Source organism: Pseudomonas sp. PDM03 (assembly GCF_014852385.1).
Classification (GTDB): domain Bacteria; phylum Pseudomonadota; class Gammaproteobacteria; order Pseudomonadales; family Pseudomonadaceae; genus Aquipseudomonas; species Aquipseudomonas migulae.
In genome coordinates this window covers 1-56823 of sequence record NZ_JACVBM010000021.1, presented here as the reverse complement: position 1 = coordinate 56823, position 56823 = coordinate 1, and the positions used below count along the sequence as shown (strand labels likewise).

At 61.0% G+C, this 56823-nt stretch carries 50 protein-coding genes and 1 pseudogene; 24 read left to right on the top strand and 27 right to left on the bottom strand.

Annotation, left to right across the window (positions count from 1 at the left end; translation table 11 throughout):
• Window positions 1-143 precede the first annotated feature (143 nt).
• Window positions 144-893, bottom strand: coding sequence for a hypothetical protein (locus IB254_RS24225; RefSeq protein ID WP_008044104.1), 750 nt, complete (start codon window positions 891-893; stop codon window positions 144-146).
• 247 nt (window positions 894-1140) lie between these two features.
• Here IB254_RS24225 and IB254_RS24220 point away from each other — a divergent pair, with 247 nt between their 5' ends.
• From IB254_RS24220 to IB254_RS24210, 3 genes are all read left to right on the top strand, one after another.
• Complete coding sequence (locus IB254_RS24220) at window positions 1141-2289, top strand: aldose epimerase family protein (RefSeq protein WP_192419848.1); 1149 nt, start codon at window positions 1141-1143, stop codon at window positions 2287-2289.
• Between the two features lie 499 nt (window positions 2290-2788).
• Window positions 2789-3610: an aldo/keto reductase gene (locus IB254_RS24215; RefSeq protein ID WP_192419846.1), complete on the top strand. Its 822-nt coding sequence runs from the start codon at window positions 2789-2791 to the stop codon at window positions 3608-3610.
• Between the two features lie 29 nt (window positions 3611-3639).
• Window positions 3640-4110: a DUF1810 domain-containing protein gene (locus IB254_RS24210; RefSeq protein ID WP_192419844.1), complete on the top strand. Its 471-nt coding sequence runs from the start codon at window positions 3640-3642 to the stop codon at window positions 4108-4110.
• Here IB254_RS24210 and IB254_RS24205 read toward each other — a convergent pair.
• On the bottom strand, window positions 4075-6435 hold the full coding sequence (locus tag IB254_RS24205) for a DNA polymerase II (RefSeq protein WP_192419842.1): 2361 nt from the start codon (window positions 6433-6435) through the stop codon (window positions 4075-4077). The genes IB254_RS24210 and IB254_RS24205 overlap by 36 nt on opposite strands.
• Window positions 6436-6757: 322 nt before the next feature.
• Here IB254_RS24205 and IB254_RS24200 point away from each other — a divergent pair, with 322 nt between their 5' ends.
• Entirely contained in the window at window positions 6758-7198 is a 441-nt protein-coding gene (locus tag IB254_RS24200) for a CBS domain-containing protein (protein ID WP_007944798.1), read from the top strand.
• 113 nt (window positions 7199-7311) lie between these two features.
• Here IB254_RS24200 and IB254_RS24195 read toward each other — a convergent pair whose 3' ends face one another.
• Window positions 7312-7935 carry a glutathione S-transferase gene (locus tag IB254_RS24195; protein WP_192419840.1) on the bottom strand — a complete coding sequence of 208 codons (624 nt, stop codon included), beginning with the start codon at window positions 7933-7935 and terminating at the stop codon, window positions 7312-7314.
• Window positions 7936-8081: 146 nt separating this feature from the next.
• Between IB254_RS24195 and IB254_RS24190 the strand changes: the two genes are divergently transcribed.
• Both IB254_RS24190 and IB254_RS24185 read left to right on the top strand, forming a co-directional pair.
• Entirely contained in the window at window positions 8082-8876 is a 795-nt protein-coding gene (locus tag IB254_RS24190; RefSeq protein ID WP_192419838.1) for a DUF4349 domain-containing protein, read from the top strand.
• A 177-nt stretch (window positions 8877-9053) separates the two neighbouring features.
• The gene (locus IB254_RS24185) at window positions 9054-9416 is read left to right on the top strand and encodes a hypothetical protein (RefSeq protein ID WP_008040440.1); all 363 of its coding nucleotides are present in this window, start codon (window positions 9054-9056) and stop codon (window positions 9414-9416) included.
• Window positions 9417-9494: 78 nt separating this feature from the next.
• Here IB254_RS24185 and IB254_RS24180 read toward each other — a convergent pair whose 3' ends face one another.
• Entirely contained in the window at window positions 9495-10589 is a 1095-nt protein-coding gene (locus IB254_RS24180; RefSeq protein ID WP_192419836.1) for a DUF1615 domain-containing protein, read from the bottom strand.
• A 277-nt stretch (window positions 10590-10866) separates the two neighbouring features.
• On the opposite strand from IB254_RS24180, the gene IB254_RS24175 reads away from it, so the two are divergent.
• Complete coding sequence (locus IB254_RS24175) at window positions 10867-12399, top strand: FAD-dependent oxidoreductase (protein WP_192419834.1); 1533 nt, start codon at window positions 10867-10869, stop codon at window positions 12397-12399.
• 120 nt (window positions 12400-12519) lie between these two features.
• On the opposite strand, the gene hemB is transcribed toward IB254_RS24175, so the two are convergent.
• The 3 genes from hemB to IB254_RS24160 form a co-directional block, all read right to left on the bottom strand.
• Window positions 12520-13494 carry a porphobilinogen synthase gene (gene hemB, locus IB254_RS24170; RefSeq protein ID WP_192419832.1) on the bottom strand — a complete coding sequence of 325 codons (975 nt, stop codon included), beginning with the start codon at window positions 13492-13494 and terminating at the stop codon, window positions 12520-12522.
• Window positions 13495-13723: 229 nt separating this feature from the next.
• The gene (locus IB254_RS24165; protein WP_192419830.1) at window positions 13724-14566 is read right to left on the bottom strand and encodes a PhzF family phenazine biosynthesis protein; all 843 of its coding nucleotides are present in this window, start codon (window positions 14564-14566) and stop codon (window positions 13724-13726) included.
• Window positions 14567-14599: 33 nt separating this feature from the next.
• Complete coding sequence (locus tag IB254_RS24160; RefSeq protein WP_008035182.1) at window positions 14600-15298, bottom strand: glutathione binding-like protein; 699 nt, start codon at window positions 15296-15298, stop codon at window positions 14600-14602.
• A 368-nt stretch (window positions 15299-15666) separates the two neighbouring features.
• Here IB254_RS24160 and IB254_RS24155 point away from each other — a divergent pair, with 368 nt between their 5' ends.
• Complete coding sequence (locus IB254_RS24155) at window positions 15667-16341, top strand: histidine phosphatase family protein (RefSeq protein WP_192419828.1); 675 nt, start codon at window positions 15667-15669, stop codon at window positions 16339-16341.
• A 156-nt stretch (window positions 16342-16497) separates the two neighbouring features.
• On the opposite strand, the gene IB254_RS24150 is transcribed toward IB254_RS24155, so the two are convergent.
• The 3 genes from IB254_RS24150 to IB254_RS24140 all read right to left on the bottom strand — a co-directional run bounded on the left by IB254_RS24150 (window position 16498) and on the right by IB254_RS24140 (window position 18612).
• The gene (locus tag IB254_RS24150; protein ID WP_192419826.1) at window positions 16498-17454 is read right to left on the bottom strand and encodes a quinone oxidoreductase family protein; all 957 of its coding nucleotides are present in this window, start codon (window positions 17452-17454) and stop codon (window positions 16498-16500) included.
• 30 nt (window positions 17455-17484) lie between these two features.
• Complete coding sequence (locus IB254_RS24145; RefSeq protein ID WP_008035179.1) at window positions 17485-17658, bottom strand: DUF1427 family protein; 174 nt, start codon at window positions 17656-17658, stop codon at window positions 17485-17487.
• Between the two features lie 183 nt (window positions 17659-17841).
• A complete protein-coding gene (locus tag IB254_RS24140; protein WP_032832904.1) occupies window positions 17842-18612 on the bottom strand; it encodes an AraC family transcriptional regulator in 771 nt (256 codons plus the stop codon).
• Window positions 18613-18758: 146 nt separating this feature from the next.
• Here IB254_RS24140 and IB254_RS24135 point away from each other — a divergent pair, with 146 nt between their 5' ends.
• Complete coding sequence (locus tag IB254_RS24135; protein WP_008035177.1) at window positions 18759-18986, top strand: DUF6555 family protein; 228 nt, start codon at window positions 18759-18761, stop codon at window positions 18984-18986.
• 103 nt (window positions 18987-19089) lie between these two features.
• Here IB254_RS24135 and IB254_RS24130 read toward each other — a convergent pair whose 3' ends face one another.
• From IB254_RS24130 to IB254_RS24120, 3 genes are all read right to left on the bottom strand, one after another.
• Window positions 19090-19254 (bottom strand): metallothionein, encoded by a 165-nt coding sequence (locus IB254_RS24130; protein WP_192419824.1) that lies wholly within the window; start codon window positions 19252-19254, stop codon window positions 19090-19092.
• A gap of 188 nt (window positions 19255-19442) precedes the next feature.
• Window positions 19443-19895 carry a DMT family transporter gene (locus tag IB254_RS24125; RefSeq protein ID WP_192419822.1) on the bottom strand — a complete coding sequence of 151 codons (453 nt, stop codon included), beginning with the start codon at window positions 19893-19895 and terminating at the stop codon, window positions 19443-19445.
• Window positions 19896-19897: 2 nt separating this feature from the next.
• A complete protein-coding gene (locus IB254_RS24120) occupies window positions 19898-20383 on the bottom strand; it encodes a DMT family transporter (RefSeq protein ID WP_192419820.1) in 486 nt (161 codons plus the stop codon).
• Between the two features lie 213 nt (window positions 20384-20596).
• On the opposite strand from IB254_RS24120, the gene IB254_RS24115 reads away from it, so the two are divergent.
• The gene (locus IB254_RS24115; protein WP_192419818.1) at window positions 20597-21532 is read left to right on the top strand and encodes a LysR family transcriptional regulator; all 936 of its coding nucleotides are present in this window, start codon (window positions 20597-20599) and stop codon (window positions 21530-21532) included.
• A gap of 255 nt (window positions 21533-21787) precedes the next feature.
• On the opposite strand, the gene IB254_RS24110 is transcribed toward IB254_RS24115, so the two are convergent.
• Window positions 21788-23470, bottom strand: a complete 1683-nt coding sequence (locus IB254_RS24110; protein WP_192419816.1) for a methyl-accepting chemotaxis protein — start codon at window positions 23468-23470, stop codon at window positions 21788-21790.
• Window positions 23471-23702: 232 nt separating this feature from the next.
• Window positions 23703-25019: a Na+/H+ antiporter family protein gene (locus IB254_RS24105; RefSeq protein WP_162130708.1), complete on the bottom strand. Its 1317-nt coding sequence runs from the start codon at window positions 25017-25019 to the stop codon at window positions 23703-23705.
• Window positions 25020-25219: 200 nt separating this feature from the next.
• On the opposite strand from IB254_RS24105, the pseudogene IB254_RS30000 reads away from it, so the two are divergent.
• Window positions 25220-26680, top strand: a pseudogene (locus IB254_RS30000) (HAMP domain-containing protein); the annotation flags it as partial.
• A gap of 102 nt (window positions 26681-26782) precedes the next feature.
• The gene (locus IB254_RS29995) at window positions 26783-27538 is read left to right on the top strand and encodes a methyl-accepting chemotaxis protein (protein ID WP_404943259.1); all 756 of its coding nucleotides are present in this window, start codon (window positions 26783-26785) and stop codon (window positions 27536-27538) included.
• Between the two features lie 102 nt (window positions 27539-27640).
• Here IB254_RS29995 and IB254_RS24095 read toward each other — a convergent pair whose 3' ends face one another.
• The 4 genes from IB254_RS24095 to IB254_RS24080 are packed head-to-tail and all read right to left on the bottom strand — an operon-like array spanning window position 27641 to window position 30236.
• Window positions 27641-28954 carry a sensor histidine kinase gene (locus tag IB254_RS24095; RefSeq protein ID WP_192419814.1) on the bottom strand — a complete coding sequence of 438 codons (1314 nt, stop codon included), beginning with the start codon at window positions 28952-28954 and terminating at the stop codon, window positions 27641-27643.
• Window positions 28951-29619, bottom strand: a complete 669-nt coding sequence (locus IB254_RS24090; RefSeq protein ID WP_008025306.1) for a response regulator transcription factor — start codon at window positions 29617-29619, stop codon at window positions 28951-28953. Before IB254_RS24090 ends, IB254_RS24095 begins: the two co-directional genes overlap by 4 nt.
• A 3-nt stretch (window positions 29620-29622) precedes the next feature.
• Window positions 29623-29928: a PepSY domain-containing protein gene (locus IB254_RS24085; RefSeq protein ID WP_192419813.1), complete on the bottom strand. Its 306-nt coding sequence runs from the start codon at window positions 29926-29928 to the stop codon at window positions 29623-29625.
• Complete coding sequence (locus IB254_RS24080) at window positions 29928-30236, bottom strand: PepSY domain-containing protein (protein ID WP_192419811.1); 309 nt, start codon at window positions 30234-30236, stop codon at window positions 29928-29930. Before IB254_RS24080 ends, IB254_RS24085 begins: the two co-directional genes overlap by 1 nt.
• Window positions 30237-30509: 273 nt before the next feature.
• Here IB254_RS24080 and IB254_RS24075 point away from each other — a divergent pair, with 273 nt between their 5' ends.
• Complete coding sequence (locus tag IB254_RS24075) at window positions 30510-31589, top strand: patatin-like phospholipase family protein (RefSeq protein ID WP_192419809.1); 1080 nt, start codon at window positions 30510-30512, stop codon at window positions 31587-31589.
• A gap of 74 nt (window positions 31590-31663) precedes the next feature.
• On the top strand, window positions 31664-32020 hold the full coding sequence (gene queD / locus IB254_RS24070; RefSeq protein WP_008025299.1) for a 6-carboxytetrahydropterin synthase QueD: 357 nt from the start codon (window positions 31664-31666) through the stop codon (window positions 32018-32020).
• A gap of 73 nt (window positions 32021-32093) precedes the next feature.
• Here queD and IB254_RS24065 read toward each other — a convergent pair whose 3' ends face one another.
• On the bottom strand, window positions 32094-34865 hold the full coding sequence (locus IB254_RS24065) for a C2H2-type zinc finger protein (RefSeq protein ID WP_192419807.1): 2772 nt from the start codon (window positions 34863-34865) through the stop codon (window positions 32094-32096).
• Window positions 34866-35017: 152 nt separating this feature from the next.
• On the opposite strand from IB254_RS24065, the gene IB254_RS24060 reads away from it, so the two are divergent.
• Window positions 35018-35848: an alpha/beta fold hydrolase gene (locus IB254_RS24060; RefSeq protein ID WP_192419806.1), complete on the top strand. Its 831-nt coding sequence runs from the start codon at window positions 35018-35020 to the stop codon at window positions 35846-35848.
• 283 nt (window positions 35849-36131) lie between these two features.
• Window positions 36132-37379: a cytosine deaminase gene (gene codA / locus IB254_RS24055; protein WP_192419804.1), complete on the top strand. Its 1248-nt coding sequence runs from the start codon at window positions 36132-36134 to the stop codon at window positions 37377-37379.
• Window positions 37380-37496: 117 nt separating this feature from the next.
• On the opposite strand, the gene IB254_RS24050 is transcribed toward codA, so the two are convergent.
• Window positions 37497-38489: a diaminopimelate epimerase gene (locus IB254_RS24050; RefSeq protein WP_192419800.1), complete on the bottom strand. Its 993-nt coding sequence runs from the start codon at window positions 38487-38489 to the stop codon at window positions 37497-37499.
• Window positions 38490-38654: 165 nt separating this feature from the next.
• Here IB254_RS24050 and IB254_RS24045 point away from each other — a divergent pair, with 165 nt between their 5' ends.
• On the top strand, window positions 38655-39806 hold the full coding sequence (locus IB254_RS24045; protein WP_192419799.1) for an MFS transporter: 1152 nt from the start codon (window positions 38655-38657) through the stop codon (window positions 39804-39806).
• 111 nt (window positions 39807-39917) lie between these two features.
• Here the strand turns inward: IB254_RS24045 and IB254_RS24040 are convergent, their stop codons facing one another.
• From IB254_RS24040 to IB254_RS24030, 3 genes are all read right to left on the bottom strand, one after another.
• Window positions 39918-42350 (bottom strand): TonB-dependent siderophore receptor, encoded by a 2433-nt coding sequence (locus IB254_RS24040; protein WP_192419798.1) that lies wholly within the window; start codon window positions 42348-42350, stop codon window positions 39918-39920.
• Window positions 42351-42447: 97 nt separating this feature from the next.
• Window positions 42448-43431, bottom strand: a complete 984-nt coding sequence (locus tag IB254_RS24035) for a FecR family protein (RefSeq protein WP_192419797.1) — start codon at window positions 43429-43431, stop codon at window positions 42448-42450.
• A 40-nt stretch (window positions 43432-43471) separates the two neighbouring features.
• Window positions 43472-43972, bottom strand: a complete 501-nt coding sequence (locus IB254_RS24030; RefSeq protein WP_008038304.1) for a sigma-70 family RNA polymerase sigma factor — start codon at window positions 43970-43972, stop codon at window positions 43472-43474.
• Between the two features lie 215 nt (window positions 43973-44187).
• Here IB254_RS24030 and tynA point away from each other — a divergent pair, with 215 nt between their 5' ends.
• A complete protein-coding gene (gene tynA, locus IB254_RS24025) occupies window positions 44188-46476 on the top strand; it encodes a primary-amine oxidase (protein ID WP_192419796.1) in 2289 nt (762 codons plus the stop codon).
• A gap of 156 nt (window positions 46477-46632) precedes the next feature.
• On the opposite strand, the gene feaR is transcribed toward tynA, so the two are convergent.
• The 3 genes from feaR to paaY form a co-directional block, all read right to left on the bottom strand.
• Complete coding sequence (gene feaR, locus IB254_RS24020) at window positions 46633-47547, bottom strand: transcriptional regulator FeaR (protein WP_192419794.1); 915 nt, start codon at window positions 47545-47547, stop codon at window positions 46633-46635.
• A gap of 86 nt (window positions 47548-47633) precedes the next feature.
• Window positions 47634-48557: a phenylacetic acid degradation operon negative regulatory protein PaaX gene (paaX, locus tag IB254_RS24015; protein WP_008038300.1), complete on the bottom strand. Its 924-nt coding sequence runs from the start codon at window positions 48555-48557 to the stop codon at window positions 47634-47636.
• Between the two features lie 166 nt (window positions 48558-48723).
• The gene (gene paaY, locus IB254_RS24010) at window positions 48724-49320 is read right to left on the bottom strand and encodes a phenylacetic acid degradation protein PaaY (protein ID WP_008038299.1); all 597 of its coding nucleotides are present in this window, start codon (window positions 49318-49320) and stop codon (window positions 48724-48726) included.
• Window positions 49321-49679: 359 nt separating this feature from the next.
• On the opposite strand from paaY, the gene paaF reads away from it, so the two are divergent.
• The 6 genes from paaF (at window position 49680) to paaK (ending at window position 55887) form a co-directional block, all read left to right on the top strand.
• A complete protein-coding gene (gene paaF, locus IB254_RS24005; protein WP_192419792.1) occupies window positions 49680-50453 on the top strand; it encodes a 2,3-dehydroadipyl-CoA hydratase PaaF in 774 nt (257 codons plus the stop codon).
• Window positions 50454-50503: 50 nt separating this feature from the next.
• Window positions 50504-51295 (top strand): 2-(1,2-epoxy-1,2-dihydrophenyl)acetyl-CoA isomerase PaaG, encoded by a 792-nt coding sequence (paaG, locus tag IB254_RS24000; protein WP_008038297.1) that lies wholly within the window; start codon window positions 50504-50506, stop codon window positions 51293-51295.
• 3 nt (window positions 51296-51298) lie between these two features.
• Window positions 51299-52816: a 3-hydroxyacyl-CoA dehydrogenase PaaH gene (paaH, locus tag IB254_RS23995; protein WP_192419790.1), complete on the top strand. Its 1518-nt coding sequence runs from the start codon at window positions 51299-51301 to the stop codon at window positions 52814-52816.
• Window positions 52809-53258, top strand: coding sequence for a hydroxyphenylacetyl-CoA thioesterase PaaI (gene paaI / locus IB254_RS23990; RefSeq protein ID WP_008025274.1), 450 nt, complete (start codon window positions 52809-52811; stop codon window positions 53256-53258). The genes paaH and paaI overlap by 8 nt, the downstream gene beginning before the upstream one ends.
• Window positions 53251-54462, top strand: a complete 1212-nt coding sequence (gene pcaF, locus IB254_RS23985; protein ID WP_192228902.1) for a 3-oxoadipyl-CoA thiolase — start codon at window positions 53251-53253, stop codon at window positions 54460-54462. Before paaI ends, pcaF begins: the two co-directional genes overlap by 8 nt.
• 99 nt (window positions 54463-54561) lie before the next feature.
• Window positions 54562-55887: a phenylacetate--CoA ligase PaaK gene (paaK, locus tag IB254_RS23980; protein WP_008025272.1), complete on the top strand. Its 1326-nt coding sequence runs from the start codon at window positions 54562-54564 to the stop codon at window positions 55885-55887.
• The last annotated feature ends 936 nt before the right edge of the window (window positions 55888-56823 follow it).

The following is a 56823-nucleotide window of genomic DNA, read 5'->3' as shown; positions in this document are numbered from 1 at the left end:
TACTTATATCGATGCGGTCTATCGTTATTCCTGCACGCGCATTCCTTGTAGGAGCCGGCTTGCTGGCGATTACGGTGTGTCAGTCAAATCAATGTTGCAGATATACCGCTATCGCCAGCAAGCCGGCTCCTACAAGTCGGGGTTTACTGGACGGGGAGGAAATTGAGGAACAACAGGCTCTGTGCGTAGTTCAGGCCGATCCGCCGGTAGCGCTCGTCCAGCATCTGGGTCAGCAGGTCCAGGCGCGCAACGATCTTGCCGAACTCCACGGCAAAACTCAGGTTGCTGCCCTCCTCCGAGATCTCGTTGGAAAACAGCAAGGGCTCGCCGTTTTTGTTTTGCCGCTGGCTGAGGATCCAGGTGGCTTTCTCGATGTTGCGCGCAGCGTTGCTGACGAAGACCGGGTTGATCGCATCGGTCATGTAAAACTCCAGCCGATTGCCGTGAGCGGTGACCAGCATGCTGCCGATGGCGTAGATGAAAGCGCCGACCCGGTCGCCGAGGAACTCCGGACTCATGGCGTAATTCAGCGCCGCCAGATCCTTCTTACCCCCCAGCGTCGGCAGCGGTTGTTGCTGCTCGATGGCCAGGCGCACCTGTTTGCCGGCGGTGCGGGCGTCGAGGAACCCGGACTTCTTCAGCTCCTGCGGGTTGCGCAGGTAGAGTTTGCCCATCAGCAAATAGAGGCTGTCGAGGTTGTCACGCATCGCCAGGGTGGCCATGCGGTCGACGCTGGTCTGGAGAAATTCCTGGGGCCTGCCTTCACGAAACTGGCTGACGATGTCCCGGCCCTGCTGCTGACTGCAACCGGTCGTGAAGAGCATCGACAGCACGGCGAGCAGCAGGCAATGGCGGCGGATGTGCACAGCGGTGAGGGGTAAAACTCGGGCCATGGGTGCTTGAACTTGGGCATGGGCCTGCAGAGGGGATCGCCGCAGGCTGCCAAGGGTAGAGCCGTGGATTGCGAAAAAGTGCAGAACCTGCAGTCCGCCCTTTCCCAACAGAGTGAAGGGGATAACTCATTAGTCATACTTTTTAATTGCAACGCCGCACGATTCAGCTATAAATCCTTCCCTGTCGAATTAATAATCGACATTTAGTATGACTACTTTTAAAAAACAATAAAAAGGAAGGTAACCCATGCTTCACTCCAGATACCCGCACTACGCCCTTGGGCTGTCCCTGATGATCGCCACCCTCACCGCCCAGGCCAATGGTCTGTCCAGCGAACATAAAGCCTTCGGCAAAACCAATGACGGCACAGCCGTCGAACAATACGTGTTGCGTAACAGCCGCGGCATGCAGGCCACCGTGATCACCTACGGAGCGACGCTGCAGTCGCTTGCCGTGCCGGACAAAAACGGCAAGCTCGAAGACGTGGTGCTCGGCTTCGACAACGTACAGGGCTATCAGAGCGGCAAGGCCTACTTCGGCGCGACCATCGGGCGCTTCGGTAATCGCCTGGCCAACGGTGCGTTCGAAATCGATGGCAAGCGCTTTCAGGTGCCGCAAAATGACGGCTCGAATTCACTGCACGGCGGCCCGCAGGGTTTTGACAAACATGTCTGGAAAGCCAAACCGGCGAAGGGCAAGGATTCAGTGGGCGTGACGCTGACATACCTGTCGGCGGACGGCGAAATGGGTTTTCCTGGCAACCTGACAACCGAGGTCACCTACAGCCTCAACGAAAACAACGAGCTGCGCATTGAGTACAAGGCCTCCACCGACAAACCGACGGTGCTGAACCTGACCAATCACAGCTACTTCAACCTGGCCGGCGCGGGTAACGGCGACGTGTTGCAACAGGTCGCAACCTTGCACGCCAGTCACTACACGCCGGTCAACGGTAAGTTGATTCCTACCGGCGAGCTGGCTCCGGTGGCCGGTACGCCGATGGACTTCACCCAACCCACCGCCATTGGCAAACACATCAAGGCGGATCATCCGCAGCTGAAATTCGCTGAGCCGAAACAGGGTGGCTTCGATTTCAACTGGGTGCTGGATGCCAAGGGGGACCTCGGCAAACTGGCTGCCGATGTCAGCGACCCGCAGTCTGGGCGTCGTTTGCAGCTCTATACCACTGAGCCTGGCGTGCAGTTCTATACCAGCAACTTCCTTGATGGCTCGGTCAAGGGTAAGGCTGGCAAGACTTACGCACACTGGAGCGCGTTCACTCTGGAAACCCAGCATTACCCGGACGCGCCCAATCAGCCGAACTTCCCGTCTACGCGACTGGATCCGGGCAAGACGTATACCCAGAATACTGTGTTGAAGTTTTCTGCTCGGTAAGACGTTGGGGGGGCATCGGCGCTTGGGTGAATATCCATTATTTCGGTGATGGCTGATCGTGGTTTCGCCCTTACGGCGAGTCACTTGGAAGAGCCCCAAGTAACCAAGGGCTTTTGCCCCTTTCGTTCGGTGGCTCGCTAAGGCTCGCCATGCCCTCGCTCCGGTCCTGCTCCGTGGGCCCGCCGCCATCGGCCATCCATGGCCGGGGGCGGCTAACCCGGCATCCATGCCGGGTTGCCCACTGCGCAGAACCTGCGCTCGGCCTCTCGAGGGGGCGCTCGGATCAAAAGCGGAAGGCGAGCTAACGCTCGGCCTGATGAGTGGTGAAAATCAAAAGCAAACGCGATTTCCTGTAGGAGCCGGCTTGCCGGCGAAAAACGTCTGGGCAACGCGTTTGTTCAGACAGGCCGCGTTATCGTTGACACCTACAGCCCAGGGAACCCATGGGCTATTCTGCTGCCAACCGAAGTATCGACCGAATGACATCAAGGAGCTTTGCATGCGGACTCTCGAACTGGCCGGCATCAACGTACCGGTTATCGGCCAGGGCACCTGGCGCATGGGTGAAGATCGCGCTCGACACCGCGAGGAAGTCGCCGCGTTGCGCCTGGGCATCGAGTTGGGCATGACCTTGATCGACACCGCAGAAATGTATGGCGAAGGGGGCGCCGAGGAAGTCGTCGGCGAAGCCATTGCCGGCCTGCGCGACAAGGTGTTTCTGGTCAGCAAGGTGTATCCGCACAACGCCAGCCGCAAGGGCATTCCCGAGGCCTGCGAACGCAGCCTGCGGCGGTTGAACACCGATTACATTGATTTGTACCTGCTGCACTGGCGCGGCCGGTATCCCCTTGAAGAAACCGTTGAGGCATTCGAACGCCTGCGCGAGGCCGGCAAGATTGGCCGTTGGGGCGTGTCCAATTTCGACGTGGATGACCTGCAAGAACTGGCCTCCCCGGCCTGCGCCACCAATCAAGTGCTCTACAACCTTGAGGAGCGAGGAATAGAATTTGATTTACTGCCGTGGAGCCAACAGCATCGTCAGCCATTGATGGCGTACTGTCCCATTGGCCAGGGCGGGAGTTTGCTCGCTCACTCGACACTCAAGCAGGTGGCCGCCCGTCACGCGGCGACACCGGCCCAAGTAGCCTTGGCATGGATTCTGCGGCAGGATGGAGTCATTGCCATCCCCAAGGCGGTCCGACCTGAGCATGTGCAACTGAATGCGCATGCCGCGCAATTGAAGCTTGAAGCTGGGGATCTGGAGGCGCTGGACCGAGCGTTTCACGCGCCACAACGCAAACAGCGACTGGCCATGGTCTGAGCCATCGCGGTTCTGTCAGAGGGCTTCTCATGAGAAGCACCGATCAGCTCGACGCCTTTAATCTGCAACGCTTCATCCAGGCGCAGGACCCGGTGTTCGAGCGCGTGCAAAACGAACTCGGCGCAGGCCGCAAGCGCAGTCACTGGATGTGGTTCATCTTTCCGCAACTCATCGGCCTGGGCGGCAGTGAAATGTCGAAACGATATGCCATTCACTCGGGCGAGGAGGCTTCGGCATACCTCAAGCATGCGTTGCTGGGCCCACGGCTGCGCACCTGCACGCAGTTGGTGCTGGATATTCCGGAACGCTCCATCATCGAAATTTTCGGCCATCCGGACAATCTGAAGTTCCGCTCATCGATGACCCTGTTCGCGCAGTTCGCCCCGGATGACAGCCTGTTCCAGCAAGCGCTGATGCGGCACTTCCATGGGATTCCGGATGACTGGACGTTATCGCTGCTGGACTCAAAACAGGCCCAACTGCCCCCCAATCAGGGTTGAGAAATCGTCATCCACGAACGGCAGAATCGCATCCGCCACCGGTTGCAGCTGCCGGGTGACGTAATGGTCGTAATCGATCGGCGCGCTACGGATCTCCAGCGGCTCGGGCCCGGCGACGGTGATCACGTAGCTGATCCAGCCGCCGTTCTGGTATTGCCGCGGACGGCCCTGCTGATCGTTGTAGTCGTCGGCGATCCGCGCCGCGCGGACATGCGGCGGCACGTTGCGCTCATAGTCATCCAGGGTCCGGCGCAAGCGCTTGCGGTAGATCAGGCGATCATCGAACTCGCCCGCCAGGGTCTTGCGCACGTACTCGCGGACATAGTCCTGATAGGGCTGGCGATGGAAGATCCGTGTGTACAGCTCTTGCTGGAATTGCCGGGCCAGCAGCGACCAGTCGGTGCGCACGGTTTCCAGCCCCTTGTAGACCATCTCGTCGCTGCCGTCGTCACGCGTGACCAGCCCGGCATAACGCTTCTTGCTGCCCTCCTCCGCACCGCGAATGGTCGGCATCAGAAAGCGCTTGTAGTGGGTTTCGAACTGTAACTCCAATGCGCTCTGCAGCCCGTACTCCTCTTGCACATGCACGCGCCACCACTGGTTGACGTGATCCACCAGCGCGTGGCCGATCTGCGCCGCTTCCTGCTGACCGTGGGCGCGGCGCAGCCAGACAAACGTCGAGTCGGTATCGCCATAGATCACTGTGTGCCCCTGGGCTTCGATCAACTGGCGGGTACGCAGCATGATTTCGTGCCCGCGCAACGTGATCGACGAGGCCAGACGCGTATCGAAGAAACGGCAACCGCTGGAACCGAGCACGCCGTAGAAGGCGTTCATGATGATCTTCAGCGCCTGGGACAACGGCGCGTTGTGTTCGCGCTTGGCGGTTTCGCGGCCCTCGGCGACCCGGGCGACAATGGCCGGCAGGCAATGCCGGGTTCTGGAAAAACGCGCCCCGCGAAAACCGGGCACGGACTCGCTGTTCTCGGGATGCTTGAGCCCTTCGATCAGGCCCACCGGGTCGATGAGGAAGGTGCGGATGATCGATGGATAGAGGCTTTTGTAGTCGAGCACCAACACCGATTCGTACAGGCCCGGCTGCGAGTCCATGACAAATCCGCCGGGGCTGGCCTGTGCAGGTTTGCTGCCGAGGTTGGGCGCAACGAAACCCTGGCGGTGCATCAGCGGCATGTACAGGTGCGTGAAGGCCGCCACCGAACCACCGCTGCGATCCGCCGGCAAACCGGTCACGCTGGCCCGCTCCAGCAGGAAAGTGAGCAATTGGGTCTTGGCGAAAATCCGCGTGACCAGTTCGCAGTCCTTGAGGTTGTAAGTGGCGAGGGCCGGTTTGTCCTCGGCGAACATGCGGTTGATTTCGTCCATGCGCTGGTACGGCGTGCTGATCGCCTTGCCCTCGCCGAGCAGGGTTTGCGCGACGTTTTCCAGGCTGAACGATGGAAAACTCCAGGTCGCCGAACGCAGGGATTCGATGCCGTCGATGATCAATCGCCCGGCGGCCGAGGCGAAGTAATGGTTGCGGCTGCCGTGCTCGCGCCACTGCATTTCCTCGCCGCCGCGCCCCAGTTTCAGCGGCACCGCCAGGCGTCGGGCGTGCTCGTGAAGCACGCGCAAATCGAACTGCACGACGTTCCAGCCAATGATCGCGTCAGGGTCGTGCCGGGCGAACCATTCGTTGAGCTTTTTCAGCAGCAGGGTGCGCGACTCGCAATACTCGAGCTGGAAGTCGACCTTGCTGTCGTCGCCGTTGGGCGGGCCGAGCATGTACACCTGACGCTCGCCGCAGCCTTCCAGCGCGATGGAATACAGATCGCCCTGAGCGGTGGTTTCGATGTCCAGGGACACCAGCCTGAGCGTCGGTCGATAGTCGGGATCGGGTTTCATCTGCGCGTCGAGCAGCAGGCCTTCGGCAACGGGTGTGCCACCGAAGATCACCGGCGCGGTGATGAAGCGCTCCATCATGTAGCGTTCCGGTGGGCGTACGTCGGCCTCGAACATCTCGACGCCGGCCTTGCGCAGCGCGGTTTCCAGGCGCATCAGTTGACCGTGTTGCTGGCAATACAGGCCGAGCACCGGGCGATGCTCGAAATCCAGCAGGGCCAGGGGTTTGAGCTCGACGTTTTTTTCGCCGCGTAGCACCTGTTCAGCCTGCTCGCGCTGCTCGGCGGGGATGAACGCCACCGACGGTTGATGCGGCAGGCGAATACGCTGGGGACCGGTGTCGGTCGCCAGCCAGAACTCGACTTCCGTACCGGCCGGGGTATCGCGCCAATGCCGGGTCAGGACGAAGCCCCGCTGTAAATCCACCACTGCAACCTCACATCCGATTCAGGTGGTGATACTACGCGGCATTCCCGCCAATAGCAGTGAACGCCTGGATGGATGAGCCCTTGTAGGAGCTGGCTTGCCGGCGATAGCGGTGTGCCAGACGATATATTTATCGTTTGAACAGGCGCCATCGCCAGCAAGCCGGCTCCTACAAGGTCGGTGGTGTGTTCGAAAATGTGAGGTTTATCGAAGAAAAACAGCTGAATGACGTTTTTTGCGCGTTATCTGCCGTTTTCTGCCTTGCCCTTGGCGCTCGGGTCTACGATTCTTCAAGAACAACGACAACACCCGAGAAGCCACCATGAAAACCGTCGCCCAACTGCTCAAGTTGAAAGATCAGAAAAATCAGGAAGTGCACCAGATCAAACCCGATCACATGGTGCTCGAAGCACTGATGAAGATGGCCGAGAAGAACGTCGGTGCCTTGCTGGTGGTAGAAAATGACGAAGTGCTGGGCATCATCAGTGAACGTGATTACGCGCGCAAACTGGTACTGCATGGCCGCTCTTCCGTGGGCACGCCGGTGCGCGACATCATGGTGTCGCCAGTCATCACCGTAGACACCCATCAAACCGTCGATACGTGCCTGGGCATCATGTCTGACAGGCGTCTGCGTCACCTGCCGGTGGTGGAGAACGGCAAGTTGATCGGCTTGCTGTCGATCGGCGACCTGGTCAAGGAAGCGATCGCGGAGCAGGCAGAACTGATCCGCCAGCTGGAGCAGTACATTCGCGGCGAGTAATGCGAGCCCTGTAGGAGCCGGCTTGCTGGCGATAGCGGTGGCTCAGTCGACACATTTATCGTCTGATAGGACGCTATCGCCAGCAAGCCGGCTCCTACAGGGGTCATCGCTGTTCAGGACGGCCAATGCCGTGCAAAGACCGGTGCCAACGTCGGGTGCCGGTCGATTCGCTCAAGCCAGGCGAAAAAACCTGGCCGGGCACTGCGCAAATGCTCCCGGGTGCCCGCCCACCGCGAGATTACCGCCGCCAGTACATTCAGCGCACCGGGCGTCTCATCGCCCAGGTACAACTCGCCCGAGAACTGATCGGCAAACACCTCCCAACTCCAGTGCAACCGTTCGCGAGCGCCAGCCATGAGGTTGTCACGCGAGGGTTTGTCCGCCACGAGCAACCAGCGCTCGGGGTAATCGATGATGCCGATCGCCGCATAGCAATTGGTGACGATGTACACCAGCCCCCGGATCGCCTGATCGCGCTCGGCGGCGTCTTTCGGCAGCAGTTTCGACTTGGGAAACGTCAACCCGAGATGAATCAAAATCGCCGCACTTTCGGTGAGAACGCTGCCGTCAGGCAGTTGCAGGGTCGGAATCTGCTTCAGCGGGTTGATCTTCTCCAACGCGTGGGCCGCTTCGGTGGATAACTCGACGTCGATGAAGCGGTAAGGAATCTCGCACAGCTCCAACGCGGCTTCGATGGCAGCGGCGCCGGAGTTCTGGTGTCCGTATAGCTGATACATATCGCGCTCCTGGCGAGACGAACAGGTAGTCGGTAGACGAGCGGGCAAAGGTCACGTTCCCTGCCATTTGGCGGATCGATGCAGGTAAGATGCGCGATCCCGGGGCACTCTTTTAATACCCCCGCAGCACACTTCAAGGAAAGAACATGCGCCAACAGGATGGCCAACGCGCCGCACTTTTTCGTACCGTCGGTTTCATTCTGACCTGCCTGGCGCTAAGTGCCTGCTCGCCAAGCGACCACTCGTCATCGGCCAGTCTAGCCGGTGAACAAGGGCGTGGCGGGGCCATGCTCGCCTATGAACACGAATTGCAGCTGTTGCTGCCCCAGGCAGAAATCGCCCCGCGTTTGCAAGCCACGCGTGAGGCGTGCGAAACCGCACGCTTCGGCGCCTGCAACGTCTTGCGCATCGAGCAAGGCGCCGGCCGCGCCGACATCACCCTGCGCATTGCCCCTGCCGGCGTCGAGCCGTTGGTGGCGATGGCCGCCGAGGGTGGCGAACTGGGTCAGCGGATCACCAGCGCCGAAGACCTCGCCGATGCCGTGGACGACACCCGCCGACGCCAGGAACGACTCAAGGCTCAGCAGCAACGCCTGGATGAACTGGCGACCCGCAAAGACATCAGCGTCACCGATCTGATCAGCCTGAGCAAAGAGCAGGCCGGGATCGAAAACGATCTGCAAGCCCTGGCGCAGATTGCCGCCGGGCACCAGCGGCGTCTGGACACCAATCGGGTCACGTTGTCGTTCCTGCCGACCGGCGCCAGCAGTCGCTCGTCGCACTTGAGCCAAGCGTTCAGCAACTTGCTCGACAACCTGGCCGACGGCGCCGCCGATGCACTGGAAAAAACCAGTTACGCCCTGCCCTTCCTGATCCTCGCGTTCCCGCTGTTCATGCTGTGGGTCTGGTTGTGGCGCAAGTTTGTTCGGCGTCGGACCTGAGCCGGGCGTCAACCGCCCTCCGCCTGCCGACAACTGATCCATCACACCTACGCACGGGGAGTTACCTGCTCCATCACTGCCGTCGATGTTCACCATCACGTCAATGAAGTTCTCATAAAAATTGTGCGGCGTACCATCAGCTCCATACCAAACAACTACACCCCGGAGCACACCACCATGAAACGCCAACTCTTCCTCAGCATCGCTTTCTCGGTTTTTGCAGTTAACGCTTTTGCCGCTTCGTCCGCTCACCCGGTTGTCGCTGAAGGCGGCTCGGATCGGTTGATTGAAAGCCGTGTGGCTGAGGGTGGTTCGGATCGTTTGATCGAAAATCGTGTGGCCGAAGGTGGTTCCGACCGTCTGATCGAGAACCGCGTCGCCGAAGGTGGTTCCGACCGTCTGATTGAAAACCGCGTTGCCGAAGGTGGTTCCGACCGTCTGATCGAGAATCGTGTGGCCGAAGGTGGTTCCGACCGTCTGATCGAGAACCGCGTCGCCGAAGGTGGTTCCGACCGTTTGATCGAAAGCCGCGCTGTATGAATGAATGGTTTTGCAGCAACACTCGACAAAAAACCCGGCCTCACCCGCCGGGTTTTTTTATGCATTTTTTGAGACCGGTCACTTCCCCGCCAGCGCCATGCAACGCTGATAACGCTCGTCGACCCGCTTGGCAAACCAAGCCGTGGTGAGTTTTCGGGTGATTTTCGGGCTCTGCAACGCAATCCCCGGCAATACCGCTCGCGGCAATGAACGGCCTTCGGCCTCCTCGGCCAATTCGAAAACCCGCTGATACAACGTGCTGTCCTCGAATTCGAGGCTTTTGCCCTTCTCCAGTTGATCCCGAATCGTCGGATTGCGCACGCCCAGTTGCTTGCCGAGGGTGCGCACGGCCAGTTCCGTGGTGCCGGGCATGATCGAGTCGTAGCGCACCAGATCACCGTCCAGCGCCAGAGGAATCCCCGAAGCACGGCTCACCGCGTTCTGAAACGCGGCGTTTCGACTGGCGTACCAACCGGCGTTGAAATCGGCGAAGCGGTACAGCGGCTGCTTGTAGCTCACCGGATAACCGAGCAAGTGAGCGATGCCAAAATACATACCGCCGCGCCGGCTGAACACTTCATGCCGAATTGAGCCGTCCACCGGGTACGGATACCCCCGCGCCTGCTGCTCGGCGAAGTCGATGCTGACCTGCATCGGCCCACCGGTGTGCACCGGATTGAAACCACCGAACAGCGTGCGGCCCATGGGCACCCTGCCGATGAAATCATCGAAGATCGCGCTCAATTCCTTTTCACTGCGCGCAGCATTCAATCGGTCGCTGTAGCTTTTGCCGGTGCTGGAACGTATTTGCAGCGCACCGCTCACCAACAGGCCGGGGATGTGGGCTTTGGCGGCACGGCGGTCGATTTCCTCTCGGGCGATCTTGCCCAGGCCCGGCACCGGCGGGTCCGCCTGAAAGGTCGACTCCTGCTCGGTGACCGCCAGCACGGAACACAGATTTTGCGTAGAGGGATAAATGTTCTGCGCAGCAAACGCCGCATAGATGTCCGTGGCCCAGCCTTGGCGATCAACGGTTTTAGCCGGCAGCAGGCGCACGATCTCGGCCTTGACCTCTTTGGGTGTGCGGGCCGGGGCTTCCTGGGTGCGCTGAGTCCCGCAACCGGCCAGCACCAACAGCGCCGCGACGCTCGTGATCAATCGATTGGCTTGCATGGCGCTCCATCAGATCCGTTGAACCGGGTTAACCATACGATCAATCGCATGGCGCAGGCTATGACTGTGCCAGCGACACACTGTTCCCGGCACAGACACACTGAACTTTGGGAGCCGGTTTACTGGCGATGGGAGTACCGAGGTGCATCAGGATGACCGCGTTATCGTTCATCGCCAGCAAGCCGGCTCCTACAGGGGCTTTCCGTTGGGCGGGGTGTCTGGCGGCCTTCTTCGGCTGGACCATACTTGAGCCAAGACGCCAGGGGAGAACAGGCGCATGAACCGTAGCGACGTATTGATCATCGGCGCCGGCCCCACCGGGCTGGTGCTCGCGCTGTGGCTGAGCAAACTGGGGATCCGCGTGCGGATTATCGACAAGACCTCGGCCCCCGGCACCACTTCACGGGCGTTGGCCGTGCAGGCGCGCACACTGGAACTGTATCGCCAGCTCGACCTCAACGAGGCCGTGATACACAAAGGGCATCGCGTGGCGGCGGCCAACTTCTGGGTCAAGGGCGAACCCGTGGCGCGCTTGCCGTTGGGCCGGATTGGCGAGGGCCTGACGCCGTACGCGTTCCTGGAAATTTTTCCCCAGGACGAGCACGAACAATTGCTGATTGAACGCCTGGAAGCCTTTGGCATCCGGGTCGAGCGCAACACCGAACTGGAGAGCTTCGAAGAAACCGGCGATGGCATCACCGCGCGGCTGCGCCTGCCCGATGGTCAAGAGGAAACCTGTCAGGCCTGTTACCTCGCCGGCTGCGACGGTGCCCGCTCGCGGGTGCGCAAAACCCTCGATACCGGATTTCCCGGCGGTACCTACCAGCAGATTTTCTACGTGGCCGACGTGCAGGCCAGCGGGCCGGCGCTCAATGGAGAGCTGCACCTGGACCTCGATGAAGCGGACTTTCTCGCGGTGTTTCCCCTCGCCGGTGAAGGTCGTGCGCGGTTGATCGGCACCGTTCGCGACGAACGTGCCGAGCATGTGGAAACCCTGCGATTCGAAGACGTCAGCACCCGCGCCATCGAACACTTGAAGGTGCAGATCGATCAGGTGAACTGGTTCTCGACCTACCGTGTGCATCATCGGGTGGCCGATCACTTTCGCAGCGGTCGCGCATTTCTATTGGGCGACGCGGCCCATGTCCACAGCCCGGCGGGCGGCCAGGGCATGAACACCGGCATCGGCGATGCCATCAACCTCGCCTGGAAACTCGCGGCCGTGTTGAGCGGCGGTGCTGCCCCGCATCTGCTCGACACGTATGAAACCGAGCGCATCGCCTTTGCCCGCAAACTGGTCGCCACCACCGACCGGGTGTTCAGTTTTGTCACCGCCGAAGGACGCATGGCAGATTTGCTGCGTACCCGTCTGGCGCCGTTCCTGTTGCCGAAAATGGCTTCGTTCGAGGCCTCCCGGGAATTCCTGTTTCGTACGGTGTCGCAGATCACCCTCAATTACCGTGGAATGCCATTGAGCACCGGCGTCGCCGGGCACGTTCACGGAGGTGACCGCTTGCCGTGGGCGCATGACGGTGAAGGGGATAATTTCGGGCCGCTGAAGTGCCCGAACTGGCAGGTGCATGTGTACGGCGACACCAGCGACGAAATGATTGCCTGGTGCAATGAACATCACTTGCCGTTGCATGTGTTTGACTGGCGACCGGCGTTTGAAACATCCGGCCTTGGGCGCAACGGGTTTTATTTGTTGCGGCCGGATACCTACGTGGCGGTGGCCGAGTCGTGCTCGGATCCGAAGGTGATCGAACGGTACTTCCGGGATCGCGGGATACGACCGTATTTTGGGGCCTGAGCGCGCCGCAAATCCTGTAGGAGCCAGCTTGCTCGCGATGAGGCCGGCCCCTCCAGCGTCTCGGGTGACTGGCCCACCGCTTCGCCAGCAAGCTGGCTCCTACAGATTTTGTGTGTTTTTTTAAATTCCGGCCAGGGCCAGGTCCATTGCGAAGTAGGTGAAGATCAAATCCGCCCCCGCCCGTTTGATCGCGCCGAGACTCTCGCGCACCACGCGGTCCTCATCGATGGCCCCGGCCTGTGCGCCGAACTTGATCATCGCGTACTCGCCGCTGACCTGATACGCCGACAGCGGCAGGCGCGAAACCTCGCGAATGTCGCGGATGATGTCCAGGTACGCGCCGGCCGGCTTGACCATCAGCGCGTCGGCGCCTTCCTGCTCGTCCATCAGCGATTCACGCACCGCTTCGCGGCGGTTCATCGGGTTCATTTGATAGCTTTTGCGGTCGCCCTTGAGTGCGCTGCCGCCGGCTTCGCGGAACGGGCCGTAGAGCGCCGAGGCGAATTTGGTCGAATAGGCCATGATCGCGGTCTGGGTGAAACCGGCGCCATCCAGCGCCCGGCGAATTGCCTGGACTTGCCCGTCCATGGCCGCCGACGGCGCGATCACATCGGCACCGGCACGGGCTGCCGCGACGGCTTGTTTGCCGAGGTTGATCAGGGTCTGGTCGTTGTCGACTTCGTGGTTGTGCAACACGCCGCAGTGACCGTGGTCGGTGTATTCGCAAAAGCAGGTGTCGGACATCACGATCATCTCCGGCACCGCGTCCTTGGCGATGCGCGCCATGCGCGAGACCAGGCCATTGTCACTCCAGGTGTCGCTGCCGCTGCTGTCCAGATGATGAGAGACGCCGAAGGTCATCACCGACTTGATCCCCGCACGGGCATAGCGCTCGATCTCGCCGGCCAGTTTCGATTCCGGAATCCGCATCACACCGGGCATGCTTTTGATCGGTACGAAGTCGTCGATTTCTTCCTCGACGAAAATCGGCAGCACCAGATCATTCAAGCTGAATTCGGTTTCCTGGAACAGGCTGCGCAGGCTCGCATTGCGGCGCAGACGGCGTGGACGTGCTTCGGGGAACTGGCTGGACATGGGGCTTCCTGAAAAATCAGAGGACGAGACGAAAGTCGTAAGGGGGCGAAAGCTTATGCCCAGTTCGCCGCCGGGCACAAACCTCAGCGGAGTAAAAACCGTTACCGCTTCGGCAACAATCCTCCGAATCCAGCACAAAACCCTGTGGGAGCGAGCCTGCTCGCGATGGTGTATCAGCTAAATTGGTGGCGACTGACACTCCATCGCGAGCAGGCTCGCTCCCACAGGTTTAGATGTTCAGCGTGCCGGTAATGCACGTAACTACAGAACCACCAATCCAGATCTCATCGCCAATCCGCTCGACCGCAATTCGCCCAGCCCGCCCCATGGTCAGGCCCTGACTCACCACATAAGACGCCGGCGCCAGCCCTTCGCTGAGCAGCCATTGAGCGATGCCGGCATTCAGGCTGCCGGTGGCGGGATCTTCCGGCATGCCGTCGCCGGAAATGAACGCCCGCACTTCGAACTGTGCGTCATCGCCGTCACGCTCGGGATGCCACGGCGCAATCACACCGACCGCGAGGCCGAGCATCTGCGAATGGTCCGGCTGAAGATCCAGCACCTGCTGGCGATCCTCGACCATCACCGCCAGCCAACCCGCGCCGTTATCGACCCACTGCGCCCGCACGATGGCGCCCGGTTCCAGTCGGAGCCCACGTCGCACGCGCTCCACCAGCTCCGCCTGCACCGGTCCGGTCTTGAGCAGTGGCGGTGCGAGAAAGGCCAGTTCCGCACCTTGCCGGCGCACCCGCACCAGACCCACGCCGCATTCCTGAATGATCTCCTCGCCCTTGGGCACACCACCGGCTTCGAGCCAGGCATGGCAGGTGCCCAGGGTCGGGTGACCGGCGAACGGCAATTCGTTCAGGGTGGTGAAAATCCGCACCCGGTAATCGGCCCGAGGGTCCTGCGGCGCGAGGATGAACGTGGTTTCACTGAGATTGGTCCATGTGGCGAACGCCGCCATGCGCTCATCGCTGAGCTCATCGGCGCCGAACACCACGGCCAACGGATTGCCCTTGAGCGCAACGCGGCTGAAGACATCTACTTGCTTGAAATCGAATGCGTGCATGGCCTGCCTTGGTCTTGGTGGATTCGAAAGGTCTTACTTGGGAATTTCCAGCCCGCGCATCACCGCCGGCCGCGCCAGGAAGCGCTCCAGCACCCGCGTCACGTTCGGGAAATCCTTGATGCCCACCAGATCGCCCGCCTCATAGAAGCCGATCAGGTTGCGCACCCACGGGAATGTCGCGATGTCGGCGATGGTGTAGCGCTCGCCCATGATCCAGTCACGCCCCTGCAGACGTCCATCAAGCACTTTTAACAAACGTTTACTTTCCTCGACATAACGATCCCGAGGGCGTTTGTCTTCGTAGTCCTTGCCGGCGAATTTGTTGAAAAAACCGAGCTGGCCGAACATTGGCCCGATACCACCCATCTGAAACATCAACCACTGGATCGTCTCGTAACGCGCAGCCGATTCCTGGGCCAGCAACTGCCCGCTCTTGTCGGCGAGGTAAATCAGAATCGCCCCGGATTCGAACAACGGCAGCGGCAGGTCGTCCGGCCCGTGGGGGTCGAGGATCGCCGGGATCTTGTTGTTGGGGTTCAGCGACAGAAACTCGGGCGACAGCTGGTCGTTGGTGTCGAAGCCCACGCGATGCGGCTCGTAGGGCAGGCCGATCTCTTCGAGCATGATCGACACCTTGACGCCGTTGGGGGTCGGCAACGAGTAAAGCTGAATCCACTCAGGGTACTGGGCTGGCCATTTTTGGGTGATAGGGAAAGCAGACAGATCGGTCATCGCATGGATCCACGAAGAGATTGAGAGGCACGATCATAGTGTGAGTGGCCGCAGGCTGCGACGTACGGCGTATCGATATTGATGATTACCAAGATCAATGGATTGCAGTCTGCTCCTGCGACCGCCCCGTGTACTGTGTCCATAAATCCGCAACATCCTGTCGATAACCTCTGCTCCAACCCGTTCATGGTTATCGGTACATTGCTGCGCATGCCGCCGGAATCGAACCAAACGGGCCTCAGTGGACTCTGAGTGTTGCCCTTTCGGAAACGGACCGGATCATCGACATGGAAAACACCCGACGCTGGGAGCGCGTGGTGTAAAGGTTTGTCAGCCTTAACCGAATGCGCTGAAGAAACCCTTATTCCATGATGAACCTTATGAAATTGGTCCAACGCTTCAAACATCGCGCTTATATTGTGCTGCCCTCCCTGTTGGCAATCAGTGCGCTGTTCCTGGCGCTGGAAGTCCGTGAAAGCCGCGCCCAGCCGGCTGACGGCACCCAGACGCTGGTTTTCCTGCGCCACGCGGAAAAACCCGCCGGCGGCCTCGGCCAGCTCAATTGCCAGGGCCTGAACCGCGCCATCGACCTGGCCACCCTGCTCCCGGAAAAATTCGGCAAGGCCAACTACGTGTTTGCAGCCAACCCGACGCGCAATGTCGAGGAAGGCGAGCTGGATAACTCCTACAGCTACATTCGCCCCCTGATGACCATCAGCCCCAGCGCCATCAAGCTCGGTTTGCCGGTGAACATCAACTTCTCGGCCAACGACACCAGTGACCTGGCCGACGAACTGCTGCACGACAAGTACCACAACTCGGTGATCTACACCGCGTGGTCCCACGGCTACCTGCCCGAGCTGATCAACAAGGTCGCCGGCGAAGCGGTCGGCAAGAAACAGAACATCACCGATGACTGGGAGTCCAGCGACTACGACTCGCTGTATGTACTCACCCTGACCTGGCACAACGGCAAGGCCAGTCTGCAGAGCCACAGCTACAAGCAAGGCCTGGATAACGGCCGGGAAACCTGCCCGACATAAGGGCTGGTCGCGCTGTTCGACCCGCGCACGACCTGTAGGAGCCGGCTTGCTGCGGGCGGCGTTCCGACGATGCAGACACCTCGGTCTTCCCGTTGCACCGAGTTGCCCGCATCGTCGGAACGCCGCCCGCAGCAAGCCGGCTCCTACAGGGATGAGTTACGGCAGCAGGATGACTTTGTCGCCACTGCCCTGATTCACTTCGGCATAACGTTCCAGCCCTTCGGCCAGTGGCGATTCGTACAACCCTTGCGGCAACGGCAACAGGTCCTGGTCGAAGAACCGGCCGAACTGATCGAGCATCGCCGCGCACGCTTGCACGCCGTATAGCAACGAGTTGATCCCCACCACCGAACCGCCCTTGCGATACAGCGCCAGGGCCGGCAATTGCACCTGGCCATCCACCGGCGCGGCGATGATCGCGATGCGACCGAACGCGGCCAGCGCGGGGACGGAGGCCGGTAGCCAGAACCCGGTGGTGTCAAAAATCACGTCGGCGCCGCCGGTGTAGACCGCATTCACCTGCGCGCCCAAGTCCTCGGGTTTATCCAGCTGCAACGTCTGATACCCCTGGGCCTGCAAGTCCTTGACCTGCTCCGGCCGACGCGCCGCCGCCAGCACCTGGGCGCCACGCACCTTGGCCAGCGCCAGCGCAGCACTGCCGACCGCCCCGCCACCGATCACCAATAACCGCGTTTTTGCGTTCACCAGGCTGCGCTCCAGCGCATCCCACGCCGTGGTGTAAGGCACGCCGAGGCTGGCGGCCTGGGCAAAACTCAGGTGCGTCGGTTTGCGCGCCACACCGTTGGCCGGCAGCTTGACGAATTGCGCATGGGAGCCGTCGGCGAAAAAGCCCAGTTCACGGCCGGTGCCCCACACTTCCTGACCGATCAGCGCCTGCGGACCTTCGACGACCACACCCGCAAAATCACGCCCGGGAATGCGCGGCAACGTGGTGTAGGGAAAACGTCCCAGCACATTCTTCACATCGCTGGGATTGAGGCCGGCGGCCTTGATTTGCACCAGCACTTCATCGGCGCCGGGCACGGGGGTCGGAACCTCGACATAGCGCAGGGCCGAAAGGTCGCCGGTTTTGTCGAACTGCAATGCTTTCATGGGAGTGTCCATCCAACAGGGAAAGGGAATTCAGGAGATCCAGCCAGTGACCAGTTGCCGCCCCATGGGCCACAACTTTTCACCGGCGAGCATGCCCAGCAGGCCCACCAGCGCGATGGCCGGTGGTGCGGGGGAACGAAAATCCAGCGCGCCGTAAAGCAAACCGACGCCCAGACCGATGACCAGCGAGATGAGGTAGCTCATGGCAGACTCCGTGGGCAATTGAGGGATGCCCAAAGTCTAAAGGCCGGCATCCGCGAGCATCGGCCAAGTGCTTCTGAATTTCAGCCAAACCACCCGCAATAACCTGTAGGAGCCAGCTTGCTGGCGATAGCTGACGTGAGGGCGATGCAAAATCTGAGGATGCTATCGCCAGCAAGCTGGCTCCTACAGGTTCGTGCAGAACTGCGAGGGCGCGACACCCAGTTCCCGACGGAACATGTCACTGAAGCTGCTCGGCGAGTAGCCCAGCTCCCGGGCAATCGCACTGACCGGCGCCCCCTGGATCAGCTCCGCGACCGCAGTCGCCAGTTGTACTTGCCGCCGCCACTCGGCGAAGCCCATGCCCAGACCGTCCTTGAACAGCCGCGCCAGGGTGCGCACGCTGGCCCCGGCGTTTTGCGCGTGTTGTTCGAAGGAAACGTCCAGCGATGGCGCGGCCATGACGGCCTGACACAGGTTCATCAGGCGCCGGTCGGAATCATCCGGCAACGGGATTTTCAGCAGCGAACGCCTGGCTCGCCGCAGTTCCAGCAGTGCCAGCCCGACCAGCGCCTCGTAATACTCCGGCGCGCCGTCGTCGCCCTGCTCCACCAGCCCGACGATGAGTTCACGCAGCAACCCGCCCACTTCGATCACCTGGACCGTGTCGTCCAGCGTCGCCGCCAATGCCGGACGCAGGTAGATGTTGCGCATCTGCAGGTCCGAGACCACGCGAATGCCGTGAGGCACGCCCGGCGGTAACCACACCGCCCGTTGCGGCGGCACCACCAGCGCCTCATGCGGCGTTTCGACCCACATCACGCCGCTCATCGCATACAACAACTGGCCCCAGACATGCTCGTGGGGCTCGATGAACAGCCCACGCGGATAGGTGCGCGCCAGCGGTTGCACGGGCACATCGGTGTCACTCAGGTCGGGGGGCGCGGCAAGGGCCATGGTCAGCATTCATCGGGGGTTTTCAGAAAATCCATGGTAACCAGCCGCAGGCCTCGTCGCCACTGGCCGCAGCCGTCTGACAATCAGAATGAATTTTCCTTACCGCCGACGATCCTTCTATTACCACAGGGAGGAATACGGGCTTTATGAATAACGCAAAACTTTTCGTCATTGAATACACCCTTCATGGCGTCCCAAAGTCTTTCATCATTCGCCTGGACAAAATGGACAACGCGCAGGCTTGGCATTGGGCGAGTTGCGACGCCGGCGTGGGCCGGATCCCGCGTTTTGGAAGGGAGAAAGTGCAAAAGACCAGCAAGCCGATGGCGGAAAAATTCGGCGTGGAAAATGTCACATGGCGACCAGCAAGCTAACAGTGCTTACTCTGTAGGAGTGAGCCTGCTCGCGATGAACGATAACGCGGTCAGCATGAAGAACCTCGGCGCCTGCATCGCGAGCAAGCTTGCTCCTACACAGTCAGTGTTGGGCGCACTTGCAGTCTTTATGCACGCATTCTTCACCGTGTTCATGGTGTTTGGCGCAGGCTTCGCAGCAGTAGTGCTTGCCGTGACGTGCAATCGGATGCTGGCCCAGTTTGCAGTTGCATTTCGGGCAGTCGCAGATGCTTTCACTGTCAATCATGAGTCTGACTCCTGAGGTGGTGGTCGTCGGGGCTACAACCCGTCTCACCAGTGTAGAAGTTGCCACAGACGACGCAGCCCAAACCTGTAGGAGCAAGCTTGCTCGCGATGCGGACGCCGCGGTGTTTCAGGAATACCGCGTTATCGTTCATCGCGAGCAAGCTTGCTCCTACAGAAAATCAACAGCGGTCAGGCCTGGCGGGTATTGCTGCGATACATGAACACCAGCGCCAACCCGAGCAACACCATCGCCAGTATCCGGCTGCCGGACAGCTCGATCTGCGGGTTGCCCAGCCAGCCGAAGTTATCGATCAGCATCCCCATGCCCAACTGCCCGACGATCACCGCGACCGTCGCCACCGCCGTACCCACCCGTGGCACCGCCCCCACCATCACCATCATGTACACCACGCCGAACAGCGCGCCGCTGAGCTGCCATTTCGGCACGTCCAGCAGGCTCACGGCATGGGCCGGCTCGAAAAACAGGATCAGCAACCCGGTGCTTACCGCCCCCACCACGAACGTCAACAAACTGCTGCGCAGCACGCCGACCGTTTCGCCCAGACGCCCATTGATGGCGGCCTGAACACTCAACACCGCACCGGCAGCCACGACCACCGCCAACAAAATAATCAGATTCATCATTAACCCCGCGCAATCAGAACAAGTGCCGCCACAATCAGCAGCAAGGCCAGCCAACGTTCACCGTTGACCTTTTTACGAGTGGCGCCGAACCAGCCGAAGTGGTCGATCAGCACGCTTTTACCGACCTGCCCGGACAGGATCGCGATCATCGTCATCGCAATGCCGATGTACGGCGTGGCCAGGGTCAGCACCACCACGTAGATCGGCCCGAGAAAACCGCCGATCAACTGCCAGCGCGGCAAGTCGCTGAAGGCCGGTCCCTTTTGCGGGCCGCTGAGCAACAGCAGGAAAAACAGGATCGCCGAGCCGACGCCGAAGATGCTCAACGTCGCCCACAAGTGACCGACCTGACCCCCCAGCGGCCCGAGCAGACCGGCCTCCACGGACAGGCCCATACCGGCCAGGATCACCAAAGGCAGCAGCAAAAGCCGCAACCCCGGTTGGGTTGCTGGTGTGACAGCGATATCGATTGAAGAAGATTGCATTCGGAACTCCTGTGTTATCGATCAACACGCGATCCCTGTAGGAGCCGGCTTGCCGGCGATGGCGTCCTCGAGATTGCTATCGCCGGCAAGCCGGCTCCTACACGGGATTTGTGTTGTCGGTGTGATTGGCGCGCATTATCGGCTGGAGCTGCTGTGCGATAAATGGGAGCATCCTGACAACACTTTTGCGCAACTCGCACAGCAGGATTCTTCATGCACGGCCTCAACGAATTGGGTTTCAAGGCACTTCGGCTGTTTGTCGCGGTACTCGACCACGGCAGTTTCTCTGAAGTCGCGCGCCGCGAAGGCCTGGCGCCGTCGTCGATTTCCCGGCAGATCCAGTTGATGGAACAGGCGCTGAGCCAGCAATTGCTTTACCGCCACACCCGCGCGGTCACGCCGACAGAAGCCGGACGCTTGCTCGGCGAGCATGCGCGATTGGTGCTGGTGCAGTTGGAGGAAGCCGAACAGGCGTTGCAGGAACAACAAAGCGAGCCGAGCGGACTGGTGCGGATCAACGCGCCGGTGGTGTTTGGCCAGCGGCACCTGACGCCCTGGCTGGGACAACTGTGCGAGCGTTACCCGAAATTGCAGCTGGATATCCAGCAGACCGACAGCTATGTCGCACCGTTACAGGAAGGTGCCGACCTGCTGTTTCGCATCGGCCCGCTGCACGATTCGAGCATGCAGGCGCGGATTCTGGCGCCGCAACGCTTTCAGGTCGCGGCGAGCCCGGCGTACTTGAAACGCCATGGCACACCGTTGCATCCCGAAGACCTCGCGGCGCATCAATGCCTGGCCTACAAAGGCGTGGCCGGCCAGCAACGCTGGTTTTTCCGCCAGGGTCAGCAGGACTGGAGGCCCTACTCGGTGAAGGGACCGATCACCGGCAACCACGCCGACACACTCACACAGGCCGCCGAACAAGGCCTGGGCCTGGTGATGTTTCCGTCATGGCTGATTGGCGAAGCGGTGCGCAACGGCACGCTGGTGCCGGTGCTGGGGGAATATCAGGTGTCCAACAGCCTTGAGCCGCAACAGATCGCCGTGCTCTGGCCCGGGAGCCGGCGGTTGTCGGTGAAGGTAAGGACGGTGATTGATTTCTATGTCGAATGCTTCGGGGCCGTGCCGTATTGGGACAGACCCTGACATAGAAAGCACAACCTGTAGGAGCCGGCTTGCTGGCGATGGCGGCGCGTCAGTCAACATTGATGGCGCCTGACACACCGCTATCGCCAGCAAGCCGGCTCCTACAAAGGGGCGTTGTGTCAGTCGACATCGATGTTGGCTGACATGTCGCCATCGCCGGCAAGCCGGCTCCTACAAGGGGGTGTTGTGTCAGTCGACATCGATGTTGGCTGACATATCGCCATCGCCGGCAAGCCGGCTCCTACAGGGTGTGGGTCAGATGCGGAACTGGCCGACCAGAGTGCCGAGGCGCTGGCCAAGATCAGCCAGGCTGCGGGACGTCTGGGCGCCGAGTTGGGTTTCGCCGGCCACGTTGTCCACGGCCACCGCGATCTGATGCACGCTGCGGTTGATCTCTTCGGCCACGGCGGTCTGCTCCTCGGCGGCGCTGGCGATCTGCGCGTTCATCGAGTTGATGGTGCCGATCAGTTGAGCCATGGTGTCCAGCGAAGCACCCGCTTCGTTGGCCTGCATGGACGTACCGTCGCCGGCCTCGCTGGAGCGGCGCATCGCTTCCACCGCCGACTGAGTGCCTGCCTGCAAGCGGTCGATCATGCCCTGGATTTCCTGGGTGCTGATTTGCGTGCGGCTGGCCAGCGCACGGACTTCGTCGGCCACCACCGCAAATCCGCGACCGGCCTCACCGGCACGGGCCGCTTCAATGGCGGCGTTGAGCGCCAACAGGTTGGTCTGCTCGGCAATCGAACGGATCACCCCGAGCACGCTGACAATCGATGACACGTCCTTCTGCAGGCTGTCGAGGGACACGCCGCTGCTGCGAATATCGTCGACCAACGCATGAATCTTGACGATGCTGCCGGCCACCACACGCTTGGCCGTCTGGCCTTCTTCGTCGGTCTGCTGCGCCGCCACTGCGGCGTTTTGCGCACTTTTCGCCACTTCTTGCGCAGCGGCCGACATTTCGTTGATCGCCGTGGCCACCTGATCAGTCTCGTGACGCTGACGCTCCATCGCTTGATCCGAACGCTGGGCCTGATCGGAGACCTGGTTCACCAGCCCGGTCAATTGCGAGGTCATTTCGGTAATCTGACGCACCAGGCCGTGGATCTTGTCGACAAACCGGTTGAACGAGCCGGCGAGTTGGCCGAGTTCATCCTGGCTGGTGATGGTCAGGCGCCGGGTCAGGTCGCCCTCGCCCGCCGCGATGTCGTCGAGGTTGGCTTTCATCAGGTTCAGCGGACGCAGAATGGTGTTGGCCAGCAGCATGCCGGCGGCGGCAATCAGTAGCAGCACGACGGCGGCGATGCCGATGATGCTCAGCAACACGCCTTCCATCCGGTCTTGAACCTTGGCTTCGACCACCGCCACTTGCGCTTCGATACCGTCAAGGTTGACCGAGGTGCCGACCGCCATGTCCCACTTCGGCAGGTATTCGGTGTAGCCGAGTTTCGGCACCAGCACCTTGGTATTGCCGGGCAATGGCGAGCTGTATTGCAGGTAGTGAGTACCGTCCTTGGCGACTTTCACCAGGTCGCGGTTGACGTAGACGCCGTTCGGATCGCGGTTGTCCTTGAAGCTCTGGCCCACGCCTTCGGGGCTGTTGGCCTTGAACAGGCGCACGGTGTTGGAGTCGTAGCCGAAGAAGTAGCCTTCCTTGCCGTAGCTGATGCTCGACAGCAATTTGATCACCTGGGCCCGCGCCGCGTCATCGCCAGGGGCGGCGGCCTCGTAGAGCGGTTTGATCGCGGTCATGGCCACGGCGACGTAACTTTGCAGGGTGGCCTTGGCGTCGCTGAGCAGGCGCTGGCGCGTCTCCTCGACTTCCTTGCGAGCCTGTTCCTGCAGAACGAACAACGTGGTCAGGCTGATGACCAGCGCAAAGAGCAACACCGGGAGGACGGCAAGGGACAGGACTTTAGCCTTCAGGCTCATGCGCATGACGGTTCACTCTTTTGGTTTTATTGGCGTGGTTAAAGGCTTTAACGGCACGCCAACGCAAAACTGTAGGAGTCCGGCTTGCCGGCGATGGCGTATTTGAAATTGCCATCGCCAGCAAGCCGGCTCCTACAGATTGCGCGATCAACGCTGACCCTACCGACACCTCTGACCTGTAGGAGCCAGCTTGCTGGCGACGGCGTTTTCACAGGCGCCGCCACAGGGCAGGTTGGAATCAGAGAACCATCGCCGCCACCCAGCCGAACGCCAGCAGCGGCAGGTTGTAATGCAGGAAGGTCGGGACCACGGTGTCCCAGATGTGGTGGTGCTGACCGTCGATGTTCAGGCCGGAGGTCGGGCCGAGCGTCGAGTCGGAAGCAGGCGAACCGGCGTCGCCCAGCGCGCCGGCAGTGCCGACGATGCAGACGATGGCGATCGGGCTGAACCCCAGTTGCACGCACAGCGGCACGAAAATCGCCGCCAGAATCGGCACGGTGGAAAACGACGAACCGATACCCATGGTCACCAGCAGACCGACCAGCAACATCAGCAGCGCACCGATGCCTTTACTGTGGCCGATCCACGACGCCGACGCTTCAACCAGCGTCTGCACCTGACCGGTGGCTTTCATCACTTCGGCAAACCCCGAGGCGGCGATCATGATGAAACCGATCATCGCCATCATCTTCATGCCTTCGGTGAACAGGTCATCGGTGTCGCGCCACTTCACGATGCCCGACACCGAGAAGATCAAAAAGCCTGCCAGTGCACCGATAATCATCGAGTCCAGCAACAGCTGAATAATGAACGCCGCCGCAATCGCCACACCCGCAACCATCAGGCTCAGCGGGTTGTACTGCACCGCGACCTGCTCAACCTGTTCGATCTTTTCCAGGTCGTAGACGCGCTTCTTGCGGTAGCTGATAAAGGCTGCCGCAAGCCCCACCACCATGCCCAGCGCCGGAATGCCCATGGCATGGGTGACGTTGATGCCGCTGATATCGACGCCGCTGCGGGCCACGTTGGCCAGCAGGATTTCATTAAGGAAGATGTTGCCGAAGCCCACTGGCAGGAACATGTACGGGGTGATCAGGCCGAAGGTCATGACGCAGGCGATCAACCGCCGATCCAGTTGCAGCTTGGTCAGCACATACAACAGCGGCGGCACCAGCAACGGAATGAAAGCGATATGTATCGGCAGAATATTCTGTGAAGCGATGGCCACCACCCACAGCAGGCCGATCAGCAGCCACTTCACCGAACCGCCACCGTTGGCGTGCTGGCGGTCAACCATGGCCAGGGCTTTGTCGGCCAGCGCATGGGCCAGGCCGGACTTGGCGATCGCCACCGCGAAGGCGCCGAGCAAGGCATAAGACAAGGCCACCGTCGCCCCGCCGCCGAGGCCGCTGTTGAAGGCTTTCAAGGTGGCGTCGATGCCGAGGCCACCGGTCAAACCACCCACCAGCGCGCCGATAATCAGCGCGATCACCACGTGCACGCGGGACAGGCTGAGAATCAGCATGATGCCGACCGCGGCAATTACAGCATTAATCATCGTTACCTCAAGGCAAGCGAAATGAGCCCGGCCGGCAGTCTGCGAAGAGCCGCCAGCGGGATAAGGAATGGGTTTTATTAGAGGGCGCGCACTGTGCCGGACCATCACCGCCTTGTCAAAGCCGCGAGACCCGAACGCAAGCAAGCCCCTCCCTTTCCAAAACGACATCTCCCCCTGTAGGAGCCGGCTTGCTGGCGATGGCGTCCGTCCAGTCAATAACGGATTGGCTGACCCACCGCTATCGCCAGCAAGCCGGCTCCTACAAGGGTTGTGCGGGTGATTCGATTTCCGTCGGATGGCGTAAAGAAAGCGGATTTTCGGCCGTTACAGTGCAAAGTCTCAGATATTTATCGAATAAGGACGTCTCCATGTCGCTCAGACAACTTTCCATTCAATGGAAAATCACCCTGCTGGCCGGGCTTTGCCTCGCCGGTATCGTGACCTTGCTGGTAGGTCTTTCGCTGTATCGCATGGAGCACAGTTCCGAGCTGGTGAAAGCCTCGAGCATGGAGATGCTCACTGAAGCCGCCCAGGCCCGGATCGAGTCCCAGGGCGAAAACCAGGCGCTGAACATTCGCCAGCAGTTCATGGATGCCTATCAATATGGCCACGGCTTTTCGCGTCAGGTGTTGTTCCTGCGCGATCAGGCCGAAAAGCGCTTTCTCGATGCCTTCGACCTGCGTGAAGACCTGACCCGCCAGGTCAAGTCTGCGTTGCAAGCCAACCCGGAATTGCTCGGCCTGTCGCTGGTGTTCGAACCCAATGGGCTGGACGGCAAGGACGAGCTGTTCGCCGGCCAGGCCGAGTTGGGTAGCAACGACAAGGGCCGTTTCGCGCTGTACTGGTCGCAACCGACACCCGGCAAGGTGACGTCGATGGCGCTGCCCGAAACTGACATGGCCGACACCAGCACCGGCCCCAGCGGTGAACCCGCCAACGCCTGGTTCACCTGCCCGCGCACCTCGCTCAAGCCCTGCGTGATCGAACCCTACTTCTATGTGATCGACGGCCAGAACGTGCTGATGACCAGCATCGTGTTCCCGCTGATGGTCAACGGCAAAGTCATCGCCTCGCTGTCGGTGGACATCAACCTCAACAGCCTGCAAGCGGTCAGTCAGGGCGCGAGCAAGAAGCTTTATGACGGCCAGACCAACGTCAGCATCATCAGCCCGGCCGGTTTGCTCGCCGGCTACAGCCCGGACGCCAGCAAACTCGCCCAGCGCCTGGACGCTGTGGATAAAACCAACGGCACCGAACTGATCCGCCTGCTCGCCGCCAGCAGCAAAACCGCAAGCCTGCACAGCAACCAGCAGTTGAAAGTGCTGTCGCCGTTCCAGCCGATCCCCGACGGCAAATCGTGGGGCGTGTTGCTCGACGTACCGGAAAAAGTCCTGGTCGGCCCCGCCGAAACCCTGAAAAAACAACTCGATGAAAGCAACACCGCCGGCACACTGGTCGAACTAGGCCTCGGCGTGCTGGCCGCGTTGATCGGCCTGTTGCTGGTGTGGCTAATGGCGCGCAGCGTGACCAAACCGATTCTGGGTGTGGCGCACATGCTCGAAGACATCGCCAGCGGCGAAGGCGACCTGACCCGGCGTCTGGCCTACGACAAAAAGGATGAGCTGGGCCAGTTGGCCGGCTGGTTCAACCGCTTCCTAGACAAGTTGCAGCCGATCATCGCCGAGGTGAAACGCTCGGTACAGGACGCGCGCAGCACGGCGGACCAGTCTTCTGCCATCGCCACGCAGACCAGCGCCGGCATGGAACAGCAATACCGTCAGGTCGATCAAGTGGCGACCGCCTCCCACGAAATGAGCGCCACCGCCCAGGACGTTGCCCGCAGCGCGGCACAAGCGGCACAAGCAGCGCGCGATGCCGATCACGCCACCCGCCGTGGCTTGACCGTGATCGACCAGACCACCACCAGCATCGACAACCTCGCCGCCGACATGAGCGCAGCGATGGTGCAGGTCGAAGGTTTGGCGGCCAACAGCGAGAAAATCGGCTCGGTACTGGAAGTGATCCGCGCCATCGCCGAGCAGACCAACCTGCTGGCCCTCAACGCCGCCATCGAAGCGGCCCGTGCCGGTGAGGCCGGACGCGGTTTTGCGGTGGTCGCCGACGAAGTGCGCAACCTGGCGCGGCGTACGCAGGAGTCGGTTGAAGAAACCCGTCTGGTGATCGAGCAGTTGCAGAACGGCACGCAGGATGTGGTGGGGTCGATGAACAACAGCCATCGCCAGGCTCAGGGCAGTGTCGAACAGGTCAGCCAGGCCGTCACGGCGTTGCGCCAGATCGGTGATGCGGTGACGGTGATCAGCGACATGAACCTGCAGATTGCCTCAGCGGCGGAAGAGCAAAGCGCGGTGGCGGAAGAGATCAACAACAACGTGGCGACGATCCGGGACGTGACCGAGTCGCTGTCGGGACAGGCCAATGAGTCGGCGCGGGTGAGCCAGTCGCTGAATAGCCTGGCGAATCAGCAGCAGAGCCTGATGGATCAATTCCGCGTCTGACTGACAACACACCCCTTGTAGGAGCCGGCTTGCCGGCGATGGCGATTTTGAGGACGCCATCGCCGGCAAGCCGGCTCCTACAGGTTATCGGGGTTTTCAATGTCAGCGTTTGGGCAGTTCGATGACAACCTTCAACCCGCCCCACTCGCTCTCCTCCAGCCGCAACACCCCGCCCCACGTGTCGACGATGTCGCGCACGATTCCCAGCCCCAACCCATGCCCATCCGTCTGCTCATCCAGCCGCGTGCCCCGGCTGAACACCTGAGCACGTTGGTCCTCGGGAATGCCCGGCCCATCATCTTCCACGCTTAGCTCAAACCCTGCAGCCGTCTCGACCACGCTCAACCGCACCTCGGCATCCGCCCATTTGCAGGCGTTGTCCAGCAGGTTGCCCAGCAGTTCCAACAAGTCTTCGCGATCCCACGGCAACTGCAACCCGGCCGGCGCGCGATAGCTCAGTTCAAGGTGTTCGCCGTGGATCATGTTCAACGTGGCGAGCAATCCCGGCAGTTCCGCATCGCAATCAAACAACGCCCCCGGCAGCGCATCGCCGGACAACCGTGCGCGGTTAAGCTCGCGATTGAGTCGTTGCTGAACCTGTGCCAATTGATCTTTGAGGATCTTGCGCAGCTCGGGATGGGCGTCGAGTTTCTCGCTGGACGCCAGGCTCAACAACACCGCCAGCGGGGTTTTCAAGGCATGCCCAAGGTTGCCCAGCGCATTGCGCGAACGCTTGAGGCTGTCTTCGGTGTGAGCGAGCAAATGGTTGATCTGCGCCACCAGCGGCTCAAGTTCCACCGGCACCTGATCATCCAGCTGCGAACGCTGGCCCTGCTGCAACTGGGCAATCTGTTCACGGGCCTTTTCCAGTGGACGCAAGGCTCGGCGCACGGTGATCCGTTGCAACAGCAAAATCAGCAGCAATCCCGCCAGCCCCAGCCCCAGCCCCACTTGCTGCATGCGCTTGAAACTCTCGCGCACCGGCGTGTAGTCCTGAGCGACGCTGATGGAGATCGATTGTCCCAAACGACGGTAGTCCGAACGCAAGACCAGCAATTGCTGGCCTTCCGGCCCCAGTTGCAGGTTGCTGTGCAGGCCGGGATGTTCGAGGCGCGGCAATTCCTGATCCCACAACGAACGCGAACGCCAATGGCTGTCGGCAAAATCTATTCGGAAGTAATGCCCGGAAAACGGCCGTTGATAAGCCGGTGACAGATGTCGTTCATCCAGCTGCAAGCCCTGCGGCCCGCGCACCAGCGCCACCAGCAAACTTTCGCTGTCGTTGCGCAGCCCCGCTTCGAGGTAGCGCTGCAAGCCCACTTCGAACAACCACAGGCTGGTTTGCGCCAGCACCAGGCCAACGATCACCATCACGCTGATCAGCCCCAGACTCAAGCGGCGCTGGATCGACCTCACTGCGCTTGCCCGCCGAACAGGTAACCCTGGCCGCGACGGGTTTCGATCACGCTGCGCCCGAGCTTGCGCCGCAGGTGGTTGACGTGAACTTCCAGCACGTTGGAATCGCGCTCGGTTTCACCGTCGTAGAGGTGTTCGGCGAGGTGGCTTTTGGAGAGGATCTGCTCGGGGTGCAGCATGAAATAGCGCAGCAGGCGAAACTCCGCAGCGGTGAGCTGGATGTCAGCACCGTCGCGGGTCACGCATTGCCGGCCTTCGTCCAGGTGCAATCCAGCCGACTGCAGCGTCGGTTGATTGACCTGGCCATGGGAACGGCGCAACAACGCCTGAATGCGCAAATGCAGCTCTTCAGGATGGAAAGGTTTGCTCAGGTAATCGTCGGCGCCGGCCTTGAGGCCTTCGATCCGTTCGGCCCAGGAACCGCGCGCGGTGAGGATCAACACCGGCGTGGCCAGCCCACCGGCGCGCCATTGCGCCAACACGTCGAGCCCTGGCAAACCCGGCAGACCGAGGTCGAGGATGATCAGGTCATACGGTTCGCTGCTGCCCTGATACACCGCATCTCGACCGTCGGCCAGCCAATCCACGGCGTAGCCCTGGCGGTTGAGGCCGGCCATCAGTTCGTCGGCCAGGGGCACATGGTCTTCCACCAGCAGCAATCGCATCGGTCAATCTTCCTTGTCTTTCAGTAACTCGCCAGTGGTGGCGTCGAGGTCCAGTTCACGGACCTCGCCTTCGGTGGTCAGCAGTTCGACTTCATAAATGTAGACGTCGTGTTTCTCTTCGAGCTCGGCTTCCAGCAGTTTTGAGCCTGGATAACGCTCCAGCGCCTGCTTCACCACTTGCTCGAGCGGCAGGATCACGCCCTGCTGGCGCAGGCGCAGGGCTTCGTCCTGATCAAGGTCGCGGGCCATGACGATCGAGCAAAACGCCAGAAGCACCAGCGCCATGCGTGACAATAAACACACCTTCATTACGTATCCTGATGATCCTTGAGAAGTTGCCCGCTGACCGCGTCTAATTCCAGGTCCCACTCAATGCCTTGCGGGTCGCGCAGCTCTACCTGATAGATGTATTTGCCGTACTCTTCTTCCAGCTCGGTTTCGGTGACCGTCGAGCCTGGGTGTTTGGCCAGTGCCGTGGCGTTGAGCTTCTCGAAAGACACAATGGTACCAGCGTCGCGCAGCCGCAGGGCTTCGTCGGGGCCCAGGTCGCGAGCGTGGGCGATGCTGACGGTCATGGCGACGATGGAGGCGGTGAACAGGGCAGTCAGGGTTTTCATGGGTGTCTCCGTATTTTTTATGTGTTGCGTACGGAAGGCACCTTAGCGATTCGAACTTAATTGAAACTGAATTGCCATCATTGGCCATGACAACGCGCCATCACCGACCGACACAAAACCTGTGGGAGCGAGCCTGCTCGCGATGGCGTCGTGGCAGTCGACATCAATGTTGAATGTCCGTACGCCATCGCGAGCAGGCTCGCTCCCACAGTAGATTGGTGACGTTGCCTGACCTGTTTATAATCCGCCCGCTTGCCAGACATCGAGACCGGTATGACCGCCATCCACATCAAGTTCCCTTCCCTGACCCTCAAGGCCGGCCCGCGTGCCTTGGCGCGCATCCGTGAGCACGGCTTGAACGCCGCCGATGTCGGTACGCTGCCGGGTGCTGCCGGCGGGCCGAAGGCGTTGGGGATTCAAGGTCTGGACCTGGCGCTGTTTGGCGAATGGCTGCCCGCCGCGCCGCGTGAACGGTCGCTGATCGGCGCCTCGGTCGGCTCCTGGCGCTTCGCCAGTGCGTGCCTGCCGGACGCCGCCGAAGGCATCCGCCGCCTCGGTCACCTCTACACCGAGCAGAACTTCGCCAAAGGCGTGACCATGGCGCAGATCAGCCAGAGCTCGCAACGCATGCTCAATGACCTGCTCGACGGCCGCGATGCGGCGATTTTGAGCAACGCGAATTACCGGCTGAACATCATGGTGGTCAAAAGTCATGGCCTGCTTGCGGACGATCATCGCGGTCGTCTCGGGCTGGGCCTGTCGTCGGTGATCGCCGACAACCTGCGCGGTCGCGCGCGGCTGTCGCGGCATTTCGAGCGGCTGATCATCCACGACCCGCGCCTGGCACCGCCGGTCAACGCGCTGAACGATTTCCCCTCGCGCTTCGTCGCACTGAATGCCGGCAACCTGCGCCAAGCCCTGCTCGCCTCGGGTTCGATCCCGATGGTCATGGAAGGCGTGCGCGACCTGCCGGGCGCTGGCGCCGGGACGTTCCGCGACGGCGGCCTGCTCGACTATCACCTCGACCTGCCCTACAGCGGCAGCGACATCGTGCTGTATCCACATTTCACCGACCGGGTGATTCCCGGCTGGTTCGACAAAACCCTGCCCTGGCGCCGTGCCTGTCCAACCCGCTTGCAAGATGTCCTGTTGCTGGCGCCGTCCAAGGAATACCTGGCCCGCCTGCCCTACGGCAAACTGCCGGACCGTAACGACTTCAAGCGCTTCATGGGCGATGCGCCGAGCCGGCAGAAATACTGGCGTGCAACCATGGATGAAAGCCGCAGGCTGGGCGATGAGTTTCTCGAACTGGCCGCCAACGGTCGCCTTGGCGAACGCTTGCTGACCCTTTAGTCAGGACAAACTGTTAAACTCGCCGCCTGCCCACATCGCTGCGGCGATCGCCACCTGACAGAGCTGAAACCACTGTGGAAATCTTCAAAGAATTTACCTTCGAATCCGCCCACCGCCTGCCCCACGTCCCGGAAGGCCACAAGTGCGGCCGCCTGCACGGTCACTCGTTCAAAGTGGCGATTCATTTGAGTGGCGATCTGGACCCGCATACCGGCTGGATTCGCGACTTTTCCGAGATCAAGGCGATCTTCAAGCCGTTGTATGAGCGGTTGGATCACAACTATCTGAATGACATTCCGGGGTTGGAGAATCCGACCAGTGAAGTGTTGGCGAAGTGGATCTGGGTTGAACTCAAGCCATTGCTGCCAGAACTCAGCGCGATCCGTATTCACGAGACCTGCACCAGCGGTTGCATCTATCGCGGCGAATAAGTCGATAGATCAAAAAACCACCGAAATCGGTGGTTTTTAGGTTGTTAACTTGGTGAAAATATCGTCAGCAAGCCTACAACCCAGGATGATTCAGTTTCATATGTTTTCTTAACGCTTGTGGAGAACTCAACCGACTGTAACATCCCTCAACCGGGCAAGTATCCCTTACCCTATGAACCCAAGCATGTTCATTACGCTTGCTACTATCCGCAAACGCCTTACCGCACCCTTCTTCCGAGCACATATATTGCAGAGTATGAGTTAGTAAGTGTTTCGCAAGTTTGCTTTCCTGCGCAAACGCTGCGCCACACCCATCTGCTGTGCAGACATTTGGCCTGTTATGCTTTTTTTTATGACGAGTAAGATTACTGCTCTGCGTAAACGCTTCCCCACATCCCTCTACTTTGCAGACAAATGGTCTTTCACCAGTATGCGTTTTCTTATGTTTCGTAAGGCTGGAATATTGCGTAAATTTTTCGGTGCACCCCACTTTTTTGCAGGCATATCGTCTTTCATTAGTATGTATCCGCATATGTTCGCGCAGAATACCTTTACTGGAAAATTTTCCACCACAGTCCCCCCAAGAACACAAGTATGGCTTTTCTCCGGTATGCATTCTCGAATGCTCGGAAAGGTGCCCCTGGTTATTAAAACTTTTATCACAATCAGGACAAGCATAACGTTTGGCCGATGGGGGAGGCACAGTAGGCCCAACTTCGGATGTAAATGCCTGTTCAGTGAGTGAGTTAAAATTCAACACTGCCGAAGGATCCGTGTCTCCATGAAATGAAGAAATGTTCGAATACTGCGTGTCTTGCGAGCGCAAATCACCCTCGATTATTGCAATCGCATGAGGCGGAAGTGGACCGGTATCTTGGAGAAAATCATCGATATTATCCGGAACATCCAGATCGTCCGCCATCATCCGCCCATCCACATCCACATGCCCCACCGGCGAATTCCCCACAAAACAATACAAATTCAACCCATCCACCGCCCCCGCCGGGTCCGGGTTGATCCAGCGGCACAGCCACGGCGCAAAGTAACGATAACCGTAGTAATACAACCCAGTCGCATCCCGTTCCTTGCCCGAATAGCGGATGGTTTTGTACGCACCGCTCTGATCGCGGTGATCTTCCCAGGCCGAGCCGCCAAACGGGTAAAACTCTTCGCGGCTCTGCACCCTGGCCTGTTCATCCAATTCCAGCGTCCCGGACCCGAGATGGTCGGTCAGGTGGTAACGCAACGAATGGTCGGGCGCATCGGCGCCGTGCAGCCACTTCACCCGATTGCGTCCGGCCTCCAGGTCGAGCACTTCATGCTGTTTGCCGCCCGGACGATGATGGATCTCCAGTCCCGGCAGGTAGCGTACTTCGGCGATCACCGTGCGGGCGGCGGCCAGTGCGGTGCGGACTTTGCGCAGGCGTTTGCCACCGCCGCCATAGAGGTAGCGCTCGGTGTCGTCGTCTTCGTCTTCGCGCACCACCGGTGACACGCAGGCTAACTGATTGCGCACATCCCAGGTCATGGCTTGGCCTGGCTGCAAATATTGCAGGTTGCCGTTGGCGTCGAAATGGCGGGCGAAATCCGTCGGCTGTTCGTCCTTGAGCAGGCTGCGATTGCTGGCCGGGTCGATGTCCCAGCGCCGGGTGAACGGCTGGACGCCGAGGTGGCGCAGTTCGGTCAGGTTGCCGCCCGCGTCGTAGTCGTATTCTTCGCGGTAGTTGACCACCGCGTTGGGGTTGGCCGAGGCGCGATACGCAGTGCCGGGATACATCGATGGGCATTCGGCTTCCCTGCCAGTGGCGCAGGTTAACTGATCCAGCGTGTCGTAGCCGTAGGTGCATTGACCATCGATGCGCTGGTTGTTGTGGTAACGGACCGGCACTGCGTGATTGTCGATCTGAAGGATGTTGCCCATTGGGTCGACACTGTATCGAAGATCTTGCAGCGGCGCGGCGTTCGGCAACCCGGCGCACAAACGCAGCAGGCGCCCGTCATCAAGCGCGTACTGCACCTCGGTGACCACGCCGTTGCCGGCGGTTTCCCGTTCGACTTTTCCGCCGGGGTTGTAGTGGATGTCGTGCACCAGGCATTGTCCGGGCGCGACAGTGTTCGCCGGTTGCAGCCAGCCGCCTTTGAGCTGCCCGGCCACGGTGTAGGTGAAGTGACGATGGTGTTTTTTGGCGTCGGTGAGGCTGAGCAAATCGCCCAACGGGTTATAGGCCCAATGGCTTGCGAGCCCGGGATCAGCTTCCAGCAAGCGATCGCGTGCGGCGCAGTCCAGCGGCCAATCCGGCGGATCGAGGGTGACCAGAAAGTGGCTGATTTCACTTAACGCCAGGCCCCGCAGATCGTACGCCGGCATGTGCCGGGTGCCGACTAAATCGTCGTGACGAATCACTCGGCCGCATTGATTGGCAGCATCAAAACCGGCCCCGGCGCGGCCGTATTCAAAGCGCTCCACAACCCGTTCCAGCTCCCTTATGGCAACAGGCCGCAGCGATAAATCGTACTGCGTTTCCTGCCGAGCCCCCCGACTGTCCCATCCACTCAAGACCTGATCCGCTTGCCCGGGCAACAACACCCGCCAACCGGCATCGACACTGTCAGTCGCCAACACCTTGCCGGTCAGGGTGAAACGATGACTCAACGCAGACGCGGACAACCGCGCATCCCGTTGCTCAATCCCCCTTCCCGCCGCATCAAACACCTGCCGCGTGACCCGCGCTTGCGGCGTTTGCCCACTCTCCCCACGCCAGTACGCCACGCTGCGCACAGCGAGACCGCGCGGGTCGATAACCGCCAGTGTGGGCGTTCCGTGATGCAGGCTGAGGTTGTCCATGGGCTGTGGATATCATCCGCCATCAACAGCCGTCTACTGTCACAAATCACAGGTATTCATCCCGCTGATCCGACAGATCAAAAAAACTGCCGGGACGAGCGGTTTTTTTATGCCTATGCTTTTTCGCTAGCACCCGCCAAGAGGACGTCCCCATGACTGACTGGCCGCTAGCTCAAACCTATCGCTTCAACGGGCACTCCGTCCGTTACGCCGTGCGTGGCGACGGCCCGCCGTTGGTGTTCGTGCATGGCACGCCGTTCTCTTCGTTTGTGTGGCACCGGATTGCGCCGCACTTCATCACGTCGCACCGGGTGCATTATTTCGACCTGCTGGGTTACGGGCTGTCCGAGAAGGTCGAGGGCGATGTATCGCTGGGAGTGCAGAACGAGCTGTTGACGCAGCTGCTGGAGCATTGGGGGCTGGATTGCCCGGATGTGGTGGCCCACGATTTCGGCGGCGCAACGGTGCTGCGCGCGCATCTGCTGAACGGCAAGGACTACCGCAGCCTGACGCTGATCGACCCGGTGGCGTTGACGCCGTGGGGCTCGCCGTTCGTGCAGCAGGTGCGTCAGCATGAAGCGGCGTTCAGCGGCGTGCCCGATTACATTCAGCGGGCGATTGTGTCGGCCTATGTTCGCGGGGCGATCAAGCGCGACATACCCGATGATGAACTCGCGCCTTACGTGCAACCGTGGCTGGGCGATCCGGGGCAAGCGGCGTTTTACCGGCAGATTGCGCAGATGGATCAGCGCTATACCCGTGAAGTTGAGGGGTTGTACCCGACCATTCGTTGCCCGGTGCAGATTCTGTGGGGCGAGGATGATCAGTGGATTCCCATCGAGCGCGGCCGCGCACTGCAGCAGATGATTGCGGGGGCGCAGTTCCACCCAATCCCCAATGCCGGGCATCTGGTTCAGGAAGATGCGCCCGAAGCGATCGTCGCCGCGCTGCTGCGTTTTCTCCCAGCACATAGATCCCCTTGAAAACACACGGACTCTTGTAGGAGCCGGCTTGCTGCGGGCGGCGTTCCGACGATAGCGGTGTGTCATTCGGCACATATGTTGCCTGTTATACCGCTATCGCCAGCAAGCCGGCTCCTACAAAAAGCGGTGTTTCTTCAGTTGGTCCCGATCAATGGCGGGCATTTTTCTTTTGCTGTCGTGGTCAAAGTTCGCATCTGACCGATGCTCTATTTCCGTTGCCGCGCTAATGTCTATAACTGACGCGCCAACGCACTACTACAAGACCTTCTAAAGGATTCGCCTGATGCACATCATCAACGCCCGCCTGCGCAACCAAGAAGGCCTGCATGAGTTGCACCTGGAAAACGGCCTGATCAGCAACATCTCCCGTCAGACCGAAGCCCCAACTCTGGGCCCCGATGATCTGGACGCCGGCGGCAACCTGGTGGTGCCGCCCTTCGTCGAACCGCACATCCACCTCGACGCCACGCTCACCGCCGGCGAACCGCGCTGGAACATGAGCGGCACGCTGTTCGAAGGAATCGAATGTTGGGGCGAGCGCAAGGTGACGATCACCGAGGAAGACACCAAGACCCGCGCCAGGAAAACCATCCAGGCCCTCGCCGCCCACGGCATCCAGCATGTGCGCACCCATGTCGATGTCACCGACCCGCAGCTGACGGCGCTGAAGGCGATGCTCGAAGTGCGCGAGGAAAGCCGTCACCTGATCGACATGCAAATCGTCGCCTTCCCCCAGGAGGGCATCGAGTCGTACCGCAACGGTCGTGAGCTGATGGAAGAAGCGATCCGCATGGGCGCGGACGTGGTCGGCGGGATTCCGCATTTCGAATACACCCGCGATCAGGGCGTGAGTTCAGTGAAGTTCCTGATGGACCTCGCCGAACGCACCGGTTGCCTGGTGGACGTGCATTGCGATGAAACCGACGACCCGCACTCGCGGTTTCTCGAAGTGCTCGCCGAAGAAGCCCGCAGCCGCGACATGGGCTCGCGGGTCACGGCCAGCCACACCACGGCCATGGGCTCTTACGACAACGCGTACTGCGCCAAACTCTTTCGCCTGCTCGGGCATTCGGGGATCAGTTTTGTCTCCTGCCCCACCGAAAGCATTCACCTGCAAGGGCGATTCGACAACTTTCCGAAACGTCGTGGCGTCACTCGGGTGAATGAATTGCTCGAAGCGGGGATGAACGTGTGCTTCGGTCAGGATTCGATCGTCGACCCGTGGTATCCGCTGGGTAACGGCAACATTTTGCGGGTGCTCGAAGCGGGTCTGCACATCTGTCACATGCTCGGGTATCGCAACCTGCAAAGCGCGCTGGACCTGGTCACCGACAACAGCGCCAAGGCGATGAACCTGGGGGATCGGTATGGACTGGAGCGCGGGCGGCCGGCGAATTTGCTGATTCTTTCGGCAGACAGCGATTACGAGGTGATCCGCAGTCAGGGCTTGCCGCTGTATTCGGTTCGTGATGGGAAGGTGTTGATGAAGCGGCAGATGCCGGTGGTGGAGTTTTTTGGTGAGCAACCCTGAGTTTTGTGTTGGCTGAGCTGACGCCTTCGCGGGCAAGTCGGATCGCCGCATCGCTCGCTCCTACAGGGATCGCCGAACCTGTAGGAGCGAGGCTTGCCCGCGAAAGCAATCTTGAATTCAACCCATCAACCGCGCCGTACCAAACAGACTAACCCGACTCAATTCCCCATCCGTTTCCTCCAACAAAATCGGCGCCGTCCCACCGGGCATCACCACTTTCACCTCACCCGCCGCCACCCAACCCACCCGCCACGCCGCACACGCCACCGCGCTCGCACTGGTGCCGGACGACGCCGTCGGCCCTTCCCCACGCTCAAACACCCGCGCAGCAATTTTCCACGCTGACTCACGCATCGCCCATTGCAAATTAACCCCCGCCGGGCACGGTCGCCCTGCCCCGGTCGGCATCGCGTAGGCAATGCGCGTCAACCCTTCGGACAATCGCGCTTCGCGCATCTGCTCATTGGCCGGCAATGCCTCGGCATCGTCCACAAGCGTTACACAATGCGGATTGCCGACCCGCACGAACTGGCTGCGCGACCAGGTGGGAGCCAGCGCCGACAGCGGTTGAACATGGCTGAGCCCACGGCCGTTGAATGCCACATCGGTCACCCCTTGAGCACTGACCGCCTCGGGTCCGAACGCCGGTTTTCCCAGGTCCAGCCAGAAACCCTGCACACCCTCGACCTGCGCGCGGTTCACCGATGTTTCACCGGGCGAAGGCGTGTCGACCTTGTCGTGATGAACCCTGAGCACACACGGCGCGTTTTCCGGAAACAGCCCTTGATCGCTGAGCGCCTGGGAGAAAATCGTCAGCCCGTTGCCACTGCGCTCGGCCAGGGTGCCGTCGGTGTTGACGATCAACAGATCGAACGGCGGCGAAGTTTGAAACGGGCCCACCAGCAGACCGTCGCAGCGATGGTCCTTGCTGCCGGGCGGTTGCGTACCCGGCGCCCAGGCACAGAACGCCTCGATGGCCGACAATGCCCAGGTCGTGCGGGTTTGCGCCGCCAGACTGGCCTGTTCAGGTAAATCGATCCCTTCGCGGCGCACTGCATCCGGCGCCACTACCGCGTAGATATTGCCTCGAGCATCGTAGAACGGCGTCATGGCGCCTCCCGTGTAAACATCACAGGCGTGCAACATATCGCGAAACCGCGACGGGCTGTGCAAGGATGTCACCCTGCCTGACCGCGAAACCGTCCGGACGCTGACCGAACCTCATGGGTGAGTCACTGTCCCTTGGGGACGCGACGTTTTTTGCCAAGGATCGATATGACCAACCTCAACACGCCCACCACTTTCGTGCCCGGACGCCTGGAACAGATGTCCACGCGCATTGCCTTTTTCATTGCCGGTTTCGGGATTGCCGCGTGGGCGCCGCTGGTGCCTTATGCCAAGGCCCGGGCCGGGCTGGATGAAGGCACCCTCGGTTTGCTGCTGTTGTGCCTGGGGGTGGGCTCGATTCTGGCGATGCCGATGGCGGGGCTGCTGGCCACGCGTTTCGGCTGCCGGCGCGTGCTGACGGGCGGTACGTTGTTGATCTGTCTGGCGCTGCCGCTGTTGGCGACGGTGTCCTCGGTCCCGGCGCTGATAGCGGCCTTGTTCATGTTCGGCGCGGGCCTCGGCACGGTGGATTCGACGGTGAACCTGCAAGCGGTGATCGTCGAGCGCGCCAGCGGCAAAACCATGATGTCGGGTTTCCACGGGCTGTTCAGCCTCGGCGGGATTGTCGGGGCGGCGGGCGTCAGTGCCCTGCTCGGCTTCGGGGTTTCTCCGTTGGGGGCGATGCTGGTGGTGATCGTGCTGTTGCTGATCGCACTGTGCAAAGCCGCGCCGCACTTGCTGCCGTATGGCAGCGAAAGTTCCGGGCCGGCCTTTGCCATTCCCCACGGCATCGTGCTGTTTATCGGCGGGATGTGTTTCATCGTGTTCCTTGCCGAGGGCGCGGCGCTGGACTGGAGCGCGGTGTTCCTGGCGCAGGAACGCGGGATCGATACGGCCTATGCGGGATTGGGTTATGCAGCGTTCGCGCTGACCATGACGGCCGGGCGCTTGACCGGTGACAAGATCGTCCGGCACCTCGGCGCGACACGGGTGATCGTGTTCGGTGGGCTGACGGCCGCTGCCGGCCTGTTTCTGGCAACGTTCGCCCCGAGCTGGGAGATGGCGCTGGTGGGATATGCGCTGCTGGGCGCGGGTTGCTCGAATATCGTGCCGGTGCTGTACACCGCCGTGGGCAAGCAGACGGTCATGCCTGAAAGCATTGCCGTGCCGGCGATTACGACGCTGGGTTACGCGGGGATTCTGGCGGGGCCGGCGGTGATCGGGTTCATCGCCCACGGCAGCAGTTTGAGTTTTGCCTTTGGACTGATGGCGGTGTTGTTGGTGGCGGTTGCCATTGGCGGGAAGGTGTTGAAGGCCTGAAAAGCATCGCCGGCAAGCCGGCTCCTACAAGGTTTTGGTCGTGCACAAATTCTGTGAATGACATGAAACCTGTAGGAGCCGGCTTGCCGGCGATGAGGTCAACGCGGTCTATCAGAACCCGACGCTGGCCTGCACGAAGAACGTGCGCGGTGCGCCGACGTACATGCCCGAGTTGTTGTCGCTGGAGCGGGTGAAGTACTGCTTGTCGAAGATGTTTTTCACCCCGGCGCCGACTTTCAGGTTCGATAGCTGCGCGCCAAAGTCATAACCGCCCCGCACGTTCCAGGTGACGTAACCGGGAATGTCACCGTACTGACCGTCGGCAGTGCCTTCGGTGATGTAGTTGTTGGTGAAGCTGCCGTTGGAATTCACGGCAACGCCCGGCGAACGTTGTTTGGACTGGGCAAACGCATCGACGTTGTAGGTCCAGCGGTCGATGTCATATCGCAAGCCGGCAGTCGCGACCTGGCGCGAATAGAACGGCAGGTCACGGCCCTTGAAGCCTGGAATCTCCCCTTCATACACGGCACGTGTGTAGGTGAAACCAGCGTTGGCGCTCAGGCCGTCGAGCCGTGGGTCCAGTGCCGCCATGTCGTAATGCACCGAAGCTTCAACGCCCTGGTGCGTGGTTGCGCCGAGGTTGGTCCAGCCCGCATCGTTGCTGATGTACTGCAACTCTTTATCGAAGTCGATGTAGAACAGCGTCACTTCGCCGCCCCACACATCATCGTTGTAGCGCGTGCCGAGCTCGTAGGTCTTGGCTTTTTCCGGCTCCAGACCGTTGGCGGTGCTGTCACCCGTACCGCCCTGGCCGAGCTGGAAATACTGCAGACTGCCGAACGAAGTCTCGTAGTTGGCGAACAGTTTCCAGGCATCGGAAATGTGATACATCACGCTCAAGGCCGGCAGCGGCTCGTTGCTTTCGATGCTGCGATTCTTCTCTGTCACACGCTTGCCATCGGCATCGCGTCCGGGGCGCTCATGCCAGTCGGTGCTGATGTGCTCGAAACGGATGCCGGGTGTAATCGTCCAGTTGCCGACGTCGATCTTGTCGTCGAGGTAAACGGAGTTGGCTTCCGTGCCGCCGGTACGATCCTGGTACACATGGCCGTCCGAGGCCTTGGTCACGACGGGCTCGTTGCTCTTGTTCAGCTCCAGACGGGTCGCCTGTTCGTGCATGCCTTCCTTGAGGTAGCGATAACCGACGCTGACTTCCTGGGTGGTCGGGCCCACGTCGAACACATGGGACACCCGTGGTTCGATGCCGAAGGTGTAATAGGTCCGCGGGAACGAGCCGATAGTCTTCTGGTCACGGGCGGCGATGTTGCTGCCACGGAAGCTGTCGGAGTAGTACGTCAGCACTTCTGCCTGGGTACGGTCATCGATCTGCCGTGCCCACTTGAACGAGACGTCCTTGCGGCGCCCGCTGAAGTTGTCGTTGTTGCGATCGGATTGAAACGGATTGGCGTCGTACTGCGCCTGAGTCAGGCCGCCGGGCATGTCGGCGCTGGCGTCGTAGTAATGCAGGTTGAAGCTGAAGTCGTCGACGTCGGTCGGCGCCCAGTGGGTCTTGAGCAACACGTCGTCGATGTCGTTGCCGTTGTTGCGCTCACGGTAGCCGTTGCCATTCACGCCCGAATACAACAGCGCCACGCCAATGCCGTTGTCCGCCGTACCGCCGGCAAACGCCGTGTCGATGTGCTTCCAGCCACCGTGCTTGGAGGTTTCCAGGGTGGTGCCGATTTCGGCGGAGGCTTTTTCCGGGATTGCGCGGGTCACGAAGTTGATCACACCGCCAACGTTCTGCGGCCCGTAGCGCACGGAACCGGCACCGCGTACCACGTCGATGCTGTCGAGGTTGCCCGAGGAAATCGGTGCCATGGACAGCTGCGGCTGGCCATACGGCGCGAATGCAGCCGGCACGCCGTCGATCAGCACAGTAGAGCGTGGCGACAGGCGCGAAGTCAGGCCTCGTACGCCGACGTTCAGGGAGATATCGCTGCCGCCCGTGCCGTTGGCCTCCTGCACTTGCACGCCGGGCACGCGCTTCAACACGTCGCCGACGTTCATCGCGCCTTGCTCGACCATGGCTTCGCGGCGAATCACCGTGCGGGCACCAGGATGGTTCTGCACCACGGCGGCATCAGCGTCACCGAGCCAGTCACCGACGACCTTGATGTCAGTCACGCCCAGTTCCAGCGGGCCATTGGCGGCGGAAGTCGGCGATGGAGCCGGCGTCAGGGTCACCGAACCTTCGTCGATCTGATACTCGAGACCGCTGCCCTGCAGCAATTGGCGCAAGGCCTGTTCCGGCGAAAGGTTGCCATCCACCGCCGGGGCCTGTTTGCCGGCGACCAGTTCAGGACTGAAAAAAACCTGCAACGAGGTTTGCTGGCCGAGCTCGCTCAGCGCCTGACCCAAGGGTTGCGCCGGGATGTGAATGGCATCGGCGGCAAAGGCCTGGGGCAGCGCAGCGTTGACCGCCAGCGCAAGGGCCAGCGGCAACCAAAGGGAGTTGTTGTTTTTAGCGGTGGTTTTTTTCACGTCGAACGTAGTCCTGTGGATCGCAAGAGTGTGCGCCTGTTAATGCAAACCAGTTGCAGTTGGACAGGAAGACGATCAACTCGAAAAAAACCTGAATCTATTTTGAAATTATTTCCTGACTGCCGTCATCGAGGGTGCGCACGGCCACCGGCAAGATGGTCGGCAAGGCCTTGAGCAGCGCGTCGGTGTTGTCGGATTTGAACACGCTGGTCAGGCGCAGATTGCCCACTGTGTCGTTGCCGACGGTGAGTGGCTTGGCCCGATAACGCGACACTTCCTCGGCCACTTCGGCCAGGCTGGCGTTGTTGAACACCAGTTTGCCGTTGCGCCAGGCCGTCAATTCCGCAGGGTTGACCGCATAGGCCGCGGCCACTTTGCCCTGGGCATCAATGCGCGTTCCCAGGCCAGCGGTAAGGTTGACGAACTCATTGTCCACCGCGCCGTGCCCCTGAACCCTGACCGTGCCCTGCTCCACCACGACCCGGGTGTCACTGACGCCGCGACGCACATCGAAGCGCGTGCCGGTGACCGTGACCTTGCCGCTGCCCGCCTCGACCACAAATGGCCGATCGCTGTCGTGGGCGACGCTGAACATTGCCTCGCCTTGCGTCAACTCGATGCCGCGCTGGCCTTTCTCAAAGCGCACCTGAAGACGACTGCGGCTGTTCAGGTCGATCACCGAACCGTCCGGCAGCGCCACCTGGCGACGCTCGCCCATGGCTGTCGAATACTCGGCGGTGTATGGCGCCGGTTGATTCAAACCGCTGAACAGGCCCAGGCCCAGCGCCACGGCCACCACACTGGCCGCCACCGCATAACGCACCAGCGGCCGACGTTTGCTGCGCGCCGGCGGGGTTTCGCACAAGGCTTGCAGTCGCGCACGCGGCACCAGGTCAGCGGCTGTCCACAGGCCCTGAAGCAACTGAAATTCGTCGCGGTGCTGAGGGTGCTCGTTCAGCCAGTGCTCGAAACGCTGGCGCTCTTCGACGTCGATGGCCGGCTCCTGCAAACGCACAAACCACTGCGCCGCCTCATCGCGAACCGTCGTTTGCCCGCACGCGCAATCACGAGTATCCATCATGGAAGTTCCTGTTTGGCTGGGGAAGAGAGTGCACGGCCGATCATGGTTGCAAACCGTCGAGGCGGTCGCGCAGATGCCGCAGGGTGCGGATCATATACTTTTCCACCATGTTCTTGGACAGCCCCAGGCGTTCGGCGATTTCAGCCTGGGTCAGCCCTTCGATCTTCTGCCAAACAAAAACCTTGCGACAGTTGACCGGCAACTCGGTGAGCGCCCGTTCAATGGAATCAGCCAACTGGATCGCATGCATGAAATGCTCCGGGTCGCCGGACGACGACACACTGTGATCAATCGCCTCCGACTCCATGGCGCCCCGCCGATCCTCACGCCGATAACCATCCACCGCGATGTTGCGCGCAGTCTGGTGCAAATAGGCTCGGGGTTGCTGCACCGCCGCCGAATCGGACTCAAGCACCCGCACGAAAGTGTCGTGGGCCAGATCCTCGGCCTGCTGACGATTTCTCAGGCGACGGGTCCAGGTGCCAACCAACTCTTCGTAATGCTCGAAAAAGCCGTGTCTGCGGGGCAACTTGGGGGTCATTGCGGTGTGCTGTGATGACGGGGCGTGAATAGTAATGCTTCCTATTAACTGGAAGCAATGGATTCCAGACAGCCGCCTCGCCACCACTCGTCAACGAGAAAAGTTGATTTAGGCACACAGCCAAAGGATTCTGGCAGGCATCCAAAAGAAGCCAGCCACAAGCTGTAGCAAAGTGCAGTCATGCCAGTCACCGGCGTTCGTCCAGGAATTCAGACATGTTCACCTCCTTTGCCTCACTGAAAAGAAAACCCCTCGCCCGCCTCGCGCTGGCCATCAGCCTTGGCACGCTTGGCCTGCCTTACTGGGCGGGCACCGCTCAGGCCCATGGCGGGCACGCCGAGATGGTGCCGCTGCAAGCGGGCCTTGAGGAGTTTGGGGCCACGGTGAAATGGGACGACTACGCCGACCTGTTCGTGATTGCCAAGGACGGCGTTTATCTCAAGGTCAAACCGGGCAGCAAGGTTGCCATGCTCAACGGCAAACGGATGGAGCTGAGCGTGCCGGTGGTGTTCAAGGGCAAGACCGCCTTCATGTCCAAGGACTTCATCAATCAGGTGTTCCAGTCCGGCCTGGACAAGACCTTTGTCGTCGAGACGCGCCCTAACCCGCTCAACCCGCTGAGCGCGGATGAGATCAAGACCGCTGTCGAGATCATCAAGCAATCGGAGCACTACAAACCCGGTTTCCGCTTCACGGAAGTATCGGTCAACGAGCCGCCGAAGGATCAGGTGTGGAATTTCGTCTACAGCGGGCAAAACGTCGCCCAACCGCGCCAGGCCAACATTGTGGTGCTCGACGGCAAGCATGTGGTTGAAGGCCTGGTCGATCTCGACAGCAAGACGCTCAAATCGTGGAAGCCGATTGAAGGCGCCCACGGCATGGTCTTGCTGGATGACTTCGCGACGGTGCAATCGGCGATTGAAGCGAGCCCCGAGTATGCGCAGGCGCTGACCAAACGCGGTATCAGCGATGTGAAGAAGGTGGTGGCCACGCCGTTGACGGTCGGGTACTTCGACGGCAAGGACGGGCTGGCGCAGGACAAGCGTCTGTTGAAAATCGTCAGCTATCTGAATACCGGTGACGGCAACTACTGGGCGCACCCGATCGAGGGGCTGGTGGCGATTGTCGATCTGGAACAGAAGAAACTGATCAAGATCGAAGACGACGCGGTCATTCCGGTGCCGATGAAATCGACGCCGTACGACGGACGCGGGCGTAAGGGCACGTCGGTCAAGCCGCTGGAAATCATCGAGCCCGAAGGCAAAAACTACACCATCTCCGGCAACAGCATTCACTGGCAGAACTGGGATTTCCATGTTCGCCTCGACTCGCGCGTCGGCCCGATCCTGTCCACCGTCACCTATGACGACAAGGGCAAGAAACGCAAAATCATGTACGAAGGCTCGCTGGGCGGCATGATCGTGCCTTACGGCGATCCGGATGGCGGCTGGTACTTCAAGGCTTATCTCGACTCGGGCGATTACGGCATGGGCACGCTGACCTCGCCGATTGCGCGCGGTAAAGATGCTCCGGAAAACGCGGTGCTGCTGGACGCCACCATTGCCGACTACACCGGCGCCCCGACTTCGATTCCCCGCGCCATGGCGGTGTTCGAACGCTACGCCGGCCCGGAATACAAACACCAGGAAATGGGCCAGCCCAACCTCAGCACCGAGCGTCGCGAACTGGTGGTGCGCTGGATCAGCACCGTCGGCAACTACGACTACATTTTCGACTGGGTCTTCCAGCAAAACGGCACCATTGGCATCGACGCCGGCGCCACCGGTATCGAAGCGGTCAAGGGCGTGAAATCGAAAACCATGCACGAAGCCACGGCCAAGGAAGACACGCGCTACGGCACGCTGCTGGATCACAACATCGTCGGCACCACGCACCAGCACATCTACAACTTCCGCCTGGACATGGACGTGGACGGTGAGAACAACTCGCTGGTGGAAGTGAACCCGGTGGTTGCCCCGAACGACCGTGGCGGACCGCGCACCAGCACGATGCAGACCGAAACCAAAGTCGTCGGCACCGAGCAGCAAGCCGCGCAGAAATTCGACCCGTCGACTGTTCGCCTGCTGACCAATACCAGCAAGGAAAACAAAGTCGGCAACCCGGTTTCCTATCAGTTGATTCCGTATGCCGGCGGCACGCACCCGGTGGCCAAGGGAGCCAATTTCGGCAAGGACGAATGGCTCTATCACCGCCTGAGCTTCATGGACAAACAGCTGTGGGTGACGCGCTACAACCCGGAAGAGAAGTATCCGGAAGGCAAATACCCGAACCGCTCGGACAAGGATGCGGGGCTTGGGCAGTTCACCCACGACAACCAGTCCATCGAAAACAGCGATGACGTGGTCTGGCTGACCACCGGCACCACGCACATCGCCCGTGCGGAGGAATGGCCGATCATGCCGACCGAGTGGGTGCATGTGCTGTTGAAGCCTTGGAATTTCTTCGATGAAACGCCGACGCTGAACCTCAACGTGCCGCAGTAATGCGCGCCCCCCTGTAGGAGCCGGCTTGCTGCGGGCGGCGTTCCGACGATCGCGGTGTGTCAGTCGAGATTAATGTTTCTGACACTCCGCCATCGTCGGAACGCCGCCCGCAGCAAGCCGGCTCCTACAGGGGGTAATGTGTTTTCAAGGGGACGGTCAAGCGTGTTTTTTGCGGTACTCACCGGGCGAAATGCCGAAGCGCGATTTGAACGCGGTGGAAAAGTAGCTCGAATCCGAAAAGCCCCACGAATACCCCAGCACCGACAACTTCTGCTCGGTACGCGTTTGGCGCAGAGACTCCGCGCACAAATCCAGACGCCGATTCTTGATGTACCGCGCCACCACCAATCCCTTCTTGGCAAACATCCGGTACAAACCACGCGTCGACATTCCCACCTCGCGCGCCAGCCATTCGGGGCAGAGGTCTTCCGAGCGGATGTGCTCATCGATGAAGCCCAGAGTCTTGCGAAAAAGGCGCTCATGCACGTCCGCGCATGCTTCGCTGTGACTGATGGCCGGACGCAGCAGGCTGACAATCGCCTCCAGCGTCGCTTCGCTTTCTGCCCGGCTCAGGCATTGCTGGTGCGTGGCGTCCAGAATCAAACGGTGCGAGAGCATCGCGATGGGGGATGTCGCGGCGATCCGGTGACCGCACCGGACCTGATTGAAGCGCAGGGTTTGCTCGACCAGTTGCGACGGCAGAATCAATGACAGCTGCCGGGAGTTTTCACTGTAGGTAAAGTCGCTGGGGCGCGAGGCGTCGATCAGCGTGATATCCCCGGCCGACAGCAACACCTTGCTGTCGCCCTGAGCCATGCCGGCGCTGCCATCGAGCTGAAACACCGCAAAGTATTTACCGTCCTCGCCCGCCGCCACTTCGTGAGGCGTGCGGTACAGCCGTGCCTGGCGGGCATCGACAAAACTGAGCTTCAGCGCGCCGTCCTGGTGCTCGCGGATCTGTCCGGCAAACTCATCGCCCAGAGGTTGCGCATTGAAGGCGCCACAAATCTGGTTGATCTGATGAATCCACTGATCGAAGCCATCACGGCGCTGTGCAATTGAAGAAATCATGTCGGGCCTCACGCAGGCTTGTTTTTATTATCTACGCCAATCCACGGGTTCTCCTGAACAGTGCCGCTCCTACGGAAACAGACGGGTTATTTAAGCCCGCCAAAACGCCGATAAAAGCTTTCGCCCACGTCCGGCAACGGACCATCGGCGGTTTCCAGTGCATTGTTCAACCACTCTTCGGCCTTGGCGTAGATCAGCCGGTAAATGTTGCGGCACAACTGGCGGGCGGCGCGTCCTTCCCAATCGCCGGGCAACAACTCGTCCGGCAATTGCGGGTCACGCAGCAGCAGTTTGCGGTACTCGTGAATAAGCAGGACCCGTGCCAGGAAGCAGTCCGACGGTTGCAGGTTTTCCTGCTCGCGAAGCGCTTGCCAGAGCGGTCGGAACAGCTGGATGAACTCGCTGTAATGGGCCGCCAGCTCCTCGATGTTCCAGCTCTCGCGCACCTGCAAACGCAGGGCCTTGGAGGCAAGCACGTCTTGTGCGGTGGTTTCGAAGACGATGGTGTCTTCCTGGGCACCCAGGTCGAGCAAGGTTGCGTTGACGTCGGCCCGATCACTGCGCGGGCAGGCCAGCACGGCGGGCGATATCGCACCAAAACCTTGCCACTCCAGTTCTTCGCGCACTTGTTTGCGCTTGTCCTGGGTCAGTTGGGTGAGCATCACCAGGCACCACGAACCGTCCCAGGCCGGAACGGTGGAGCTGTAGACCCGCTTGAAGGCTTTGTCGAAACGCCGACGGCCGGCGCCGGTCAGGCTGTAGTAGCTGCGGCGCCCGACTTTTTCGGCGGTCAGCCAGCCTTCCTTGGTCAGGCGAAAAATCGAGGTGCGGATCAGCCGTTCGTTGATGCCGATAGGCTCGAGCAACTGAATCAGGCTGCCCAGCCACACCGTGCCGCCGTGGGGTTCGATGGCATCCCCGTACAGCGTGATGATCAAGGAGCTGGCGCGGATCGGCGTCTGCTCCTGGAAGCGGGTAATCAGATGGTTCAAGGGTGTCAGGGACGACATGGGCGTACCGAGCTGAAAAAAGAAAAGGAATATACCGAATGTCCGCCGGATAAGCGCATTCCCCTGTAGGAGCCGGCTTGCTGGCGATAGCGGTGTGTCAGAAACATTAATGTCGGCTGACACACCGCTATCGCCAGCAAGCCGGCTCCTACAGGGGATTGTGTGTTCACAGAGAACTGCCCTTGGGCCGCAGGCCGCTGTCGCTGATACGTGGGCGGTCGGGCTCCGGTTCGGTCAGCGGCTCGCAGACTTGCATCTGCTCCAGGCAACGCTTGGCCAGTTGCTGATATTCACGAGTGCCCGCCTGCTTCCACGACACCTCTTCATCGCTGAGGCTGCGCTTGACGCTGGCCGGCGCGCCCATGATCAGCGACTGCTCGGGGCCTTCGAAACCGGCCTTGACGAAGGCCGCCGCCGAGACGAATGAACGGGCACCGATGCGCGCATTGTCCATCACCACCGCATTCATGCCCACCAACGCGTCGGCGCCAATCCGGCAGCCGTGCAACACCGCGCCATGGCCGATGTGACCGTTGCGCTCGACCACGGTGTCGCTGTCCGGGAAACCGTGCATCACGCAGGTGTCCTGCAGATTGGCGCCCTCCTCCAGCACGATCCGGCCGAAGTCACCGCGCAGACTCGCCAGCGGACCGACGTAGCAATGGGGACCGATGATCACGTCGCCGATCAGCACGGCGGACGGGTGAACGTAAGCGCTGGGGTCAACCACCGGAGTCAGGCCATCGAGGCTGTAGCAGGTCATGGGGCGTTTCCTTATAGAGCATTCACAAAGCGATGCCGATGCAGGCTCATTTTGTATCACATCACTTTTACATTAACAAAGCACAAAAACCGTATCACTTACAAAGCCACTGGCCCGCCGCGTCTATTTAGACGACAAAACCCCGGCTAAAACCAATAAAACAGGCGCATCCAGCGCTTGAGCAAAGCCATTCAAACCACAGCCATAAAACCACAAACCCGACGATAGGACACATTAAATCTATTTTTGTATTGCATTTACGTATCACGTTATAGGTATACTCCGGCAAAACCGGCCTACGCGCCGATCCAATAATGAGCCGGCATTACAGCCGAGCGTGCACCGTGAGGGCATCCGCCATGCCTCTAACCCTTGCTGTCGAACTCTTCGAACCGGGCGTCCGCCTGATTACCTTGCAGCGTCCGCAAGCGTTGAATGCCCTGACCACCCAATTGCTGGGTGAACTGGCGGACGAACTGACGGCCGCGCAAGCCGATGCCGAGACCCGCGTCGTGGTCCTGACCGGCAGCCGCAAAGCCTTCGCGGCCGGTGCCGACATAAAGGAAATGGCCGAACGCAATCTGGTCGGCATCCTCGACGACCCGCGCCAGGCGTCGTGGCAAACCATCACCCGCTTCAACAAACCGCTGATCGCCGCCGTCAACGGCTTCGCCCTCGGCGGTGGCTGCGAACTGGCGATGCACGCCGACATCATCATCGCCGGCGAGGACGCACGTTTCGGCCAGCCGGAAATCAATCTCGGGATCATGCCCGGCGCCGGTGGAACCCAACGTTTGCTGCGCGCCGTTGGCAAATCCATGGCCATGCAGATGGTCCTGACCGGCGAGCCGATCGACGCCCGCCAGGCCCAGCGCGCCGGGCTAGTCAGCGAAGTCACCCAACCGGAATTCACCGTCGAGCGTGCGCTGCAGATCGCCCGCAGCATTGCCACGAAAGCACCGCTGGCGGTGCGTCTGGCCAAGGAAGCGCTGCTCAAGGCGATGGACACCGACCTCGCCAGCGGCCTGCGTTTCGAGCGCCACGCCTTCACCGTGCTGGCCGGCACCCGCGACCGCGACGAAGGCATTGCGGCCTTTCAGCAAAAGCGCACGCCGACCTTCACTGGCCAGTAATCCGGCCATCGATAACGAATTCGAACGACCTCCCAGAGAACGCCAAGACCATGAACTTCGAACACATCCTGTTTTCCATCGAGGCCGGCGTTGCCCTGCTGAGCCTCAATCGCCCGGACCAACTCAATAGCTTCAACACGCAGATGCACGGCGAAGTGAAGGAAGCGCTCAAGCAGGTTCGGCAGAACCCGGACGTGCGCGTACTGTTGCTGACCGGTGAAGGTCGCGGTTTCTGCGCCGGGCAAGACCTCAGCGACCGCAATGTCGCGCCGGGCAGCGCCGTGCCGGATCTGGGCGAGTCCATCGAGAAGTTCTACAACCCGCTGATCCGCCAATTGCGCGACCTGCCGCTGCCGGTGATCTGCGCGGTCAACGGCGTGGCGGCCGGCGCCGGCGCCAACATTCCACTGGCTTGCGATCTGGTATTGGCAGCGCGTTCGGCGAGCTTCATCCAGGCCTTCTGCAAGATCGGTTTGATCCCGGATTCCGGCGGCACCTGGACCTTGCCGCGCCTGGTCGGCATGGCCCGCGCCAAGGCGCTGGCCTTGCTCGGCAATCGCCTGAGCGCCGAGCAAGCCGAGCAATGGGGGCTGATCTACCGCGTGGTGGATGACGCCGAATTGCGCAATGAAGCCCTGACCCTCGCCCGCCATCTGGCCACGCAACCGACGTATGGCCTGGCGCTGATCAAGCGCAGCCTCAACGCCAGCCTGAGCAACACCTTCGACGAACAGCTGGAGCTGGAAAAAGACCTGCAACGCCTGGCCGGGCGCAGCGAGGATTACCGTGAAGGCGTCAGCGCGTTCATGGAAAAACGCAGCCCAAGTTTCAAGGGGCGCTGAGTCATGACCGCACTGAACACTAACGCGCGCATCGCAGTGATCGGCGCCGGCGCCATGGGCGCTGGCATTGCCCAGGTCGCGGCGCAGGCCGGTCATCCGGTGTTGCTGCTGGACAATCGCCCCGGCGCTGCGGCCCAGGCCATTGAAGGCATTGATCGACAACTGGGCAAACGGGTCGAGAACGGCAAACTGTCCGCCGAGTCGCGCAGCGCAACGATTGCGCGCCTGCACGCCGTGGAGGCCATCGAAGCGCTGGCCGAGTGCGAGTTGATCATCGAGGCCATCGTCGAAAACCTTGAGGTCAAACGCGCGCTCTTTCGCCAACTTGAAGGCATCTGCGGTGAGCACTGCATTCTGGCGAGCAACACCTCGTCGCTGTCGATCACCAGCATCGCCGCGCAACTGAACCATCCGCAACGCTTGCTCGGCTTGCACTTCTTCAACCCGGCGCCGGTCATGGCGCTGGTGGAAATCGTGTCGGGGCTGGCCAGCGATCCGGCGTTGGCCGAGTGTCTGTACGACACCGCCAAAGCCTGGGGCAAAAAACCCGTACACACCCGCTCGACACCGGGCTTCATCGTCAACCGCGTCGCCCGCCCGTTCTACGCCGAAAGCCTGCGCCTGCTGCAGGAAGGCGCGGCGGATTGCCCGACGCTGGATGCGCTGATGCGCGAGGCCGGTGGTTTTGCGATGGGCGCCTTCGAACTGACCGATCTGATCGGCCATGACGTCAACTATGCCGTGACCTGTTCGGTGTTTGATGCCTATTACGGGGACACACGTTTTCTGCCTTCGCTGATTCAGAAGGAATTGGTCGACGCCGGGCGCCTGGGTCGCAAGAGCGGCCATGGCTTCTACCGTTATGCCGAAAGCTCCGAGCGGCCGCAGCCGACCTCTATTAGCAGCGATCACCCGGTTGAAACCTGCGTCATGGAAGGTGATCTCGGCATCGCCAACGCGTTGATTGCACGTCTGCGCGAACATCAGATCAACGTCATTCAGCGCGATGGCCAAGGCCTGTTGAAAGTCGGCGATGCCGTGCTGGCGCTTAGCGACGGGCGCATGGCCTGTCAGCGGGCGAAAGAAGACGGGCTGCGCAATCTGATCCTGCTGGACCTGGCCTTCGACTACGGCAAGGCCAGCCGCATCGCCATCAGTTGCTCGGCAGACATCTCCCCTTCGGCACTCGAACACGGCGTCGCACTGCTGCAACGCGCTGGATTCACCGTCAGCCAACTCAGCGACAGCCCGGCGCTCGCGGTGTTGCGCACGGTGGCGATGCTCGCCAACGAAGCCGCCGACGCCGTGCTGCAAGGCGTGGCCTCGGCCGCCGACATCGATCTGGCGATGCGCGCCGGGGTCAATTACCCGCAAGGCCCGCTGGCCTGGGCCGACGCCATTGGCCTCGCACACATCCTCAACGTGCTGGAAAACCTGCAAACGAGTTACGGCGAACAACGCTATCGACCGTCGCTGCTGTTGCGCCGCCGCGTCGCTGAAGGGAGGACGCTCCATGACTAATCACGAAGCAATGAACCTGGCCAGCAACTGCGCGCAAACGATGTTCAAGCGCGACGCCGCGAGCCAGGCCATGGGCATGCGCCTGCTCTCGGCGGCACCGGGCTGCGCCCGCGTCGGCATGAGCGTGCGCGCCGACATGATTCAGGGCCACGGCACTTGCCACGGCGGTTACCTGTTCGCCCTCGCCGACTCGGCGTTTGCCTTTGCCTGCAACAGCTACAACGAAGCCACCGTGGCCATCGGTTGCAGCATCGACTACATCGCCCCGGCACGCCTGGGCGACACCTTGACCGCCGATTGCACCGAGCAGAGCCGCTCCGGTCGCACCGGCAACTACGACGTGCGCATTGAAAACCAACTGGGCCAGCTGATCGCGCTGTTCCATGGCAAATCCTACAAAGTGCGCGGCGCTGTGCTCGCGCAGGAGACCCCGAATGAATGACGCCTTGATCATCGACGCCGTGCGGACCCCGATCGGCCGCTACGCTGGTGCCTTGAGCAGCGTACGCGCCGACGACCTCGGTGCAGTGCCGTTGCGCGAACTGCTGCGCCGCCACCCGCAGGTCAACTGGAATGCCGTTGATGATGTGATCTACGGTTGCGCCAACCAGGCCGGCGAAGACAACCGCAACGTCGCGCGCATGTCGGCGCTGTTGGCCGGGTTGCCGGTCAGCGTGCCGGGCACCACGCTCAACCGTTTGTGCGGTTCCGGGCTGGATGCCATCGGCACCGCAGCGCGGGCGATTCGTTGCGGCGAAGCCGGGCTGATGCTGGTCGGCGGCGTCGAATCGATGTCCCGCGCGCCGTTGGTCATGGGCAAGGCCGAACAGGCCTTCTCCCGGGATGCGCAGGTCTACGACACCACCATCGGCTGGCGCTTCGTCAATCCGCTGATGAAAAAAACCTACGGCATCGACTCGATGCCGGAAACCGCCGAGAACGTCGCCGAGCAGTTCAACATCTCTCGCGCCGACCAGGACGCCTTTGCCCTGCGCAGCCAGCAGCGTGCCGGCGCGGCCCAGGCCAGTGGGCGCCTGGCCAAGGAAATCGTCGCGGTGGAAATCCCGCAGCGCAAAGGCCCGGCCAAAGTCGTCGAACACGACGAACACCCGCGCGGCGACACCACGCTTGAGCAGTTGCAGAAACTCGGCACGCCGTTTCGCGAAGGCGGCAGCGTCACCGCCGGCAATGCCTCCGGGGTCAATGACGGCGCTTGCGCGCTGTTGCTGGCCAGCCCGGCGGTCGCCAAACGCCATGGCCTGAAGGCTCGCGGCCGGGTTGTGGCCATGGCCACTGCCGGCGTCGAGCCGCGCATCATGGGCATCGGCCCAGTGCCAGCGACGCGCAAAGTGCTGGAACTGGCCAACCTGAGCCTCGCCGACATGGACGTGATCGAACTCAACGAAGCCTTCGCCGCGCAAGGCCTGGCGGTGTTGCGTGAACTGGGTTTGAGCGACACCGACCCGCGGGTCAACCCGAATGGCGGCGCCATCGCCCTCGGCCACCCATTGGGCATGAGCGGTGCACGGCTGGTGACCACCGCCCTGCACGAACTGGAAGAACGTCAGGGCCGCTACGCCTTGTGCACCATGTGCATCGGCGTCGGCCAGGGCATTGCGCTGATCATCGAGCGCTTGTCCGACTAAAGAATCGCGATTCCCGGGGAGCCTAGAGGTATCCTTGGGGCATGCACTCAAAGCCCGGCTGCGGCCGGGCTGAAACACAAAAATAATTCGAGTGAAGTTATGAACATGCCAATTGCCAAAGCCGTGCTTGATCCCGTGCTGGACCCGCTGGAAACCGCCAGCATCGACGAACTCCGTCAGCACCAGCTGGAACGCCTGCGCTGGAGCCTCAACCACGCCTACAAAAATGTGCCGCTGTACCGTCAGCGCTTTGATGCACTGGGCGTGCACCCGGATGACATCAAATCCCTGGAAGACCTGGCGAAGTTTCCGTTCACCACCAAATCCGACCTGCGCGACAACTACCCCTACGGCATGTTTGCCGTGCCGATGCAGGACGTGGTGCGCCTGCACGCGTCCAGCGGCACCACCGGCAAACCGACCGTCGTCGGTTACACACAGAACGACATCGACACCTGGGCCAACGTGGTCGCGCGCTCGATCCGCGCAGCCGGTGGCCGACGTGGCGACAAAGTGCACATTTCCTATGGCTACGGCCTGTTCACCGGCGGCCTCGGCGCGCACTACGGTGCCGAACGCCTGGGTTGCACGGTGATTCCGATGTCCGGCGGGCAGACTGAAAAGCAAGTGCAACTGATCAAGGATTTCCAGCCGGACATCATCATGGTCACGCCGTCGTACATGCTCAACATCGCCGATGAAATCGAGCGACAGGGCATCGACCCGCACAAACTGGCCCTGCGCCTGGGCATCTTCGGTGCCGAGCCGTGGACCGGCGAACTGCGCAGCGCCATCGAGAACCGTTTGGGCATCACCGCACTGGACATCTACGGCCTCTCGGAAATCATGGGGCCGGGCGTCGCCATGGAATGCGCCGAAACCAAGGACGGCCCGACGATCTGGGAAGACCACTTCTACCCGGAAATCATCGACCCGGTCACCGGCGAAGTGCTGCCGGACGGGCAGATGGGCGAACTGGTGTTCACGTCCCTGAGCAAGGAAGCCTTGCCGATGATCCGCTACCGCACCCGCGACCTGACGCGCTTGTTGCCGGGGACTGCGCGGCCGATGCGGCGGATCGACAAGATCACCGGGCGTAGCGACGACATGTTGATCATTCGCGGGGTTAACGTGTTTCCGACGCAGATCGAGGAGCAGGTGCTGAAAATCAAACAGCTTTCAGAGTGTTATGAGATTCATCTGTATCGCAACGGGAACCTGGACAGCGTGGATGTGCATGTCGAGTTGAAGGCTGAGCACCAGCACTTGAGCGATGAGCAGCAGAGGGCTGTTTGTGGCGAGTTGAGCAAGCACATCAAGACGTATATCGGGATCAGTTCGCGGATTGTTTTGCAGCCTCTGCATTCGATCAAGCGCTCTGAGGGCAAGGCTTGTCACGTAATGGACAAACGCCCGAAAGCATGACTGCTGCACCCTTTAAGCCCCGCTTTTGCGGGGCTTTTTTTTTGGGTGTGTGCGCACGAATCCTGTGGGAGCTGGCTTGCTCGGGAAGGCTTTATAGGCAGCCCGACTCTCGCGGATGTACACGGTCCTTGTAGGAGCCGGCTTGCTGGCGATGGCTATATGAGGGTGTACATATCCATTCCTGCGGTAACGGCGGCTATTGGTTTCGCCCTTACGGCGAGTCACTTGGAAAAGCCCCAAGTAACCAAGGGCTCTTGCCCCTTTCGTTCGGTGCCTCGCTAATGCTCGGCATGCCCTCGCTCCGGTCCTGCTCCGTGGGCCCGCCGCCATCGGCCATCCATGGCCGGGGGCGGCTACCGCGGCATCCATGCCGCGGTGCCCACTGCGCAGAACCTCCACTCGGCCTCTCGAGGGGGCGCTCAGTTCAAAAGCGGAAGGCGAGCTAACGCTCGACCTGATGAGTGGTGGGAATCAAAAGCGTATGGGATTCCCTGTAGGAGCCGGCTTGCCGGCGAAAAGCATTTGGGCGACGCGTTCATTCAGACAGCCCGCGTTATCGTTGACCTCCATCGCTGGCAAGCCAGCTCCTACAATTTTGAATCGTGTGAACCCAATCACCGTGTAGGAGCCGGCTTGCTGGCGATAGCGGTGGATCAGTCGACGCATGTATTGGCTGGACGGACGACATCGCCAGCAAGCCGGCTCCTACAGGGGGCGGTGTACAAATTCGGAATGGGTGAGCGCAGCCGAGAAGAACAACGCGTTCGAACAGAGAGCCAGGTCGGCTTTCAGGCCGCCTCGGCGGCTGCGGCGGTGGTCGCCCCCTCGAGAGGCCGAGTGGAGGTTCTGCGCAGTGGGCAACCCGGCATGGATGCCGGGTTAGCCGCGCACGGCCATGGATGGCCGATCGCGGCGGGCCCACGGAGCAGGACCGGA

What these genes read in the sequence shown, in the direction of transcription:
- IB254_RS24225 (WP_008044104.1), bottom strand. Translation starts at nt 893, where the DNA reads ATGGCCCGAGTTTTACCCCTCACCGCTGTGCACATCCGCCGCCATTGC.
- IB254_RS24220 (WP_192419848.1), top strand. Translation starts at nt 1,141, where the DNA reads ATGCTTCACTCCAGATACCCGCACTACGCCCTTGGGCTGTCCCTGATG.
- IB254_RS24215 (WP_192419846.1), top strand. Translation starts at nt 2,789, where the DNA reads ATGCGGACTCTCGAACTGGCCGGCATCAACGTACCGGTTATCGGCCAG.
- IB254_RS24210 (WP_192419844.1), top strand. Translation starts at nt 3,640, where the DNA reads ATGAGAAGCACCGATCAGCTCGACGCCTTTAATCTGCAACGCTTCATC.
- IB254_RS24200 (WP_007944798.1), top strand. Translation starts at nt 6,758, where the DNA reads ATGAAAACCGTCGCCCAACTGCTCAAGTTGAAAGATCAGAAAAATCAG.
- IB254_RS24195 (WP_192419840.1), bottom strand. Translation starts at nt 7,935, where the DNA reads ATGTATCAGCTATACGGACACCAGAACTCCGGCGCCGCTGCCATCGAA.
- IB254_RS24190 (WP_192419838.1), top strand. Translation starts at nt 8,082, where the DNA reads ATGCGCCAACAGGATGGCCAACGCGCCGCACTTTTTCGTACCGTCGGT.
- IB254_RS24185 (WP_008040440.1), top strand. Translation starts at nt 9,054, where the DNA reads ATGAAACGCCAACTCTTCCTCAGCATCGCTTTCTCGGTTTTTGCAGTT.
- IB254_RS24180 (WP_192419836.1), bottom strand. Translation starts at nt 10,589, where the DNA reads ATGCAAGCCAATCGATTGATCACGAGCGTCGCGGCGCTGTTGGTGCTG.
- IB254_RS24175 (WP_192419834.1), top strand. Translation starts at nt 10,867, where the DNA reads ATGAACCGTAGCGACGTATTGATCATCGGCGCCGGCCCCACCGGGCTG.
- hemB (WP_192419832.1), bottom strand. Translation starts at nt 13,494, where the DNA reads ATGTCCAGCCAGTTCCCCGAAGCACGTCCACGCCGTCTGCGCCGCAAT.
- IB254_RS24165 (WP_192419830.1), bottom strand. Translation starts at nt 14,566, where the DNA reads ATGCACGCATTCGATTTCAAGCAAGTAGATGTCTTCAGCCGCGTTGCG.
- IB254_RS24160 (WP_008035182.1), bottom strand. Translation starts at nt 15,298, where the DNA reads ATGACCGATCTGTCTGCTTTCCCTATCACCCAAAAATGGCCAGCCCAG.
- IB254_RS24155 (WP_192419828.1), top strand. Translation starts at nt 15,667, where the DNA reads ATGATGAACCTTATGAAATTGGTCCAACGCTTCAAACATCGCGCTTAT.
- IB254_RS24150 (WP_192419826.1), bottom strand. Translation starts at nt 17,454, where the DNA reads ATGAAAGCATTGCAGTTCGACAAAACCGGCGACCTTTCGGCCCTGCGC.
- IB254_RS24145 (WP_008035179.1), bottom strand. Translation starts at nt 17,658, where the DNA reads ATGAGCTACCTCATCTCGCTGGTCATCGGTCTGGGCGTCGGTTTGCTT.
- IB254_RS24140 (WP_032832904.1), bottom strand. Translation starts at nt 18,612, where the DNA reads ATGGCCCTTGCCGCGCCCCCCGACCTGAGTGACACCGATGTGCCCGTG.
- IB254_RS24135 (WP_008035177.1), top strand. Translation starts at nt 18,759, where the DNA reads ATGAATAACGCAAAACTTTTCGTCATTGAATACACCCTTCATGGCGTC.
- IB254_RS24130 (WP_192419824.1), bottom strand. Translation starts at nt 19,254, where the DNA reads ATGATTGACAGTGAAAGCATCTGCGACTGCCCGAAATGCAACTGCAAA.
- IB254_RS24125 (WP_192419822.1), bottom strand. Translation starts at nt 19,895, where the DNA reads ATGAATCTGATTATTTTGTTGGCGGTGGTCGTGGCTGCCGGTGCGGTG.
- IB254_RS24120 (WP_192419820.1), bottom strand. Translation starts at nt 20,383, where the DNA reads ATGCAATCTTCTTCAATCGATATCGCTGTCACACCAGCAACCCAACCG.
- IB254_RS24115 (WP_192419818.1), top strand. Translation starts at nt 20,597, where the DNA reads ATGCACGGCCTCAACGAATTGGGTTTCAAGGCACTTCGGCTGTTTGTC.
- IB254_RS24110 (WP_192419816.1), bottom strand. Translation starts at nt 23,470, where the DNA reads ATGCGCATGAGCCTGAAGGCTAAAGTCCTGTCCCTTGCCGTCCTCCCG.
- IB254_RS29995 (WP_404943259.1), top strand. Translation starts at nt 26,783, where the DNA reads ATGGAACAGCAATACCGTCAGGTCGATCAAGTGGCGACCGCCTCCCAC.
- IB254_RS24090 (WP_008025306.1), bottom strand. Translation starts at nt 29,619, where the DNA reads ATGCGATTGCTGCTGGTGGAAGACCATGTGCCCCTGGCCGACGAACTG.
- IB254_RS24085 (WP_192419813.1), bottom strand. Translation starts at nt 29,928, where the DNA reads ATGAAGGTGTGTTTATTGTCACGCATGGCGCTGGTGCTTCTGGCGTTT.
- IB254_RS24080 (WP_192419811.1), bottom strand. Translation starts at nt 30,236, where the DNA reads ATGAAAACCCTGACTGCCCTGTTCACCGCCTCCATCGTCGCCATGACC.
- IB254_RS24075 (WP_192419809.1), top strand. Translation starts at nt 30,510, where the DNA reads ATGACCGCCATCCACATCAAGTTCCCTTCCCTGACCCTCAAGGCCGGC.
- IB254_RS24065 (WP_192419807.1), bottom strand. Translation starts at nt 34,865, where the DNA reads ATGGACAACCTCAGCCTGCATCACGGAACGCCCACACTGGCGGTTATC.
- IB254_RS24060 (WP_192419806.1), top strand. Translation starts at nt 35,018, where the DNA reads ATGACTGACTGGCCGCTAGCTCAAACCTATCGCTTCAACGGGCACTCC.
- codA (WP_192419804.1), top strand. Translation starts at nt 36,132, where the DNA reads ATGCACATCATCAACGCCCGCCTGCGCAACCAAGAAGGCCTGCATGAG.
- IB254_RS24050 (WP_192419800.1), bottom strand. Translation starts at nt 38,489, where the DNA reads ATGACGCCGTTCTACGATGCTCGAGGCAATATCTACGCGGTAGTGGCG.
- IB254_RS24045 (WP_192419799.1), top strand. Translation starts at nt 38,655, where the DNA reads ATGACCAACCTCAACACGCCCACCACTTTCGTGCCCGGACGCCTGGAA.
- IB254_RS24035 (WP_192419797.1), bottom strand. Translation starts at nt 43,431, where the DNA reads ATGATGGATACTCGTGATTGCGCGTGCGGGCAAACGACGGTTCGCGAT.
- IB254_RS24030 (WP_008038304.1), bottom strand. Translation starts at nt 43,972, where the DNA reads ATGACCCCCAAGTTGCCCCGCAGACACGGCTTTTTCGAGCATTACGAA.
- tynA (WP_192419796.1), top strand. Translation starts at nt 44,188, where the DNA reads ATGTTCACCTCCTTTGCCTCACTGAAAAGAAAACCCCTCGCCCGCCTC.
- feaR (WP_192419794.1), bottom strand. Translation starts at nt 47,547, where the DNA reads ATGATTTCTTCAATTGCACAGCGCCGTGATGGCTTCGATCAGTGGATT.
- paaX (WP_008038300.1), bottom strand. Translation starts at nt 48,557, where the DNA reads ATGTCGTCCCTGACACCCTTGAACCATCTGATTACCCGCTTCCAGGAG.
- paaY (WP_008038299.1), bottom strand. Translation starts at nt 49,320, where the DNA reads ATGACCTGCTACAGCCTCGATGGCCTGACTCCGGTGGTTGACCCCAGC.
- paaF (WP_192419792.1), top strand. Translation starts at nt 49,680, where the DNA reads ATGCCTCTAACCCTTGCTGTCGAACTCTTCGAACCGGGCGTCCGCCTG.
- paaG (WP_008038297.1), top strand. Translation starts at nt 50,504, where the DNA reads ATGAACTTCGAACACATCCTGTTTTCCATCGAGGCCGGCGTTGCCCTG.
- paaH (WP_192419790.1), top strand. Translation starts at nt 51,299, where the DNA reads ATGACCGCACTGAACACTAACGCGCGCATCGCAGTGATCGGCGCCGGC.
- paaI (WP_008025274.1), top strand. Translation starts at nt 52,809, where the DNA reads ATGACTAATCACGAAGCAATGAACCTGGCCAGCAACTGCGCGCAAACG.
- pcaF (WP_192228902.1), top strand. Translation starts at nt 53,251, where the DNA reads ATGAATGACGCCTTGATCATCGACGCCGTGCGGACCCCGATCGGCCGC.
- paaK (WP_008025272.1), top strand. Translation starts at nt 54,562, where the DNA reads ATGAACATGCCAATTGCCAAAGCCGTGCTTGATCCCGTGCTGGACCCG.